The organism is Pseudomonas sp. NPDC085632 (assembly GCF_044541255.1).
In the GTDB taxonomy this organism is placed as follows: domain Bacteria; phylum Pseudomonadota; class Gammaproteobacteria; order Pseudomonadales; family Pseudomonadaceae; genus Aquipseudomonas.
The window spans coordinates 174,249-220,900 of the sequence record NZ_JBITSX010000004.1 but is presented as its reverse complement, the minus strand read 5'-3'; the positions used below and the strand labels follow the sequence as shown (position 1 = coordinate 220,900).

The window sequence follows — 46,652 nt, the reverse complement described above, 5'->3', positions numbered from 1 at the left end:
ATTTCGAAGCTGTCTTCTTTCGACATGCAGTAAAGCCCTCGGTATCCAATGAATGGCCCGGTGCAACTGCGCCAGGCAAAAGCGGCGTGCATTGTGCCCGAAAAATGGGGTTTACGCCAAGGGGTTTACGGCTTGGGTTTAGTTGAGGATGACCCAGCGCTGATTAATCAACAATTCGATGGGACGATATTGCGTCTTGTAGTTCATCTTTTTGCAGTTCTTGATCCAGTACCCGAGGTACACCGCCTCAAGCCCGAGGCGCTGTGCCTCGGTGATTTGCCAGAGGATGGCAAATCGGCCAAGACTGCGGCGCTCTTCATCGGGTTCGTAGAAGGTGTAAACCGCCGACAAACCGTTCGGCAGCAAATCGGTCACCGCCACGGCGAGCAACCGTCCGTCGAGTCGAAACTCGTAAAAGCGTGAGAAGGGCAGGTCGCGGACCAGAAACGTCGAGAATTGATCACGGCTCGGCGGGTACATGTCGCCGTCGGCGTGACGTTGTTCGATATAGCGCTGGTACAGATCGAAATATTCTTCGCTGAATTGCGGTTTGGCCGGGCGCACCTGCAAATCCGTGTTGCGCTTGAAAATCCGCTTTTGCTGACGGTTGGGCATGAACTGCGCCACCGGGATTCGCGCAGGCACGCACGCATTGCAGTTCTGGCAATGCGGCCGGTACAAATGGTCGCCGCTGCGACGAAAGCCCATTTCCGACAGGTCTGCGTAGACATGCACATCCATGGGCTGACTCGGATCGAGAAACAAGGTCGTAGCCTGCTCCTCGGGCAGATAACTGCAAGAGTGAGGTTGAGTGGCATAGAACTTCAGACGTGCCAACTCGGTCATGATCAACCCTCGGGATAAGCTGGTGAATTAAGTGTAAGCCACGCGCGCAAAAGTCGCTCAGCAAACCCAAGTGGCACGATTGGGTTGGTCCAGGTGGCGGCCCAGATAGTCAGCAAATTCGTGGCGGGGAATGGCCCGGGCGCCGAGGCTGTGCAGATGATCGGTCGGCATCTGGCAGTCGATCAGCACGAATCCCGAGTCTTTCAGGTGGCGCACCAGGGTGGCAAAGCCGAATTTGGAGGCGTTGTCGGCGCGGCTGAACATTGATTCGCCGAAAAACAGTTGACCCATCGCCAGGCCGTACAGGCCGCCGACCAGTTCGCCTTGATCCCAGACCTCCACCGAATGCGCGAAGCCGCGACGATGCAGTTCAACGTAGGCCTCCTGCATGGCTTCGGTGATCCAGGTGCCGTCGGCGTAATCCCGTGGTGCAGCGCAGGCACGGATCACGGCGTCGAAGTCTTGATCGAAGGTCACTCGATAGCGTTCCTGGCGCAGCAGTTTGCCGAGGCTGCGCGAAACATGCAGTTCGTCGGGAAATAACACCGTGCGCGGATCCGGCGACCACCAGAGAATCGGCTGGCCCTCGGAAAACCACGGAAAGCAGCCATGACGATACGCTTGAATCAGCCGATCAGCCGACAGATCGCCACCGGCGGCAAGCAATCCGTTAGGGTCGCGCATGGCCTTTTCCAGCGGTGGAAAAGTCAGGGAATTACGTTGTAACCAAGTCAGCATGGCATCCAGGCTTGCAGAAGGGGAGGGCGGTGCGGGCTGTCTGGCCCGCGATAAAGTGTGCCGTTAAATGACAGGAATGTCGTCCAGATACTTCTCGGCATCGAGGGCGGCCATGCAGCCGGCGCCTGCCGACGTCACCGCCTGGCGATAAATGTGGTCGGCCACGTCACCGGCGGCAAACACCCCGGAAATCTCGGTGGAAGTAGCATCGCCGTCGCTACCGCCCTTGACCTGCAAATAACCGTCGCGCATCGACAACTGGCCTTGAAACAGGTCGGTGTTGGGTTTGTGGCCAATGGCGATGAATACGCCGGCCAGTGCCAGTTCGCGGGTTTCTCCGGTATGGCTGTCACGCAATCGCGCGCCGGTGACGCCGCTGGCATCGCCGAGTACTTCATCGAGATTCTGGTTCCAGTGCAGGCGCACGTTGCCGTTCGCGGCTTTCTCGAACAGTTTGTCTTGAAGGATTTTCTCCGAACGCAGCTTGTCGCGGCGGTGGATCAGGTGCACCTCCTTGGCGATGTTCGACAGGTACAGCGCTTCCTCGACGGCGGTATTGCCGCCGCCGACTACCGCCACCACCTGATTGCGATAGAAAAAACCGTCACAGGTTGCGCAGGCGGAAACACCTTTGCCGGCGAAGGCTTCTTCCGAGGGCAGTCCCAGGTATTGCGCCGAGGCCCCGGTAGCAATGATCAGTGCGTCGCAGGTGTAAGTGCCGCTGTCGCCAATGAGCTCGAACGGGCGCTGCTGCAACTTGGCGGTGTGGATGTGGTCGTAAACGATCTCTGTGGCAAAGCGTTCGGCGTGTTTCTGCATGCGCTCCATCAGTACCGGGCCAGTGAGGCCTTCGACGTCGCCGGGCCAGTTGTCGACTTCAACGGTGGTGGTGAGCTGACCACCGGCCTGCAGGCCGGTAATGACCACTGGTTTGAGGTTGGCGCGGGCGGCATACACGGCAGCGCTGTAGCCGGCCGGACCGGAGCCGAGGATGATCAGGCGTGAATGCTTCGCTACGTTCATCAAATACACCTCATAAGCCTTTGTCACAAAAGGTAATGCATGCTCAAATTGAGTCGCGGGTTCTGTGTGCTTGACTATGCTCAGTCCTGGGTTTTGAAGCATGGCATCAGACGCACAAACCCGTACAATGCCGGGCTGTTACAGAATATTCGCGGTGCGCTGTGTTTATAAAAAGCGCGACGCAGTGTTAAAAGTAGTCTCAGTTGCGCTCGTTCACTTTTTTACCTGCCTGGATTGGGCAGTTTTTTATCGTCATTCAATAGATGGACGCGCCTTGGGCGCAGGAAAAGAAGCGTTTTGAAGAAATCCACCGAAGCACCAAAAACAGTCGTTCCGCTCTGGCGCCAACAGTTGCACTACCGGCTCAAGGAAGGTGCATTGATCGCCATTGGCGCCTTGTGCCTGTTCCTGATGATGGCCTTGCTGACCTACGGCAAGGACGATCCGGGCTGGAGCCACAACAGCAAGATCGACGACGTACAGAATTTCGGCGGCCCGGCGGGCTCTTACAGCGCCGACATATTGTTTATGGTGCTGGGTTACTTCGCCTACATCTTCCCGCTGCTGCTGGCGATCAAGGCCTACCAGATCTTCCGCCAGCGCCACGAACCGTGGCAGTGGAGCGGCTGGCTTTTTTCCTGGCGTCTGATCGGTCTGGTCTTCCTGGTGCTGTCCGGCGCGGCGCTGGCGCATCTGCATTTTCATGCGGCGTCGGGTCTACCGGCCGGTGCCGGTGGTGCGTTGGGCGAAAGCCTCGGCAATCTGGCGAAGAACGCGCTGAACATTCAGGGCAGCACGCTGTTGTTCATCGCGCTGTTCCTGTTTGGCCTGACGGTGTTCACCGACCTGTCGTGGTTCAAGGTGATGGACATCACCGGCAAGATCACCCTCGACCTGTTCGAGCTGTTCCAGGGCGCCCTTAATCGCTGGTGGTCGGCGCGTACCGAACGCAAGCAACTGGTCGCACAACTGCGTGAAGTCGACGATCGCGTGCATGACGTGGTCGCGCCGACGGTCACCGACAAGCGTGAGCAGGCCAAAGTCAAAGAACGCCTGATCGAACGTGAGCAAGCCCTGAGCAAGCACATGTCCGATCGCGAGAAACAGGTTCCGCCAGTGATTGCCCCGGCGCCGGTCAAGGCCCCGGAGCCAAGCAAGCGCGTACAGAAAGAGAAACAGGTGCCGTTGTTCGTCGACAGCGCCGTGGAAGGCACCTTGCCGCCGATCTCGATTCTCGATCCTGCAGAAAAGAAACAACTCAATTACTCACCGGAATCCCTGGCGGCGGTCGGCCACTTGCTGGAGATCAAGCTCAAGGAATTCGGTGTCGAAGTCACGGTGGATTCCATCCACCCCGGCCCGGTGATTACCCGTTACGAGATCCAGCCTGCTGCCGGCGTAAAAGTCAGCCGCATCGCCAACCTCGCCAAAGACCTTGCACGTTCCCTGGCCGTGACCAGTGTGCGGGTAGTCGAGGTGATTCCGGGCAAGACCACCGTCGGTATCGAGATCCCCAACGAAGACCGGCAGATCGTGCGCTTCTCCGAAGTGCTGTCGACGCCTGAGTACGACAACTTCAAATCGCCGGTCACCTTGGCACTCGGCCACGATATCGGTGGCAAGCCGGTCATCACTGACCTGGCGAAGATGCCGCACTTGCTGGTGGCCGGTACGACCGGTTCCGGTAAGTCGGTGGGTGTGAACGCGATGATTCTGTCGATTTTGTTCAAGTCTGGTCCGGAAGACGCCAAGCTGATCATGATCGACCCGAAGATGTTGGAACTGTCGATCTACGAAGGCATTCCGCATTTGCTGTGCCCGGTCGTGACCGACATGAAGGACGCCGCCAACGCCCTGCGCTGGAGCGTTGCCGAGATGGAACGCCGCTACAAGCTCATGGCGAAGATGGGCGTGCGCAACCTCTCTGGCTTCAACGCCAAGGTCAAGGAAGCCCAAGACGCCGGCGAGCCGTTGAGCGATCCGCTGTACAAGCGCGAAAGCATCCACGACGAAGCACCGTTGCTTCAGAAGCTGCCAACCATCGTCGTGGTCGTCGACGAATTCGCCGACATGATGATGATCGTCGGCAAGAAGGTTGAAGAACTGATCGCCCGTATTGCGCAAAAGGCGCGGGCGGCCGGTATTCACTTGATCCTCGCCACCCAGCGGCCTTCGGTGGACGTGATCACCGGTCTGATCAAGGCCAACATTCCGACCCGAATGGCGTTCCAGGTGTCGAGCAAGATCGACTCGCGGACCATCATCGACCAGGGCGGCGCCGAACAATTGCTTGGCCACGGTGACATGCTCTACATGCCGCCGGGCACCAGCCTGCCGATCAGGGTTCACGGTGCGTTCGTTTCCGACGATGAAGTACACCGTGTGGTTGAAGCGTGGAAACTGCGCGGCGCACCGGAATACAACGACGACATCCTCAACGGTGTCGAAGAAGCCGGCAGCGGCTTTGAAGGCAGCAGCGGTGGTGGCGACGGCGATGATCCGGAAGCTGACGCGCTGTATGACGAAGCCGTGCAGTTCGTCCTTGAAAGCCGTCGCGCCTCTATTTCTGCGGTACAACGCAAGCTGAAAATCGGCTACAACCGCGCCGCAAGGATGATCGAAGCCATGGAAATGGCCGGGGTCGTCACCTCAATGAACACCAACGGTTCCCGTGAAGTACTGGCCCCGGGCCCGGTACGCGACTGATTGCAAACGCACGAGGCGGGACAATGATGTGCCGCCGCTCTCCCAACGAGTATTCAAGAGGACTCCCATGCGTCTTACCCGCATGCTGCTGCCAGTACTGGCGCTGACCACTCTCACGGCCCACGCCGATGACAAGGACGTGGCGCGTCTGACCCAATTGCTGGAAACATCCAAGACCCTGAGCGCGAACTTCTCGCAGCTGACCCTCGACGGCAGCGGCACGCAGTTGCAGGAAACCACCGGCGACATGACCCTGCAGCGTCCGGGCCTGTTCTACTGGCACACCAACGCGCCGGCCGAGCAGACCATGGTCTCCGATGGCAAGAAAGTCACTCTGTGGGACCCGGACCTGGAACAGGCGACCATCAAGAAGCTCGACGAGCGTCTGACCCAGACCCCGGCGCTGCTGCTGTCCGGTGATGTGTCGAAGATCAGCCAGAGCTTTGATATTTCCGCGAAAGAGGCGGGCGGTGTGATCGACTTCACTTTGAAGCCGAAAACCAAGGACACCCTGTTCGACAACCTGCGCCTGTCGTTCCGTAATGGTCTGCTCAATGATATGCAACTGATCGACAGTGTCGGCCAGCGCACCAACATCCTGTTCACTGGGGTCAAGGCCAACGAGCCGGTATCGCCGTCCAAGTTCAAGTTCGACATCCCCAAGGGTGCCGACGTGATCCAGGAATAAATGCAATAACCTGTGGGAGCGAGCTTGCTCGCGAATGCGTCGGAGCAGTCAGCCTGTAGGGCGCCTGCCACGCCGCCTTCGTCGGAACGCCGCCCGGAGCAAGCCCGCTCCCACAGGGATTGTTGTCACCAGTGAGGTTTCATAGGTAGTGATGGATCTGTTTCGCAGTGCCCCGATTGCCCAGCCACTGGCCGCGCGTTTGCGTGCGACCAATCTGGATGAGTACGTCGGTCAGGAGCACGTGCTCGCTCGCGGCAAGCCGTTGCGTGAGGCGCTGGAGCAGGGTGCCCTGCATTCGATGATCTTCTGGGGCCCGCCGGGCGTGGGCAAAACCACGCTGGCGCGGTTGCTCGCGGAAGTCTCCGATGCGCACTTCGAAACGGTCTCGGCGGTGCTCGCCGGGGTCAAGGAAATCCGTCAGGCCGTTGAAATTGCCAAACAGCAGGCTGGCCAGTACGGCAAGCGCACGATTCTGTTCGTCGATGAAGTGCACCGTTTCAACAAGTCTCAGCAGGACGCATTCCTGCCCTACGTTGAAGACGGCACGCTGATCTTCATCGGCGCGACAACCGAAAACCCTTCGTTCGAACTCAACAACGCTTTGTTATCGCGTGCCCGCGTGTACGTGCTGAAAAGCCTCGACGAAGCCGCACTGCGCAAACTGGTGCACCGCGCGCTTACCGAAGAGCGCGGTCTAGGCAAGCGCAACCTGACCCTCAGCGATGAGGGTTTCCAGATGCTGCTATCGGCAGCCGATGGCGATGGCCGGCGTCTGCTCAATCTGCTGGAGAACGCCTCCGATCTGGCCGATGACAATAGCGAGATGGGCATCGATCTGCTGCAGAGTCTGCTCGGCGACACGCGTCGGCGTTTCGACAAGGGCGGCGAGGCGTTCTACGACCAGATCTCGGCGTTGCACAAGTCGGTGCGCGGCTCCAACCCCGACGGCGCGTTGTACTGGTTCGCGCGAATGATCGACGGCGGTTGCGATCCGCTGTACCTGGCCCGGCGCGTGGTGCGCATGGCCAGCGAAGATATCGGTAATGCCGACCCGCGAGCCCTCAGCCTGTGCCTGGCGGCGTGGGAAGTGCAGGAACGCCTCGGCAGCCCGGAAGGCGAGTTGGCGGTGGCGCAAGCCATCACTTATCTGGCCTGCGCGCCGAAAAGCAATGCGGTGTACATGGGCTTCAAAACCGCGCTGCGTGCTGCCGCCGAACACGGTTCGCTGGAAGTGCCGCTGCACCTGCGCAACGCGCCGACCAAACTGATGAAACAATTGGGCTACGGTGACGAATACCGCTACGCCCACGATGAACCGGACGCTTACGCCGCCGGCGAAGACTATTTCCCGGAAGAGCTTGATCCCATCCCGTTCTACCAACCGGTGCCACGCGGCCTGGAGTTGAAGATCGGCGAGAAGCTCAACCACCTCGCCCAACTCGACCGTTTAAGCCCTCGGCAGCGGAGAAAATAGTGCTTCCATTGATCATTGCGGTCTCCGCTGGCGGGGTTGCCGGCACCTTGTTGCGCTTCGCCACAGGTAATTGGGTCAACGCCAATTGGCCGCGGCACTTCTATACCGCGACGCTGGCCGTTAATATCGTGGGCTGTTTGTTGATCGGCGTGCTGTACGGCCTGTTTTTGATACGCCCGGAGGTGCCGATCGAGGTGCGTGCCGGGTTGATGGTCGGCTTCCTCGGGGGGCTGACGACTTTTTCATCCTTTTCACTGGATACGGTGCGCCTGCTGGAAAGCGGGCAAGTGCCGCTGGCCCTGGGCTATGCGGCACTCAGCGTATTCGGCGGGCTGCTCGCGACGTGGGCTGGCCTGTCTTTGACCAAACTTTGATAACGAGAAACCGACATGCTCGATTCCAAACTGTTACGTAGCAACCTTCAGGACGTAGCGGACCGCCTGGCTTCCCGTGGCTTTGCCCTGGATACCGCGCGCATCGAAGCGCTGGAAGAACAGCGCAAGACCGTCCAGACCCGCACCGAAGCACTGCAGGCTGAGCGTAACGCGCGTTCCAAATCCATCGGTCAGGCCAAACAGCGCGGCGAAGACATCGCGCCGTTGATGGCGGACGTCGAGCGCATGGCGGGCGAACTGAGCGCTGGTAAAGTCGAACTGGACGCGATCCAGACCGAACTGGACTCGATCCTGCTCGGTATCCCGAACCTGCCGCACGAATCCGTGCCGGTCGGTAAAGACGAAGACGACAACGTTGAAGTACGCCGCTGGGGCACCCCGACCGCTTTCGATTTCGAAGTGAAAGACCACGTTGCCTTGGGCGAGAAGTTCGGCTGGCTGGACTTCGAAACCGCTGCCAAGCTGTCCGGCGCACGTTTCGCCCTGCTGCGCGGCCCGATCGCGCGTCTGCATCGCGCACTGGCACAGTTCATGATCAACCTGCACGTCAACGAGCACGGCTACGAAGAGGCGTACACGCCTTATCTGGTTCAGGCGCCGGCGCTGCAAGGCACCGGTCAACTGCCGAAGTTCGAAGAAGACCTGTTCAAGATCGCCCGCGAAGGCGAAGCCGATCTGTACCTGATCCCGACCGCCGAAGTGTCGCTGACCAACATCGTCGCCGGCGAAATCGTCGATTCGAAACTGCTGCCGATCAAGTTCGTCGCGCACACCCCGTGCTTCCGCAGTGAAGCCGGTGCGTCGGGTCGCGATACGCGCGGCATGATCCGTCAGCACCAGTTCGACAAAGTTGAAATGGTCCAGATCGTTGAGCCATCGACCTCGATGGAAGCGCTGGAAGGCCTGACCGCCAACGCTGAAAAAGTCCTGCAACTGCTCGGTCTGCCTTACCGCACCCTGGCATTGTGCACTGGCGACATGGGCTTCAGCGCGGTCAAGACCTACGACCTGGAAGTGTGGATCCCGAGCCAGGACAAGTACCGGGAAATCTCCTCGTGCTCGAACTGCGGCGACTTCCAGGCCCGCCGTATGCAAGCGCGTTTCCGTAACCCGGAAACCGGCAAGCCTGAGCTGGTACACACCTTGAACGGTTCTGGTCTGGCTGTTGGCCGTACGCTGGTTGCCGTGCTGGAAAACTACCAGCAGGCCGACGGTTCGATCCGTGTGCCGGACGTGCTCAAGCCGTACATGGGTGGCCTTGAGGTCATCGGCTAAATGAAATATCTGCCGCTGTTTCACAACCTGCGCGGCAGTCGTGTGTTGGTCGTCGGTGGGGGGGAAATTGCCTTGCGCAAATCCCGCCTGCTGGCCGATGCCGGTGCGCGGCTGCGGGTGGTCGCACCTGAAATCGAAACGCAACTGCGTGAACTGGTCACCGCCTCCGGTGGCGAATGCCTGTTACGCGGTTACGTCGAGGCGGATCTGGACGGTTGCGGGCTGATCATCGCCGCCACCGACGACGAAACGCTGAACGCACAAGTTTCCACCGATGCTCATCGGCGCTGCGTGCCGGTCAACGTGGTCGATGCGCCGGCCTTGTGCAGCGTGATCTTCCCGGCGATCGTCGATCGCTCGCCACTGATCATCGCGGTGTCCAGCGGCGGCGACGCGCCAGTGCTGGCGCGTTTGATTCGCGCCAAAATCGAAACCTGGATTCCGTCGACTTACGGTCAGTTGGCCGGACTCGCCGCGCGTTTCCGCAATCAGGTGAAAAGCCTGTTTCCGGATGTGCAGCAGCGTCGTGGTTTTTGGGAAGACGTGTTTCAGGGGCCGATTGCCGATCGACAACTGGCCGGGCAGGGCGCTGAAGCCGAGGGTCTGCTGCAAGCCAAGATCGATGGCGAGGCCATGGTCACCACCGGCGAGGTTTATTTGGTCGGCGCGGGCCCGGGCGATCCGGATCTGCTGACCTTCAAGGCTTTACGTCTGATGCAGCAGGCCGATGTGGTGCTGTACGACCGCTTGGTCGCGCCGGCGATTCTTGAGCTGTGCCGTCGTGATGCCGAGCGAGTCTACGTTGGCAAGCGTCGGTCTGATCACGCCGTACCGCAGGATCAGATCAACCAGCAACTGGTCGATCTGGCCAAGGCCGGCAAGCGCGTGGTGCGTTTGAAGGGCGGCGATCCATTCATCTTCGGCCGTGGCGGCGAAGAGATCGAAGAGCTGGCCGCTCACGGTATCCCGTTTCAGGTAGTGCCGGGTATTACGGCGGCCAGCGGTTGTGCGGCGTATGCCGGGATTCCGCTGACCCATCGTGATTACGCGCAGTCCGTGCGGTTTGTCACCGGGCATTTGAAGGACGGCTCCACCGATCTGCCATGGGCCGACCTCGTCGCGCCGGCGCAGACGCTGGTGTTCTATATGGGCCTGGTCGGCTTGCCGGTCATCTGCGAACAACTGATCAAGCACGGTCGTTCAGCGGATACCCCGGCGGCATTGATTCAGCAGGGCACCACGATCAATCAGCGCGTCTTCACCGGCACGCTGGCCGATTTGCCGCGATTGGTGGCGGAGCATGAAGTGCACGCGCCGACATTGGTTATCGTTGGTGAAGTGGTGCAGTTGCGCGAAAAATTGGCGTGGTTTGAAGGGGCTCAGGCGCAGGTCTGAAAACCGAGTTGACCCCATCGCTGGCAAGCCAGCTCCCACAGGTTTTGTGTTGAAGCTGCAATCTTCAGCATCATCAAAATCCCTGTGGGAGCTGGCTTGCCAGCGATGGGGCCATCAAAAACAATACAAATCTCAGCCCCGGCGCCAAACCCCTTTCCCAGCCAACCGCGCCCGATCATGGGCCACAGTGAAATCCTGCGCCGGCCCCTTCGGCACAACCCCTGTCGGGTTGATCGTCTTGTGACTGCCGTAGTAGTGGTTCTTGATGTGCTGGAAATCCACCGTCTCGGCAATCCCCGGCCACTGATACAGCTCACGCAACCAGTTCGACAGATTCGGGTAATCGGCAATCCGCCGCAGGTTGCACTTGAAGTGCCCGTGATACACCGCGTCGAAACGAATCATCGTGGTGAACAGGCGGATGTCCGCTTCAGTCAGGTATTCCCCGCTCAGATAACGGTTGGCGCCCAAAACGCGCTCCAGATGATCAAGCTCGGCAAACACCTCATCGAACGCTTCTTCATAAGCTGGCTGCGACGTCGCAAAGCCTGCTCGATACACGCCGTTGTTCACCGCCGGATAGATTCGCTCGTTCAGCGCATCGATCTCGCCGCGTAATGGCGCGGGGTAGAAATCCAGATCATTGCCGGTCAGATCATCAAAGGCGCTGTTGAACATGCGGATGATCTCCGCGGATTCATTACCGACGATGCGCTTGAGCTTTTTGTCCCACAACACCGGTACGGTGACGCGGCCGGTGTAGTCGGCAGTGTCGGCGGTGTAGCGCTGATGCATGAATTCAAAGCCATCAAGCTTGTCGCCCGTCGAGCCAAGTGCTTTGTCGAAGGTCCAGCCGTTTTCCAGCATCAACCAACTGACCACGGAAACGTCGATCAGGCTTTCCAGACCTTTGAGCTTGCGCAGAATCAGCGTGCGATGCGCCCATGGACAGGCGAGGGAAACGTAGAGGTGATAGCGCCCGGCTTCAGCGGCAAAACCGCCTTCACCGCTGGGACCGGGTTCACCGTCGGCGGTGACCCAGTTGCGGCGTTTGGCCTGTTCACGCTGGAACGCGCCGTCCTTGCTGCTTTCGTACCACTTGTCCTGCCAGTGGCCATCGACGAGTAAACCCATGATCAAGACTCCGTAAACCAATAATCGTTGGAGTCGAGTCTATTCCGATGAGTTCGAACAAAAAGCGCAAAGATCGGGCGTGAATGATCGGTTAAATCGATTTGTTCCGCGCGGCCCAGTATTGCTCGGCGGTTGCGAAGGCTTGTTCGCGGGGCTGGCCGAGGCCGCGCAAGGCCAGGGCCATGGTCGAAATCAGCGCCATCTGCGGATAGCTGTCCACCGCATCGCCACGCCACACCGCTTTCAGATGTTCAACGTCCAAAGTTGCCGGTTTGACGTGACGTTGCGCTGACATCTGCGGCCATTCCTCGTCCCAGCTCTCGCCGCCGGTGGTGCCGTACAAGTGACTGTCGGCATCCGGGTTGATCTCGATTTCGCCGCCGTCGCCCTTGACCACAATCGCCGTGTCGCCGAGCAGGCCGCTGGCATCACGGTGCACCGCCTGATAGCCGGGGTGGAAAATACTTTGCAGGCCGCAGCGTGCGCCCAACGGATTGAGAATCCGCGCCAGGGAATGGATCGGCGAACGCAGGCCCAGGGTGTTGCGCAGGTCGATCATGTTCTGCAACTGCGGCGCCCAGTCCACCAGCGGCATGAATGCCAGTCCGCCGTTGTCCAGCGCTGTGCCGACCTGTTGCCAAGTGCGGCACAACGGGATGTTCAATTCGCCGAGCAACTGCTCGCTGTACAGACGCCCGGCCGTGTGTGCGCCGCCGCCGTGCATGAAAATGCGCTCGCCGTTCTGTGCCAGGCATTTGGCCGCCAGCAGATACCACGGCAGATGGCGCTTCTTGCCGGCATAGGTTGGCCAGTCCAGATCGACGTTGAGCGCCGGCGCCTGCAAGCGCTCGCGCAAGGCTTCGGTGAAACCGGCCATCTCCTCGGCGCTTTCTTCCTTGTGCCGCAGCAACATCAGGAACGCGCCGAGCTGGGTGTCTTCAACCTTGTCGTCGAGCACCAGGCCCATGGCTTCGCGGGCTTCTTCGCGGGTCAGGTCGCGGGCGCCGCGTTTGCCCTTGCCGAGGATTCGCACGAATTGAGCGAACGGATGTTCGGCTGGCGTTTCGAGGGTCAGCGCTGGAAAGTCGGTCATAAGCAATTCGTCGGTTTGGGCAGGCCCGCCAGTTTCGCGGCGAGTTTGGCGGGGGTGCCTTTGAACAGTCGGTTCAGGTGCAGGCTGTTGCCTTTTTCCGCGCCAAGCTTCAGCGCGGTGTACTTGATCAACGGGCGCGTGGCCGGGGACAGCTGAAATTCTGCGTAGAAGCTGCGCAGCAGTTCGAGGATTTCCCAGTGTTCTGCGGTCAACTCGATTTCTTCAGCGGCGGCGAGGGCGCTGGCAACGTCGACGGACCAGTCACTTAGGTCGACAAGAAAACCATCCTTGTCCAGTTCGATGGCGCGGGCGCCGACGGTCATGGAATTCATAGCCAGCTGTTGACCTTGTCGTGATGGATCGACAGCTCGACGAAGGCCGGGTAATCGATGGCCTCGGCCCAGTCCGGAATTTCGATGGCGCGAGCCTGTGCATCTTCGGCCAGAACCAGTAATTTGATCTGACGGCTTTGTAGCGCGGTAAACGGCGCGGTGCCCGGTTGCAAGGCGTAGACCGCATCGCCGGACAACAACACAGCATCAGCGCTGCCGATCAGACGCAGGCAGCTGGTCAGGCGATCGTCGCCGAACGGGGAATGAGACAACACATGCAAAGTCGACATCAGAGGGTGATCACCTGGTCGTAACGGTCAATAAGGGCGGTGATTTGTTCGGCGGCCAGTGGCTGTGCTTCTTCCAGCGACAGTTTGTCGAGACCGCGAGTGCTGGCGCTGTCGGCGCAATAGAACAGCTCTTCGACACCAAACATCGGCAGCGCCTGCAGGTTGGCGCTGAGGTCTTTCTGCTGCAGGGCCTTGGCATTTTGCCCGGCGCTGAGTTGCAGCACGCCATCATCGAGAAACAGCAAACCGATCGGCAGATCGAACGCGCCACCGGCCAGCACGATGTCCAGCGCTTCGCGGGCGCCGGGGCCGGACCATGGCGATTGGCGGCTGATGATCAACAGGGATTTGGCCATCTCACGCACCTCCAAAGCAGATCAAACGGTCGGCGTCTTGCACCGCGTCATGCAACTGGCCTAGACCGGACAATTCCCACGGTGTACTGACAGAGACGGCGTCACGTTGATAGCGTTTGGCTTCTTCAGCGTTCAGCACACCACGACGCAGGGCGGCGGCGATACACACCACACCGTCCAGCTTCTGTTCGCTGATGAACGTGCGCCATTGTTTGGGCAGGTCCAGTTCGTCCTGCGGAGTGACGACCGCATCCGAGGCGTTATAGACGCCGTCCTGATAGAAAAACAGCCGGACAATCTCATGCCCACCGGCCAGCGCAGCCTGCGCAAACAACAGGGCACGGCGCGATGAGGGCGCATGGGCGGCGGAAAACAGCGCGATGGCGAACTTCATGACAGACTCGATCAGCAAAACTGCGGTCATGATAAAGCTTTATCGAAGCCGCCGCGAAACCCAAGTTGCACGCACATTCCGCTTTTGGGGGAACAACTGTCCGCCTGCTGCCATCGGCCACAGTGCGAACCCATGTAGGAGCTGGGGCACGCTGCGATCTTTTGATCTTGATCTTTAAAAGCAAGATCAAAAGATCGCAGCCTCGTTTCACTCGACAGCTCCTACAGGAAATCCGGGGCGGGCGTTGATTAGCGAGGCATATAGCCCAGTTGCCAGCGCCGTGGGATTTTCAGCGAGAGCAAGCCGATCATCGCGGCCAGCAAACCGCTGACAAACATCGCCTTCAGTCCCAAGTGATGTTCCAGCACCGCCCCCAGAATCGCGCCGATAAACATTCCGCTCCAAGGCACCAGTTGCACCCGCCAGCCACTGCGCCGCTCGCCGAGCATCCAGCGGCCCAGCCCTCGTCCGAATCGCGACAACGCGCCGGTGACATAGGTGAGTCCGACCGGCAAACCGTTCACCTCTTCAACCGACGCGTTGAGCATGCCCATCGCAATGATTGCCGCCATCAGCGCCGGCAGTTGTGTGTCGAATGGCCAGACCGCCGCCGCGCACAGCAGGGTGGCGATACACAGCAGCAGCGGTAACGCCCGGCGTCCGCCGAAACGTGCGACGACCACCCCCAAGGCATTCCCGCCAATAAACGTTGCGACGAGGATCAGCAAACGCACGGTCAGCCCGACATCGCCATCGCTGATCGCCACGGCGAGCCGGGTGGTGTTGCCGCTCATGAACGAGACGAAATCGCCGCTGGCCATAAAGCCGATGGCGTCGGTCATTCCGGCCAGCACCGAGAGGCTGGCCACCAGCGCCAGACCCACTCGTCCGCGCCACTTTTGCGTGTGCAGATGGCCGGGGCTGGCGCGGTGAGTCGAGGCGGATGGCAGCATGAGTGGCGGTGTCCTTTCGCGGCGTTTACGGTTCTATGCCATACAGATCGCAATATTCCAGCCAATCCATCCCGGCCATTTCCGCCACCTCACGATGTACTTCCAGACGCTGCGCCTGGTATTGCTCAGGCGAATCAGCCGTCAGTTGCAACGTCAACTCCCAGGCGAACAGTCCGAGGCTTTCCGCTTCGGCCTCAAACGCTTCATGCAGGCGCTCTTCGCGATACTGCGCCTGGGTTTCACCCTTGGCCTGAGCCAGCAACGGGTTGAGGTGATCGAGGGTTTCGCGCAGTTCGGGGCGCGCATCGAGAAACACTTTCAGGGCATGTTCATGTCGCTGATCGGTAGGCGCCATGGGTTTTCCTTGTGGGGCTGATGACCTTAGGTTGCCGCAGCGGCTGGCGCGTGTCGCGCTATAAATGCAGTAAAGCAGAACGATTTCTCCTGTTGCGGTGATACAGTCCGCTTTTTTCTGAATGAGCGAATGCAATGCGAATTCTGATGGTAGCGCTGGCGGCGACGCTGCTGGCCGGTTGTGCAGGCTCGGTGATGGACGATGCTCGCACGAAAACCCCGTACAAGGTGTTGACGTCGGACAAGGCTGAAAAAGTCGTGGCGCAGTGTGTGCAGTTTGGTTGGCAGGACGAAGCGGTGTTCGGCGTTGATGCGGCAGCGTACCTGGAACCACGCAAATCGGGCGGTACGACGGTGTATACCCGTTCGGCGGAGTCGTTTGTCGACGTGATCACTGAAGCTTCCGGCACGACGCTGAATTACTACGCGCAGAAGGACGACTTTGTTGCCAAGCGTCGGTTGGCGGCGTTGGCGACCTGCCTCTGATCATGCGTTGAAGCGGCTGCCGGCATCGTCGGAACGCCGCCCGGAGCAGGTTCACTCCTACCGTGGAATGCATTCCAAATGTGGGAGCGAGCCTGCTCGCGAAGGGGCCGGTACATTCAACCTACAAGTCGCTTCTGGAAAAAATGCCGTTTGTGCCCCGGCGGATAATCGACGATTTCCCCAAACTGGCTATACCCCAGCTTCTTGTAGAACTCCGGTGCCTGAAAGTCGAACGTGTCGAGCCATGCGCCGATGCAGCCTTTCTCACGCGCCAGCTCCTCGGCCATGCGCATCAGCTTCGAGCCCATTCCCTGGCCCCGGCCTGCTTCAGGCACTGACAGCAAATCGATGAACAACCACTGGCAAACCAGTCGGCCATAAAGTCCGCCCAGAATCTTGTCGTGATCATCTCGCACCAGCAGGGTGAGCGGCTCTGATACCGCGATCCCGGCCTTGGCCACGTTATAGGCGTGCAGGGGGGCCAGAATGGCCTGACGTTCTTCTTCTGTTGAGTTTTGCGACAACTCGATACGCAGGTTCATGCAGGACTTCCTTGTGATGTGAACTCGCAGCCTATCCTGCCCGGCGCCTGTCTTCCAAGCCCTCCCTCAACCCGGCGGAACTGCCGCTCTCACGTCGGGGTCTAGCCTTTACAGCGTCATTTCCGCACGCGGTAGATGAGGAACCCCCATGAATATTTTTGAAGCCCTTCGCGAAAGCCATGACCGCCAGCGTACTTACGCCAAAAGCCTGATCAAAACCAGCGGCGATACCCCGGAGCGGGTTGAGGCTTACAAACAACTCAAAGCCGAACTTCAGGCCCATGAAACCGCCGAAGAACGCCATTTCTATATCCCGTTAATGGAATTCGACAATGGCGTCGACCTGAGCCGCCATGCCATCTCCGAACACCATGAAATGGACGAGATGATGGAAGAACTCGACGAGACCGAGATGTCCAGCCCGGCCTGGCTGGTGACCGCGAAGAAGCTGTCGGAAAAGGTTCATCACCACTTGGAGGAAGAAGAGCAGAAGTTCTTTCAGATGGCCGGCAAATTGCTCAACGAAAAACAGAAAGAACAACTCGCCGGACAGTACGAAAAGGAGTTTCAGGCACAGTTGCCCTGAGTACTGAATGGCAGTTTTTGCAGCAACGGCGTGTAATCTTTTGGCGTCATCTCGGGTGGGCGTTATCGCAAACAACTGTATATGCATCCAGTATTTGCGGTGTTTTGTTGGCTTTCACCCGCTGACTGCGACAAAACCGCCGATGGACAAAAAATTCGCCTCCGTTAGCTTGAAGGCCTCTCCTCGGAAAGGAGAGTTCTTAAATCAACGGAGTGAAAAACATGAATCAACCACAAACCCAACTGCGACACGGTCGTGTCATTTCCCCTGCAAGCCGCGGTGCGGTAGCGATCGAGCAAGGATTGCTCGGCGCCTGGCAGGTCAACGAAATGGAAGGCGGGAAGAATTTCCCGGCACTGGCAGCGGGGCCGTTTCCGGCGCCTTACCAGAGCGATTCGGACAGTGTCACGCCGCCGGGTGATGGCTACATCCTCAGCGGCGGCAAGACCGATGCCCGCGACTGTGTGAACTTCACTAATGAGGAAATGAGCAAAAAACTCGCGCGTCCGTTCACTTGGCCGCTGCTCAATGTCACCCCGGGGCAGACCCTCGAAATCAAATGGGAATACACCGCGCCGCACACCACCCGCGGCTACCGCTGGCTGATCACCAAGGATGGCTGGGACCCGAAACAGCGTATTACCCGTGCGCAACTGGAAGCCCAACCGTTCTTCGAGGACTTCTACACTCAGGTGCCGTATTACAGCTACCCGAATGAGCTGAAGGCCAAGGTCAATCACACGGTGAAACTGCCGGCCAACAAGAAGGGCCATCACGTGGTCGTACTGATGTGGATCGTCGCCAACACCGGTAACGCCTTCTATCAGGCCTTCGACGTCGACTTCAAATAACGGCGCTACGTCGTCAAACCCACACGTTCTGAAGGATTAGAACATGTCAAAAATCGATTTCACTTTAGTGCAAAACGCCGCGAGCGATGCCGCCTCGCTGATGCCGAGTATTGCCGGCAAAAAGATCCTCATGGGCTTCTGGCACAACTGGCCCGCAGGTCCGAGCGACGGTTACCGCCAAGGCCGCTTCGCCAGCCTCTCGCTGGAAGAAGTGCCCAAGGAGTACAACGTCGTCGCGGTGGCCTTCATGAAGGGCAGCGGCATTCCGACCTTCAAACCGTTCAACGTTTCCGATGCCGAGTTCCGCCGTCAGGTCGGCGTGCTCAACAGCCAGGGGCGGGCCGTGTTGATTTCCCTCGGTGGCGCCGACGCGCACATCGAGTTGCGCAGCGGACAAGAACAACCGCTGGCGAATGAAATCATCCGTCTGGTGGAAACCTACGGCTTCGACGGACTGGACATCGATCTTGAACAGAGCGCGATTGATTTCGCTGCCAACAAGACCGTCCTGCCGGCCGCGCTGAAACTGGTCAAGGATTACTACGCAGGCCTGGGCAAGCACTTCATCATCAGCATGGCTCCGGAGTTTCCGTATCTGACCAGCACCGGTAAATACGTTGGCTATCTGCAAGCGCTGGAAGGCTACTACGACTTTATCGCCCCGCAGTTCTACAATCAGGGCGGTGACGGCGTCTGGGTGCCGGAAGCCAACAACGGCGCGGGTGCGTGGATTGCGCAAAACAACGACCCGCTGAAAGAGGATTTTCTCTACTACCTGACCGAGAGTCTGGTGACCGGCACGCGTGGCTTCACGCGGATCCCGGCAGACAAGTTCGTCATCGGCCTGCCGGCCAACAACGATGCGGCGGCCACCGGTTATGTGATCGACAAAACCGTGGTCGGGAATGTCCTCAAGCGTCTGGCGATCAAGGGGATACCGATCAAAGGCTTGATGACCTGGTCGGTGAATTGGGACAACGGCAGCAGCAAGGATGGCGTGCCGTACAACCGGGAATTCAGCCGGCGTTATGGGCCGTTGATTCATGGGGTCTCTTTCACCGAGCAGCCTGTCGATGACACGCGTTCGCTCATCGCTCGGTAGTTGCAAATAAAGAAGCCCGGTAGCGCTGCCGGGCTTTTCTTTAGAACATGCCTCACCAAAATAATGAGCTTCGCCATGATGTGACGCCCGAAACCAAAGGCGAGGAAGAGAAGGGCACGAGCTCGGATCTACTGGACCTGCAATTTCAGGCCCTCGAAAAGGTACATGCTAGTCATCCAGGTTTTCGTTCAGTTTCCTTTCGATGTGACGAAGCCATATTTCGCCGGACGGCCATTCGTTCCAGTAGCAGTAATAACAATGCAGCTCTTTTAATAGAAACGCCCGTAATTCCATTTCGCACAGCTTTCTCTTGATTAGGGTTTGCAGCTCTCTGCGGACCAGAATCAATACTTCTTTATCTGAACCTCTCAAGAAGTCATCAATGACTTGATCTGCTGTGTCGTGCTCCACCAGCCAGTCTTGATGAAAGTAGGCGCCAAAAAAATCTTGAGCCTCTGGAAAGTCGTTTTTCATAGCTCCGGAAATCCTGTCAGTAAAAAATATCCCAAAGGTAGTGCAGGGTCTTTTTTCAGAACTAGTAGTAGTTTTGATGCTGATTGGGAGTGCGAAAGGCCATTGAGCATACTCACACCCACTGGTCGACTGAGGTCATGCGAAAAACTCGTTTTCCCTTTGTTGCTGTTTAAAAATTGAGTCACTTTTTGCGAGTTTGCGCTTAATGCTTCAGATACTGCAGCTTCGGCTTCGGCACGGTTCATGAAAGTAGAAGCAGCAGGAATGTTGGGCTCTGCTTGTAGTCTTTGAGCCAGTTGGGTATCGGTTTTTCCGACATGCTTGATAATAAGATGTCCACCTTGAGCTTCATGAGCTGCTAATCCCCCTCCCGGAACAATCTCACTGTACGGTCCATCTGCTGGTATCGCTCCAGGACACGGAGTGCAAGCCAACCCCAACGGATCCACCCACCCCGTCGGATTCGGCACGTACTGGTACTGATTCAGCCCACCCGCCAACTTGATCGGATCCGGCGTCAGATACCGCCCCAGCCTCGGGTCGTAGTACCGATGGCGGTTGTAATGCAGGCCGCTTTCGCCGTCGAAGTACTGCCCCTGAAAGCGCAGCGGCTGGTTCAGGTAGTTGTCGCCGGCCAGGGTCAGCGTGGCGACTTTGCCGTAGGCGTCGTATTGCGCTGACCAGACGATGTCGCCGCTGTAGTCGGTGAGTTCCTGTGGGGTGCCGAGGTGGTCGAGCTGGTAGTAGAAGGGGCAGGCTTTTTTCGGGCCTTTGCCGTCGAGCAGCGCGAGGGGGCGGAAGGTGCCGGGTTCGTAGATGTAGCTGCGGTATTCGCTTTCGCTGCTTTCGGCGACGAGGTGATCGCCCTGCCAGAAGAACTCGGTAGTGGCGTCGCCGACGGTTTTGCTGATGCGCCGGCCAAAGGCGTCGTAGCGGTAACTGGCGGTCTGGCCGTCGGGGCGGGTCAGGCCGATCAGGCGGTGCTGGCAGTCGTAGCGGTATTCGGTGACGAGGGTCTGGGCGCGGCCGCGGCGTTCGCGGATCAGGTTGCCGAAAGCGTCGTAGTCGTAGTGGCGATCGCCTTGCATCAGCAGGCGATTGCCTTTTATCTGGCTGGGGCCGGGGCGGTCCTGCATCAGCAGGTTGCCGGCCGGGTCGTGGGCGAAGCTTTCCGGCAGTTCGTCGCGGGAATGGCGTACGCGAATGAGGCGGTCGAGGGCGTCGTAGCCGTAGGTGCGCTGGCCGTGGCGGCTGTCGGCGATGTGCGCGAGATTGCCGTTGGCGCTGTAGGCATAATCGCGGCGGTACAGCGAATCGCGCTGATGGCCTACGGCGTGGGCGAGTAATCTTCCTTGATCGTCGTAGGTATATTCGCTGAGCAGCAGGCCCTGCTGGCGTTGCCGTTCGCGTCCGGACTGGTAGACGTGACGGGTCAGCGGCGTGCCGTTGAGGTCGATGTCGGTCAGCGCGCCACCCTTGGCGTGGCGGTAGTCGAGCACGCTGTTGTCCGGCAGGCGCAGGCGCTTGAGCTGGCCGCAGGCGTCGTAGCGGTAGCGCAGGGTGCCCCAGCCCTGATGCTCGGTGATCAAGCGGTCCTGACGGTCGTACTCGAAGGCCAGCGGGTGTTGCTGGCCGTCATCAACACTGATCAGTCGGCCGAGGCGGTCGTATTGGTAAGTGACCTTGATGCCGTCGGGCAGGGTCTTGATTAACAGGCGCCCGGCAGCATCGCGTGCATAGGCAGTGACTAATTGCGAGCCGTCATCCCCGAACTCGGTCTTCTCCAGCAGATGGCCGTTGAGGTCATAGGCGTACGCGGTACGGCGGCCGTCAAAACCGCTTTCCTGACGAATCAGCCCGGTCGGCGTGTAGTCCAGCCGATATTTTTCCCCGGACTCGTTTTCAATCTCGGTGAGCAGCAGTTGCGCATGGTCGTAGCGGTACTGCACTCGCGTGCCGTCAGGGTTGATCCGCCGCGAAACCAGGTGCAGGTCATCGTCGTATTCATAACGGGTAATGCGCCCGAGTTCATCACGCTCTGCGGTGACCTGACCGTAGGCGCCGTAGCTGTAGGCGCGAGTGCTGCCGGTAGGAAATGTCGTCTGGATCAGTCGGCCGACGGCGTCCCAGTGCTGACGGGTGACTGCACCGTGTTCGTCCGCGGTGGTGGTCCGCCGCCCCAGTGCATCGTAGGAAAAGCGCCTTACACCGCCGTCGGGCAAGGTCTCTTCGGTCAACTGGCCAAGGGCATTCCAGACCAGCCGATGCCGGCTGCTGTCCGGGTAACGAATCGACAGCAACTGACCCCGGGTGTCGTAGTAGTAATGGGTGACCTGACCGTCAGGATCGACCGCTTCGGTGACATCACCCTCGGCATTGCGCCGGTAGATCCACACCGCGTCGCCGCGAGAGCGTTTGTGCAGGAAACCGTTGCGATACTCGTAGGACGTGGGCGCATCAACAGGTGGAATCAGCGCGATAAGCCGGCCGACTTCGTCGTAGCGGTATTCGGTGACCGTGCCCAAGGCATCCTGCTCGGCGATCAAACGGCCCGATGAGTCATAAGCCTTGAGCTGTTCGCCGCCATCGGCCTCGACCTTGCGCACCAGCCGCGCACGCTCGTCGTGCACGTACGTTTCTTCAGTGCCATCGACGTAATGCACCGCAACACTGCCGTCGTCCGCCCAGACGTAACGCGTGTTCATCTGCGAAAACGAGGCCCAGTGCCTGACGCAACGGGCAGCTTTCCCCGACCGCTCCCACTCCCAGAAAAAACTCGCGCCGCCCGCCAGTTGCCGCTGCAGAATCACGTGGGCGTCGTCGTAGTCGTAGCGCTCGCTGTCGCCGACGGCGTTGCTGGCTTCGATCAGGTGCTGATAGGCGTCATAGCGATAGCTGACCAGCGCTTGTTCAGTGCTCCAGGCACCGTCGCGAAACACCTGATAATCGACACCCAACAACTGCGCCCGGTCATAGCGCAACAGCAGCGAACGCCCGGCGCCGTTGTCCAGGCGCTGCACCCGGTCAGAGCGATCGCGCTGCACCGTCAGACGATTGCCGTAGGCATCGCTGATTGCCGTCAGCTGTCCTGCACGAAAGTGATAAAACCGCGCCGTTTCGCCGGCCAATGCGAGGATCAGTTCCTCCGGCTCATCACCCAGAAAAATCGCTGCCCGTGACAGGCTGTTGTGAATCGCCGGCCGCTCAATACTCGGCAGCGGAAAACGGGTGCGACGGTTCTCGTGATCGACCCAAACAACCTCATCAGCGAAAAATACCAGCCGATGCGCCAGCGAATGACTCCAGCCAAAGCCCAACCCAACATCGATTTCGGCGGCACTGGAGCGATACAACCGCGTGAACTCAAACGGCAATACGCCATCGAGCACCGCATCAGTCAGGGTCAGCAGTTCTTCACCAGTGACCATCGACACCGGACAACCGTTGGTGCAGGTGAAGGGCACGCAATCAGCGCTGTCGCCGTTGGGATTTTTCGCCTGATCCGGCGAATCGTCATGCGGCTCATGCCGTTCCAGCCGGCTCGAAGCGCCAGGCTTGTCCCGCACAACAGGCGCCGGATTCGGCACCGTCAACACCAGCGCATCGGCCTGACGAATGTTCAGCGGTATCGACGGTGTCGGTTTCAACTCAACGTCACGCGCGTGAAACATCAGCGGCTTCAACGCGCCCGCATGTTTGTTCAGCTCCGGTGCCGACGTCAGCTCAGCCAAGCGCAAAGCCGACGCCGCCAGCCATTCCCGCGCGCGCGGCGACTTGACCTTCGCCAGCACTTTGCTGCTCAAGCGCACCGGCACGCCGACACCACCCGACAACCCCATCAGCAGAAAACTGATCAGCAGTTCGACCCGCACCTCGGCCACCACTTCAGCCAGGTATTGCGGCGGCAGCATCTTCAACCAACTGGTAAACGCGGCCAGATGAATAAACAGAAGGGGTTCGTCACTGAGGATCAGCAAGCCGTTGGCGATGGCCTCGCTGGAGGCATTCAATAACGCCTCAAGCTCGGCCTCGCTGAGGTATTCCAGCAATTTTTCACTGTTGGCCTGCAAGTCAGCGAGGAGGGCGAATACCTGTTTGATGTCGTCCCAAACGTCATTCAGGGCTTTCTCGAGTCCACGCCAATCGGCCTGTTGCAACTGACCGTAACGCTGAAGAAACCCGGCGCTGGAAAACTCCGTCCACTGCGGCTGAAACCCGGCCCATTCAGCGCGCAACCAGCCTTCCAGGCCTGCAATGACACCTTCATAAGAGGCATACAGGGCACGCACATGGTCGGTGGAAACATCGGGAAAGAAGGTGATGCGATAACGCTGGCCCCGATCACAATCGGTCACCTGCAGAATGCCGCTGGGGCCGATGGTGTAATGCAGCGCTTCGCCGAAAGTCAGCTCACCGCCGACATTGGCAAGCACCGGTTCGAGCGTCACCGGCGTATCGCCGATCGGCACGAACCGCGCGGCCTCGAACATGTGCACCAGCGTCAGCGACCCGCTGGCCGAGCACATGGCCACCGATGAGCTGAGCGGTTGGCGCGACTTGATCTGCGCGGTGAGGCGCACGTCGTTGCCGACAGTGAAGACCTGCTCGACATCCAGCGCCGTCCCGGTCCAGAACTGCTCTGCCCATGCCTCATAGTTGTTCAGGCACAGGCGAAATTCGCGGATCAGGTTGTCGACGTCCGGCTCATCGGGATTCAAAGCAGCAACAACGAGCAGGCCGATGCTGTTGCTCAGGGCCAGAAGCCGATCGGTTGGAAGCATTCGCAGTCTCTCGCGCACGTCAAAAAGGTGCGCGGACTTTGCGGGGGATCAATCAGGAAAGAAGTCGGGCGAGTAGGTAATGCCTGTAGGATGTTTCGACATAGTTTGTAGGGCGGTATAGGTTTTCGTTTTTTCGTTCACAAAAAAGGGCATTTACCTACCCAGGTGCCTTCAATGACAAAAGGATCAAGCGTCATGTCCAACACTGCCGAGCGGGTCAACATCGTCGACACTCAGGTGTTGTCCCATGACTGGTATCTGCTGAAGAAAATCACCTTCGACTATCACCGCAACAATGGCGAGTGGCAGCGTCAGACCCGTGAGGTTTACGACCGCGGCAATGGCGCTGCGATTCTGTTGTTCAACCGCGAGCAGCGCACGGTGGTGCTGACACGGCAGTTTCGTTTGCCGGTATTCGTCAATGGTCATGATGGTCTGTTGATCGAGGTGGCTGCAGGCTTGCTCGAAGGCGCTGCGCCGGAACAGCGGATTCGCGATGAAGCCGAAGAGGAAACCGGTTATCGCGTGCACGATGTGAAGAAGGTGTTCGAGGCCTATATGAGTCCCGGTTCGGTGACCGAGAAGCTGCACTTCTTCATTGCTGAATACGACGCCGCATCGAAGGTCAGCGACGGGGGTGGTCTGGAAGAGGAGACCGAAGAGCTGGAAGTACTGGAGTGGCGATTCGACGACGCGTTGGCGGCGTTTCAGCGCGGTGAGATCTGCGACGCCAAGACCATCATGCTGTTGCAATATGCGGCGATGAATAACCTTTTTGCCCAATAAATCAAAAGATCGCAGCCTTCGGCAGCTCCTACAGGAAAACGCATTCCAGGTAGGAGTCGCCGAAGGCTGCGATCTCTTGATCTGTATTGACTGACTAAAACAAATCCCCGGTTTTGCCAGTCTGCGACCAGTCGCCACCTTCAAGTGTCAGTAAGCGCTCTTTCGCCTCAAGCCCACCGGCAAACCCGGTCAGCTTTCCCGACGCGCCAATCACCCGATGACACGGCGCGACGATGGAAATCGGGTTGCGTCCGTTCGCTGCGCCCACTGCCCGCACGGCGGTGGGATTGCCGATCTGTTTGGCAATCTGGCTGTAGGTGCGTGTCTCGCCGAATGGAATGGTCAGGAGCGCCGCCCAGACTTTTTTCTGAAAATTCGTGCCGGCGAAATCCAGTTCCAGGTCGAAGCAGTCCCGCGTCCCGGAAAAATATTCTTCAAGTTGTCGCGCGGTTTTCAGCAGGAGCGGATTGTCGGGTGCCTCGCTCATCGGCCCGAGGCGCACGCGGTTCGGTTTGTCGTTTTCCCAGAGGATGGCCGCCAGTCGTGAACCGTTCGCGACCAGCTTCAGCTCGCCGACGGGCGAGGGCAGGGTGATGAACGTATAAGGCATGACGGCAGGCTCCGGATCAGGATGGCAACAGCGCCCAGCATACTGCCTCAACGGGGAGGCGCAATACGCAAAGCCGACCATACTGCTTGTTGCTCTTGACGCGTTCCCCCTCTGTTTTGCACAGACCCTAAAACAAAAAAAGAGATCGACTCATGAAGTACGAACCTTTGGCCAAATCGCTGATAGCGACCTCACTGGCACTCAGCTGTCTCATGGCTCACGCGGCGTCAGTCGCACCGGTTGCCGCCGAAAACGGCATGGTGGTCACCGCGCAACATCTGGCCACCCATGTGGGCGTCGACGTATTGAAAAGTGGCGGCAATGCCGTCGATGCGGCAGTCGCCGTGGGTTACGCGCTGGCGGTGGTTTATCCCGCAGCCGGCAACCTCGGCGGTGGCGGCTTCATGACCATTCAATTGGCGGACGGGCGCAAGACCTTCCTCGATTTCCGCGAAAAAGCGCCATTGGCGGCCACCGCCAACATGTACCTCGACAAGGAAGGCAACGTCATTCCCGACCTGAGCACCCGTGGGCATTTGGCGGTGGGTGTGCCGGGCACTGTCTCTGGCATGGAACTGGCGCTGAGCAAGTACGGGACCAAGCCGCGCAAGGAGATGATTGCCCCGGCGATCAAACTGGCGGAAGACGGTTTCGAACTGGAGCAGGGTGACGTCGAGTTGCTGGAGTACGCCACCGACGTGTTCAAGAAGGACATGCGCGATTCCGGCTCGATCTTCCTCAGCAAAGGCGAGCCGATGCAGGTCGGGCAGAAACTGGTGCAGAAAGACCTCGGCAAGACCCTGCGAACCATTTCCGAAAAAGGCGCCGACGGCTTCTATAAAGGCTGGGTCGCGGATGCGATCGTCACCTCGAGTCAGGCCAACAAAGGCATCATCACCCAGGCCGACCTCGACAAATACAAGACCCGCGAACTGGCGCCGGTGGAATGTGACTACCGGGGTTATCACGTGGTTTCGGCGCCACCGCCAAGCTCTGGCGGGGTAGTGATCTGCCAGATCATGAACATCCTCGAAGGTTATCCGATGAAGGATCTGGGCTTCCATTCGGCTCAGGGCATGCACTATCAGATCGAAGCCATGCGCCACGCCTATGTCGATCGCAACAGTTACCTTGGCGATCCGGATTTCGTCAAAAACCCGATCGAGCATCTGCTGGACAAGAACTACGCGACCAAACTGCGCGACGCCATCCAGCCGAACAAGGCCGGCGTGTCGGCTGAGCTCAAGCCTGGCGTAGCGCCCCATGAAGGCAGCAACACCACCCACTATTCGATCGTCGACAAGTGGGGCAATGCGGTGTCGGTCACCTACACCCTCAACGACTGGTTCGGCGCGGGCGTGATGGCGAGCAAGACCGGGGTGATCCTCAACGATGAAATGGACGACTTCACCTCCAAGGTCGGCGTGCCGAACATGTACGGTCTGGTGCAGGGCGAAGCCAATGCGATTGCTCCGGGCAAGGCACCGCTGTCATCGATGAGCCCGACCATTGTCACCAAGGACGGCAAAGTGGTGATGGTGGTCGGCACACCGGGTGGCAGCCGCATCATCACGGCGACGTTGCTGACCATGCTCAACGTCATCGACTACGGCATGGGCCTGCAGGAGGCGGTCGATGCGCCACGCTTCCACCAGCAGTGGATGCCGGAGGAAACCAACCTCGAAGACTTCGCCGCCAGCCCCGACACGAAGAAGATCCTCGAGAGCTGGGGCCACAAGTTCGCCGGGCCGCAGGATGCCAACCACATTGCCGCGATTCTGGTCGGCGCACCGTCGCTGGGCGGTAAGCCAGTTGGCAAAAACCGTTTCTACGGCGCCAACGATCCACGCCGCAACACGGGCTTGTCGCTGGGTTACTGAGGGGCGTAAAAAGGGGGCGGGCTCAGGTCCGCCCCTGTCTCAAGGACTGATCAAGGAAGGCTCATCATGACCACTGCATTACTGATCATCGACGTCCAGCGCGCCCTCTGCTCGGGCGAATATCAGTGCCATGACATTCACCGGGTGATCGACACCATCAACGGCCTCAGCACCCGCGCGCGCAAGGCTGACGTGCCGGTGGTGCTGATCCAGCATGAAGAAAAGGACAGTCCGTTGACCCAGGGTGCCGAAGGCTGGCAGTTGGCCGAAGGGCTTGAAACATCGCCGAAAGACCTGCGCGTACGCAAAACCACCCCGGATTCGTTCTACCAGACAGACTTGCGCAAACTGCTGCCGAGCGAAGATTTCGAAAAACTGGTCATCTGCGGCCTGCAAACCGATTACTGCGTCAACGCCACCGTGCGTCAGGCCCATCAACTGGGGTATGACGTAGTGCTCGTGGCCGACGCGCATTCCACCGTCGACAACGGCAACATGAGCGCCGAAGACATCATCGCCGAGCACAACAAGGATCTGGCGCATCTGACTGGCGCTACTGGCCGCGTCGACGTCAAAGCTGCGGCCGACATAACGTTCTGACAACCCACACAAAACCTGTAGGAGTGAGCCTGCTCGCGAAGGCAGTGTGTCAGTCGACATTGATAGTGGCTGATCCACCGCTTTCGCGAGCAGGCTCGCTCCCACAGTGATTGAAGAACCCTGATTGCTGTGACCATCAGGGATTTCCGCGGGCACCACTGGCATACTGCGCGCCGTCCGAAGAATGGAATCTCTCGATGTTCGCGATTTCCCTGCGTCACGCCTTGCTGCTGACGGCCCTTGCGTTTGCCGCAATCACCCACGCCAGCAGTTTCGATTGCGCCAGCGCTGCCAGCAAAACTGAAAAAGCCATTTGCGGTGATCCGGATCTCTCGCGCCTCGACGAGCAACTCGCGGCGCGCTGGCGGTCGACCCTGGCCAAGGTTGACGATCCGAAAGCGCTTAAAACGGATCAGCGAGGGTGGCTTAAGCAACGTAATCAATGTGGCGATCTGGCGCCCTGTTTACGCCGGCAGTACCTGATGCGTCTCACCGCTCTTGAATACATGGTCAAACCGTTTTCCTGGGACGCCACTTGGCAGCTCATTCCCTGGGGAGTTTCGGAAGGGGCAGAAATCACAACCAGGCGCCAGGATGCTTCTCACATCGCCTTCGACATTTCAGCAGCGAACGGTTCCCACTCGGGTGAACTGGAAGGCATTGCAACGATAGAGGGAACGCAGGCCCGTTACGAGCAGGGAGAGTGTGTCTTAACCCTCAAGGCCCTAAACGGGGTGATGGATGTGACACAGGATGGCGCGGATTCCGATTGCGGCGCCGGAATGGGCGTTTACTACGGTGGACGGTATGTGGCATCGAGGCAAACAGTCCTGGTCGACTATGATTTGCTCACGCTGGGTGTGGCACAAACGCAGCGGGAAAACGCAATGTTGCACACGCTGCTTAAGGACGACTATCAGACGCTCCTGCAAAACTGCGGCTTGAAGATGGACGGTGAGTCCTCTGAAGACGTGCCGAACAGTGAGGTCAGCAACTATTGGGTCCGGGGATTGCCATCGAGCAACGCGGCGATTGTCATGCGTGCACTGAATGAGCAGTTCTGGATCATAGTCCTGGTGCCCCAGGCTGGGGGTAAAACCCTCGCGCGTTACTACACGAATGTTGCGCAATGGAAAGGGCGCATGCCGGACGTCCTGCAAGCCTGGTATGCAGGAAAGGGCGGGGAAGGCTATATGCCTCTGGATTTCATGCCCTGACCCGCATCAATCCTGCTGGCGTCCGGGGGCTGTGAAACCGCAGCCCCTCAAGTCGCAAACAAAACCCCACGAATCTCCCCGACCCGCGGCGTCACCACCACCCCCTCCAACACCATCCGCGTAATCGTCTGCGCCGCCGTTTGATAGTCCTCATCCTGCGGCACTTCGCGCCCCATGATCCGGCCCATCTGCCAGCCAATATTGGTGTACGTGCGCGTCGCCGACCAGATGAACAGCATCAAATGCTCAGGATCCACCGGCGCCAGCAAACCGCGCTCGATCCAGCTGCGCAGGCATTCAACATTGCGCCGCGCTTCGGCATGCAACAGATTGCGGCACTCATCCGGCAACTGTCGGCCGCCCAGCAGCAACTCGCCACTGAATACCTTGGCAATCGCCGGATGCTCGCGGGCAATACGAATTCGCGCGGCCACGTAGGCGCGCAGCCCCGTCAGCGGATCATCGCTTTCACGTAGCACTGCCGAGGCCTCCAGCAACGGTTCGACAAAACCCAGCAACACTTTGCCGTAGAGGTTTTCCTTGGTCTGGAAGTAGTAATACAGATTGGCCTTGGGCACGCCGGCACGCGCCGCGATATCGCGAGTCTGGGTGGCGTCGAAGCCGTTGGCGGCAAACTCTTCGCTGGCGGCGGCGAGGATCAATTGTTCGTTGCGTACGCGGATGGCACTCATGGACACACGGCTTTGCTGGACGGCATGGCAAGGTTCTGGCGATTTTGGTTTCGCAATATACAAAACTATATAGCGAGGAGGCCAGCATACTCGAAGGGCAGCGCTATGCTGTTTCGATCATTGATTGGAAACGGAGCGGGCATATGACTCTTCAGGCAGTGCGAGCCGACACGACACATCTGGATGCGGTGGCGGCGTTGTTCGACGCTTATCGAGGTTTTTACCTGCAGCCGTCGAACCTTGTGCAATCGCGAGCCTTCATCGCTGAACGCATGACTGCCAGCGAATCGGCGATTTTTCTTGCTCAGGATGAACACGGTGAAGCGCTGGGTTTCGTGCAGTTGTATCCGATGTTCTCGTCCATCGATGCCCACCGCACCTGGCTGCTCAGCGACCTGTTCACCGCACCCGCCGCCCGGGGGTGTGGGGTTGGCCGATTGCTGATGAACACGGCGCGCGATTTTGCCCTGGCAACTGGCGCCAAAGGCCTGGTGTTGGAAACCGCCACCGACAACTTCACGGCGCAAGGCTTGTACGAATCCCTCGGCTACGTGCGTGACAGCGGTTATTACACCTATAACCTCGATTTGCGTCAGACCTGAACGGCTTCCTTCAGTAATCGTTCGATCTGCGCCAGTTCCCAAGTACTGAGCAGGCTCACCGGATCGGTGCCATAACGCTGCCAAGTGTCCAGCGCGCCTTCTTGTCCATTACCGTTGCGGGCAAATTCACAGTGATGTAACCGGCTACCTTCAAAATCCAGCAGCAGGTGCCAGCCCTCGATATCGACCGCGACCCGTCCCGCCTCGTCAGGCATCTCGCAGACTTTGAACGCGAGCACACCCAGCGCCGCTTCACGCAGACGCTGGCAGACCTCGCGGGCGCTCAGAAATGCAGACATGTTCAACTCAACGGCTACAGGAGCGCGCCAGCATAAAGCCCGAGTCGGCATGTGTCAGCGTTCACTGGCCCGACCCGGAACAATTCCGTAACATCCGCAACCCTCTTTTCCCCGAACACCTGCGGCCGTGCTCATCGGCCGCTCAATCAGGTAAGCCATGAAACCGATTCGTCTGCGCGCCGATGTCCTGGCCGGACTCACCACCTCGTTTGCCCTGTTGCCCGAATGCATTGCGTTCGCGCTGGTGGCCCACCTCAATCCGTTGATGGGCCTGTACGGCGCCTTCATTATCTGCACGCTGACGGCGTTGTTCGGCGGGCGGCCGGGCATGGTCTCCGGCGCGGCGGGTTCGATGGCCGTGGTCATCGTCGCGCTGGTGGTGCAGCACGGCGTGCAGTATTTGCTGGCAACGGTGTTGCTTGGCGGTTTGATCATGATGGCGTTCGGGCTGCTGCGCCTGGGAAAACTGGTGCGCATGGTGCCGCACCCGGTGATGCTCGGCTTCGTCAACGGCCTGGCGATCATCATTGCGCTGGCGCAGCTGGAACATTTCAAGAGCGGTGAAGACTGGCTCAGCGGTACGCCGCTGTACCTGATGACAGGGTTGGTGGCGCTGACCATGGCCATCGTTTACCTCTTGCCGCGTCTGACAAAAGCGGTGCCACCGGCGCTGGTGGCGATCCTCGGCGTTGGCCTGCTGGTCTATCTGTTCGGCCTGCCAACCCGTACCCTCGGCGACATGGCACACATCGCTGGCGGCTTGCCAACCTTGGCCTTGCCGGACATCCCGTGGAGCTTTGATACCCTGCGGATCATCGCGCCTTACGCAATCCTGATGGCGCTGGTCGGTTTGCTGGAAACCCTGCTGACGTTGAACCTCACCGACGAAATCACCGAAACCCGTGGCTACCCGGATCGTGAGTGCGTGGCGCTCGGTGCGGCGAATATGGTCTCGGGTGCGTTCGGCGGTATGGGCGGGTGCGCGATGATCGGCCAGACCGTGATCAACCTCAGCTCCGGCGGGCGCGGGCGCTTGTCTGGCGTGGTCGCTGGTGTGCTGATTCTGTTGTTCATTCTGTTTCTGTCGCCGCTGATCGAGCGTATTCCGCTGGCGGCGCTGGTCGGCGTGATGTTCGTGGTGTCGCAGCAGACCTTCGCCTGGGCCTCGTTGCGGGTAGTCAACAAAGTGCCGCTCAACGATGTGCTGGTGATCATCGCCGTGACCACCATCACCGTGTTTACCGATCTGGCTACTGCTGTGCTGTGCGGCATCATTATCGCCGCGCTCAACTTTGCCTGGCAGCAGGCTCGCGAGTTGTACTCCGATGAGCACCTGGAGGCTGATGGCAGCAAGCTCTATCGTCTGCATGGCACGTTGTTTTTTGCCTCGACGACGCCGTTTCTCAATCAGTTCGATCCGGCTAATGATCCGGCTCGGGTGACTTTGGATTGTCGGCATTTGAGTTTTGTCGATTATTCGGCGATTGCTGCTTTGAAGACTCTGCGGGAGCGCTATGCCAAGGCGGGTAAGCATTTGCAGGTGTTTCATTTGTCTGAACGGTGCAAGAAATTGTTGAAGCGGGCGGGTGAGGAGCATCACTGATCAGCCGTGGGCGTTGGCTATGGTTGTCTGGATTAGGGAGTACATATCCGTTTCTGCGGTCACGGCCACTTAGGGTTTCGCCCTTACGGCGACTCACTTTTTTTACAAACGCCTAAAAAAAGTAAGCAAAAAAACGCTTGCTCCTACGTGCGGCCCGCTCGCTGGGGCTCGGGGTTCCTTCGCTGCGGGATCGATCCGGGCGCAGCGTCTACGGTTTGCTTCGCTGCACCTCCTCTCGCTGTGTTTGGCTTCGCCAAACGGTCGCTGCGCTCCCACGCCCGGATCAATCCCTCCACTCAGCCTTCCGAAGTCGCCCGTGGATCAAGATCAAGAGCGGCAGCCGAGCTAACGCTCATCCTGTTGAGTGGGGCGGCTTTGCCGCTTGGGTTGTACGCACGTTAAAACTTTGGGAGCGAGCCTGCTCGCGAAGGCGGCCTGCCAGCCGAACAATCTCTTGCTGATGTACCCGATCCAACTGTAGGAGTGAGCCTGCTCGCGATAGCGGTGTGTCACTCAAAGATGCTTTGAATGACACACCGCCATCGCGAGCAGGTCAGCTCCCACAGGTTTTGTGTAGCCGGATTCAGATGGCCGGGAAGTCGATATCGGTCAGCGCCGCGTTGTTCAGGTAGTTGGTCAGGCTCTGCACGGCCACCAGTGCAATCACTTCAATGATCTTCACGTCGTCGATGCCGGAAGTGCGGGCGGCGGCGATCTGTTCATCGCTCAAATGGCCGCGACTTTCAGTCAGCTGACGGGCGAGGGTGGCGTACGCATTGAGTTCGCCTTGGCGGGCGGCGACGATGTCTTGCGCCGAGAGCCCGGCCTTGCCGGCAAACAAGGTGTGCGCTGCGAGGCAATAATCGCAACCGTTGACCTGTGAGGTGGCGAGGTACACGGCTTCTTTTTCCTGGGCGCTCAGCGAGGTTTTGCCGAGAATCGCCGAGGCTTGCACGTAGGTTTCGAGGGCCACCGGCGCTTTGGCCAGGGTGGTGAAGACGTTGGGCAGGAAACCGATTTTTTTCTTCACACCTTCCAGAACAGGGCGGCTGGCGTCGGTGGCGTTTTCGAGGCTGATTGCGTGGATGCGGCTCATGGTGATTCTCCGAGAGTCCGGTGCGAAGTGCGCCGGGGATGGAGGTCATGTTATTGAGCGAGGCTGGTGGATTGGCGGCAAATCGTCGAGGATATGCGGCAGATCGTCCAGATATGCCCTTGGAGTCGCCCATGGATCGCCTTTCAACATTGCTCAGCCATTTCGGCGTGTCTGCCGGGACTTTTCACAGTGGCACGTTTTGCGGCGTCGCGGTTCATGAAAATGAACCGGTCGGCCATGTTCATTTGTTGCAGGCGGGTGAATTGCTGCTCAAGCCGGGCAGCGAACGTGAGATCCGGCTCAGTGAACCGTCGCTGATCTTCTTCCCCAGACCCTTCGCCCATCGCATGTTTGCTGACGAAGCCATGGACACTCAGGTGGTTTGCGCAACGCTGACGTTTGACGGCGGCTCCGGCAATGCTTTGGCGGCGGCACTGCCGGATTATCTGGTGCTGAAACTGACGGACATCCCGGAACTGGGCAACACCGTGGAATGGCTGTTCAAGGAAGCCTTCGAAGGGCATTGCGGGCGGGTGGCGGTGATGGATCGCTTGTTCGAACTGCTGGTGATTCTGCTGTTGCGGCATTTGATCAGCAGTCGCGAGCAGCAACCGGGGATGATCGCCGGGCTGGCTGATCCGCGTCTGTCGCGCGCCTTGAACCTGATGCATGAACAACCGCAAAAGCCGTGGAGCGTGGCGGACCTGGCGTCTGTCGCCAACCTGTCCCGGGCCGGGTTTGCCGAGCAGTTTCGCCGCGTTGTCGGGCAGACGCCGGCCGATTATCTGCTGAGCTGGCGCGTCAGTCTGGCGCAAAAGCGCTTGCGTGAAGGCAAAGCGATTGCGCTGATTGCCGAGGAGGTCGGTTACGAAAGTCCTTCGGCGCTGGCCCGGGCGTTTCGGCGCAAGACCGGGCTCAGCCCTCGGGAGTGGAAGGCGGGCGCCTGAGGATCATTTGGCGAATTTCTTCGCCCCGGCCACACACAGGATCACGCCCAATGTCACGGCGAGCATGCCGACGCTGACCTGTTCATGCAGCAGGGTTGCCGCCAGCGCCAGACCGAAAAACGGCTGGAGCAATTGCAACTGACCGACCGCCGCAATTCCGCCCTGAGCCAGACCGCGATACCAGAAGACAAAGCCGATCAGCATGCTGAACAGCGACACATAGCCCAGGCACACCCACGCCGACAGACTGACCGTGCTGAACGAGGCGGGCGCCAGCCACACACTCAACACCGCCATGACCGGTAGCGACAGCACCAGTGCCCAGCAAATCACCTGCCAGCCGCCTAGCGTGCGCGACAACTTCGCGCCTTCGGCATAGCCGAGGCCGCAGGCCAGAATCGCCGCCAGCATCAGCAGGTCACCGGTGGGCGAGGCGGTCAGTCCTTGTGCCAAGGCGAAACCGACGACCAAGGTGCTGCCGAGTATCGAGAAAATCCAGAACACCGGTCGCGGCCGCTCACCGCCGCGCAGCACGGCAAAAATCGCCGTGGCCAGTGGCAGCAAGCCGACAAACACAATCGAATGTGCCGACGTCACGTGTTGCAGCGCCAGGGCGGTCAGCAGCGGGAAACCGAGCACCACGCCCAGCGCGACAATCAACAGCGGCAGCCATTGATCGCGCGCCGGACGCCGTTTGCGAAACAGCCACAACAGCGCCACCGCCAACACCCCGGCGATGGCCGCTCGAACCACGGTGAGAAACACCGGATCGAACTCCAGCACCGCCAGACGCGTGGCCGGCAGCGAACCGCTGAAGATCACTACGCCGATAAAACCGTTGATCCAGCCGCTGGTTTTTTCCAGTACCGGGGTCGTCAGATTCGAGGTTCGTTCCATGCCAGATCACGCTCAGAAGTGGGTTGCATTGCGGTGATGCTAGAGCCGAGAATCAGCACAATCAAAAAATTGTCATGGATACATCTGGCATGCCACGTTCCCGCTACAAGACAATCGTCGATGCCTACGCGGCGGACATTCGCTCGGGCCAGTTGCCGCCGGGTACGCGGTTGCCAACTCACCGGCAACTGGCTGCTGAGGAAGGGCTGGCACTGGTCACGGCCTCGCGGGTGTACGCGGAGCTGGAGGCCATGGGCCTGGTCAGCGGCGAGACCGGCCGTGGCACGTTTGTCCGTGAAACTTCGCTGGTGCCGGGTCAGGGTATTGATCAGAAACAGGTGGCGGTCGGCATGATCGACCTCAATTTCAATTACCCGTCATTGCCCGGTCAGGCGGATTTGCTGCGCGCTGCGCTGCGCCAGTTGGCGTTATCCGGCGATCTGGAAGCGTTGTTGCGTTATCAGCCGCACGTCGGTCGTGCCCATGAGCGTGCTTCGGTTGTTCGGCATTTACTGGCGCGCGAGGTGAACGTCGAGGCCGAGCAAGTGCTGATCGTCAACGGCGCCCAGCAAGGCCTGGCGGTGACGCTGATGGCGTTGCTCAAGCCCGGTGATGTGATTGCCGCCGACGCACTGACCTACTCCGGCTTCAAGGTCTTGGCCGAAGCGCTGCATCTGGAAGTCGTGGCGATCCCGTTCAATGATCAGGGGCCGGATCTCGCCGCGCTGGACAAACTCTGCCATACCCGCGCGGTGCGCGCCGTGTACAGCATGCCGACGTTGCACAATCCGTTGGGTTGGGTGATGCCTTTGGCGCAACGGGAGCAGTTGGTGGCGATTGCCCGTCGGCATGATCTGACGATTATCGAAGACGCGGCCTACGCGTTTCTGGTGGAAAACCCACCGCGTGCGTTGATCGATCTGGCGCCGGAGCGCACGGTGTATGTTTCGGGCCTGTCGAAAAACATCGCTACGGGCCTGCGCGTCGGTTTCATCGCTGCACCGACAGAGACCGTGCCGGCGCTGGAACGCATTATTCGCGCCACAACTTGGAACACGCCGGGCGTCATGACCGCCATCGCTTGCGGCTGGCTCGACGACGGCACGGTGACGGTGCTTGAGGCGCAGAAGCGCGATGACGCCAAAGCGCGGCAGGCGATGGCGGCTGAAGTGCTGCAAGGCTTGCCGAGCATTGGCCATCCAGCGTCGTATTTCTTGTGGCTACCGCTGCCGGAAGATGTGCGCGCCGATCAGATTGTCGTGGAGTTGATGCACGAGCAGATTTCCGTCACCACTGCTGAACCGTTTTCGGTGTCGGGCAATGTACCGCACGCGATTCGCCTGGCGCTGGGCTCGGTCGACATGGATGTGTTGCGTCAAGCGTTGATGACCGTCAGGAAGATCATTGCGGCTTACCAGTAAATTCCGCCGCTGTGGTCCATTACTGTGGCGAGAGAGCAAGCGCCCTCGCCACAAAGTGCTAATCTTGCGCCGCCGTTTTATGCAGAGCCTGACATCACGATGAAAAACACCGCGTCACTCGCCTTGGCCTTGATCCTCACCGCAGGCCTGTTCACTACTTGCGCCAATGCCGCTGGCGACTCCGAAGCCGGCGCAAAAATCTTCCCGCGCCTGTGTGGCGGCTGCCATCAGGTCGGCGAATCGGCCCGTCCGGGATTCGGCCCACAACTCAACGGCATCATCGGCCGAGCTGCCGGTACGTCGGCCAACTACGTGTATTCCGATGCGATGAAGAACTCGGGCCTGACCTGGGATCGCAAAACGCTCACGGCGTATCTGGAAGATCCGAAACGTGTCGTGCCCGGTACGCGGATGATTTTCTGGGGGTTGAGTGATCAAGAGAAAGTTGAAAACCTATTGGCGTATTTGCAGAGCTTTTCTGCGAACGGCGGCCCTGTTGAAGCTTCCATCCAGATGGATCAGAGCGCTCTGCAGAAGCAGTAATTGGCGCTCGTTTTACCGTACCGGGGCAACCTCGTTAAATGACGGTGACTTGAAGAACCGTGGTAGCGCCTTCTTTTTCCTCATCGCTGACAAACACCGAGACAGGGGTCGTAGTCTTTACTTTTCCCGTGACTTCCAGGAAGTAATTGCCATTTTCAGTGGTTATTCGGGTTTCAACAAAGCGAGCTCCGTTACTGTCTTTCGCGCTAGAGCTGGCGTTTAAGTTACCGCTGGAGTTCTCGATTTTCAGGGTTAACGTTTCAGCCTGCTTTATCCCCTGAACAGTTCCGGGAGCGACGCCGTAGAGCGTAGGAGGCTTATTGGTGGATCTGCACTTTTCCAGTTCGCTCGGATTGAAGTTCGCTGCGGCAGCGTTTATGTCATCGATCCATTCTTTTATGGTTATCAGATTGGCCAGGATCTCTGCCTGCTTTTGTTGATCGGTGGTGGAGACTGTTTTATTGCCCAAGAGGCGTAACTGGGTGGCAGCCGCATTGGCTTGCGCGCTGAGCGTCTGAGTGGAGGGAGCCGGCACGGGTTTTGTCGCTGCAAGGCTGGAGGAGAGCAGGTCGTATGTCTGCTTTGGGCTCAACTGAAGGTTAGAACGTCGGATATTGGTCGTCGTGACGACACGAGAAACATTCGACGTATAGTGAATTTCGTTGGCATTGATTTTGTTGAGGGCTTCTTCGAAAGCCGGACGGATATAGGTCGCGACGGTGGGGCTTATATTTTCAAGTCGTGCCATGGCTTTGCGCCCCCTGTCCGCTCCAGGCATGGTGTAGGCCGTGTCGATACACGCCAGTGTCGCGGCGCCATTGAGAAGAATGCTCGCAACGCTCTCGTTGTATAACGCCTGTTGAAATCCGTAAATTGCGCCGCTGCCGGTGGCCAGTGCGGCTATTTGATGGGGGGCTCCGCCAGTAAGAACCTTGTACGCGCCAAAACCCAGTGTTCCGGCAAGCGCCGTGGTTGCGTATAAGTTGGCATTGCTGAGGGCATTGGCTTCGTCTGTCAGTTCTTGTTGTTTTTTCACGGAGAAATCCCGAGCGCCGAGGGGGTTTTGCTTATCTTGCGTCGGGTCGATGAAGGGGGAGTAATAGGCGCAGGAACTCAGCAAACCACAAAAAACAAGAATAAGTGAACGTCCCATGTCCTGGACTCCTGCCTGGATTGTCCAAGGAAAATAGACGCTGCCAGCAGGAATGCAAGCAGATGGCCATCAAATTGGCAGGGTCAGTGGGGCACACCTGATTGGTCAGCGTTGGCCGCAAACCACTGCAGGATCAATTCACAAGCCGGGTGCGAAGCGGCTGAAGGCTGCAAGCACAAAGCATAAACGCCCCCAGTCTTCAGCGGCGTACCCAACGGCACCACCAATACCCCACGCTCGATCGACTCCGCCGCCAGTGTCATGTCCGTCACTGCCACGCCCAATCCCCGCGCCGCCGCATCCAGTGCCAACTCATCAAGGTTAAACGGAATGTGCCGGTAATCCTCCAGCGGCTTTCCTTCATTCGCCGCCAGCCATTCAATCCACGCCTGACGATCGGCCGAGCGATGCAGTAACGCGAAGCGCAGCAACTCGTCGACCGAGCGCGGCGCCCCGGCGAGGGTGGGGGAGCACACTGGCACCAGCGCTTCTTCGAACAGCGTCAGGCAATCCGGATCGCTCGATGGCTGCGGCAAATAAAGAATGTAGGCGTCACTGTCATTGCCCGGCTCAACCACTTCAGTGGCGACGGTTTCTATTGCCAGCGACACCTCGGGATGGCGCAGATAGAAGTCGTTGAGTTTCGGCAGCAGCCAGCGCACTGCTAGCGATACATGCATGCGAATACGGAACGGGCGTTTCTGCGGGGCGAGGCGTTCTTCGAGGGTTTTCAGTTGTTCAAGGATGCTGCGGGCGCTGGCCAACACCTGTTCGCCTTCTGCGGTCAGGCTCAGGCTGCGGCTGCTGCGGATGAACAGTGCGACATTGAAGTGGCTTTCCAGTTGCTGGATCTGTCGGCTCACCGCGCTTTGCGTCAGGCACAGGGTTTGCGCAGCGCGGGTGAAGCTGCCGCAACGAGCGACTTCAACCAGCGCCTGAAGGGCTTGCAGCGAGGGGACGTGGCGAATTTTATCCATGCGTTTTCTGAATGGCTTGATGATTTTATAGCGTTGGTCGGTGCACTGAAGACCTTATAGATTCAAGTTCTGGCGATGATCTTCTCAAGTCTTGCATGCGATTCACGCATGGTGGCTGTTCAGAAGCAAGCCGCAGAACGACAGTCGAATGAGGTGAGGCATGGAAAACGTATGTGGCTGGATCGCGCAGGCCGGCAGTTCGCCTGAACGTGGTCGCCTGAGCGGGGCGCAAAAAGCCGACTGGCTGGTGATTGGCGCGGGGATCACCGGTCTCAGTGCCGCACATGCCCTTGCCGATCTGCACCCGCAGGCGCGCATCGTCGTGGTCGATCGACAGCGTGCCGCGCACGGTGCCTCGGCCCGCAATTCGGGATTCGTCGTGGCCCATGAGCATCCGGCGCACAGCGAATTGATCAGCGCGCCGGGTTTTGCCGGGTTTGAAGTCGACACGACGATTTCCCGCGCAGCCAGCGAAGAGGTCCGGCAACGAATCGCCCGCCATGGCATCGACTGCGATTTTCGCGACAGCGGGTATTACTTTGCCGTCAACGACCGCGCCAAACTCGACCATGTCGACGCCAAACTGGCCACCCTGCGTGCCCTCGGCGCTCGCGCGGAGTTTGTCCAAGGCACGGCGCTGGCGCAAAAGCTCGGCACACCTCACTACGCGGCGGCGATCTGGTGTGGCAACGGCAACGCCCTGTTGCAACCGGCCAGGTATGTGAAAGGTTTGCTCAATGCCTTGCCGGGCAATATCAGCGTTTACGAAAACACCGACATCACCGGTCTGCAGCGCCTCGCGAAGGGACGACTGCGCGCCAATTGTGCGCAAGGCAGCATCGAAGCCAATCGCGCTCTGGTGTGCCTCAACGCTTTTATTCCTCGGGTCGGGATTGCCGACAGTGCGACATTCGCGATGGAGCTCAGCGCCAGTCTCACGCGGCCGCTGACCGATCAGGAGTTCAACGCCATCGGTGCAGTTGAGCCTTGGGGCGTGCTGTCGACGCGACCGCTGGGCGCCACCGTTCGGTTGACCCCGGATCGTCGCGTGATGATCCGCAACACCGCTGAATACCGCACGCGCGACCTTTCCAGCCGCGAACTCGCGGTACGTCGTCAGCATCATGTGCGCGGCTTGCAACGGCGCTTCCCGTTCCTCGGCGAGCAAGACATTCAGTACACCTGGACCGGTCACTTGAGCGCGAGCCGCAGCGGTCAGGCGTTTTTTGAACGGGTGGAAGAGGGCGTCTTCGCCGTGGCCGGGTGCAACGGTTCAGGGGTGGCGCGCGGGACGTTATGGGGCCGCTTGCTCGCGGAACTGGCTTCGGGAATCGACTCGCCGCTGCTGCAATCGGTGATGCAGCGCGCCGGGCCTGGCTGGTTGCCGCCGCGTCCGTTTTTCGACATCGGTGCCATGCTTCGCATGCGCATGGAGGCGGTCAGGGCCAGAACAGAAATCTGAAATTCCGCCTATCGCACAACAACAAAAGCCACTCAACACAGGTGACAGACCATGCGCATCCACCCAATTTCCCTGGCCGTCGTAATCGCCGCAGCATCAACGGCAGCCATCGCCGACGATACCGTGAACATCTCCAACTGGAACAGCTACATCGCCCCGGACACCCTGGCCAATTTCACCCAGACCACCGGCATCAAGACCACCTACGACATCCACGACAGTAACGAAGTGCTGGAATCGAAGTTGATGACCGGCAACACCGGTTATGACGTGGTCAGCCCGTCGAACCACTTTTTGTCGCGTCTGATCAAGGCCGGGGCAATCCAGAAACTCGACAGATCGCAATTGCCGAACTGGAAAAACCTCGATCCGGTATTGATGCAGAAACTTGAGGTCAATGACCCTGGCAACCAGTACGGCTATCCGTATATGTGGGGCACCGCCGGCATCGGTTACAACGTCGAAAAGATCGAGGCGATCTTCGGCAGCACCGATGTCACGCGCTCCTGGAAACTGTTGTTCGACGAACAGAGCATCAAGAAACTCAGCCAGTGCGGCGTGGCGTTCATCGACAACCCGACGCAGGTGTTGCCGATCACACTCAACTATTTGGGCTTGCCACCGCACAGCCACGAGCCTGAAGACTACAAAAAAGCCGAACAGGCCTTGTTGAAAATCCGCCCGTATATTCAGTACTTCCACGCCTCGAAATACATCAGCGATCTGGCCAACGGCAACGTCTGCGTGGTGATCGGTTTCAACGGCGACGTTGTCCAGGCAGCGGCCAGCGCCAAAGAAGCCAAAAACGCTATCGACATCGCTTATTCGATCCCGGACGAAGGCACGACGTTGTGGTTCGATATGCTGGTCATGCCGAAGAACGCACCGCATGAAAAGAACGGCTATGCCTACATGAATTACCTGCTTGAACCGCAAGTGATCGCCAACATCAGCAACAGCATTCATTACGCCAATCCTAACGTCGCGGCCAGTGAATTTCTCGACCCGGACGTGAGGCAGGATGCGGCGATCTACCCGCCGAAAAGTGTGATGGAAAAGTTATTCACGGTGGAGGAATTGCCGGCGAAGATTGCGCGACTGACGACGCGCTTGTGGACAAAGTTGAAGACCAATACCTGACCGTGAGTGTGGCAACAAGGCACTGGCCGGGCTGAAGAATTTGCGGTATTGCTGAAGACGTCGGCACATCGTCGCACTCAAGGAATCCATGATGAAATCTTTGCTATTGGCAGCGCCGCTGTTGCTGGTCACCGGTCTCGCCCACGCCGGCATCCCCATGTTCAATGCCACGTGCCCAGGCAAGATCGAAGTGCACGCCGATGAAGGCGGGCCGATCTACATCAACGGCAAGGAAGGCAAGTTGAAGAAATTCAATGAGAACTACTTCGAAGCCAAAGGCGCGGGCGTGACCATTTCCCTGAGCATCAATCCCGACGGTTCGCCTGCGGTGTCGTACACCGGGAAGAACAGGGCCAACGGTATTTGCGAAGTGAAGAAGGGCTGATCACGCCACCTGATTGCGGCCCGCCGCCTTGGCCTGATACAGCTGCTGATCGGCGCGTTTGATCAGTGCGCTGTGGCTGTTGTCCGCCGGGTCCGCCAGGCCGACACCAATGCTGACAGTCACCGGGCCGACAGTCGGGAAGTGCGCTTCGGCCACCGCTGCGCGGATCTTCTCGGCGACGACTTCCGGGGTGTCAGGTTGGGCGATTTCCGGCAACAGCACGGCGAACTCTTCGCCGCCATAACGGGCGACGAAGTCGGTGGTGCGCAGGCTGTGCTGAATCAATTGCGCCAACTGTTGCAGCACTTCATCGCCCACCGCATGACCGTGAGTGTCATTGATGCGCTTGAAGTAGTCGGCATCGATCAACAGCAGGGCAAACGGTCGCCCCGTGCGGCGGAACAGCAGTGTGTATTCGGTGAGCTTTTCGTCGAAACGGCGACGATTGTAAACCCCGGTCAAGCCATCGTGAGTCGCCAGACTCAGCAATTCGGCATTGGCTTGCGTCAGGGCCGCCGTGCGCTGCGCCACCGTGGCTTCCAGCGAGGCATTGGCCTCTTGCAGTTCACGTTCCTTGCCGAGCAGTGATTGCGTCATCGCATCGATGGACTGACCGAGCTGGGCAATTTCCCGCACCGGGTGCTGCAGTGGGAATTGTACGCCGGGCTGTTTGTTCTGAACGTGTCTGGCCGAATGCGCGAGCTGTTCGATCGGTCGGCTCAGATACAGCGCCAGATAGTACGCCACCAGTCCAAACAGAACGGCCGCGACCACGCCCAGAATCAGCAGTTTGTAGAGCAGCAGACGCGCCGGTTGCAGTGCAGTTTCCAATGGCTGGCGCACGGCAATCGACCACGACAGCGCCGTGCTCGACGGTGTTGGTACGGTGACCATGCTGGTGAGGAATCCGTTACCGGCCGTCCAGCCCTGCGCCTTCGAATCCGTCGCCGCCATTTGCTGGCCCGCCAGTGCTTCTGGATAGAGGATCTTGCCATCGTGATCGATGATCAGCGCCTCGATATCCGGCGTTGAGTTCTTATGCGAAAACGCCGCCGACTCAACAATGTGTGTCACCCAACTCCAGTGTGCGTGGGCGCCCAGGACACCAATCACCTGACCGTCGGCGTTGCGGATCGGCGCGGCGAAATCGATGAAGCGCAGCGGTTCACCGTTCGGCAGCCCCGGCAGCATTTTCGCCAGCAGCACCGCCTCATGGGGATCGCCGGTGTACTCACCACGCAACCCCGCCTGGAACCATGGCCGTTGTTGCACCGATTGCCCGACCAACAAATTGTTAACCGCTTGATGCACATTGCCCTCGGCATCGGTCACGCCCATCCACGCATACTCGGCGCGGGCCTGGGTGCGCAGTTGCATCGATTTCAGAATCGCCGGATTGTCCAGATCGCCACGCTCCAGATGCGGTGCGCGGCTGAGCAGATAGACCTCCAACTGGCGTTCGCGCAGTTGTTCACCCAATAACGATGCGGCCGAACGCGCGGTGTTGAGCAAGGCATTGCCGCTGGCCTGCTTCATCTGTTCCGTGGCGATGTGACCGACATAGAAGCCTACGCTGAGCAGCGTCAGCAGGGATAAACCGGCAAACCAAAGGGTGAGGTGGCTACGCAGACTGGCTTTGAGCATGGGCGAGGTCTGTCTTTTGTTGGGGTGGGCGCAATGGTATGCGACATCGTCAACGGGCGGCCAGCGAAGTGGTGGATGAGTGTTTCGACAGTGATTTCAAAGAGCCATCAATTTAAGTAAGGTGTCGGCTCAGATACCAGCGCTCGGTTTGTCCCTGATCGCTCAGGTAAAACAATACAGTGTCAGGTGGCTGCTTTGCATATAGAAAGAATCAAGTTCAGTGCTCTCAGAGGTGTGGCGTTTTACGTAGGCGTCGGTGCAGATATTCACGGATCCGACGCCGGTTTTCACGACATGCAACGCGCTGATCTTGAGCAAATCAATGTGTTTGGCGGCAGGAACGGTGCAGGTAAGTCAACGCTTCTGGATGTGGTAGGGGCATTGTCCAGGCCAGAGTTATTTCAAACCCTTAAACGAACGGCGTTTGGCGAACGCGTCTTTCATGGGCTGGATATTACCTTCAAGGGCGATGATTCGAGCTACACGCCCGCGCCTGCTCCGTTGGTCCTGCATGTCGAGTTCGAGCCGGCCCGGCCGCCGATCCTGGCATTGCGCGTTTTCGACCGGGCAGATCATTCGGAAGAGATTCTGGATGAAATATACGCGCGCATTCCGGCGACGGGCGTGGCAGCCAGCGATATACAGAAGATCAGTCAGATCGTATCGAGAATGGGGATCAACGTTTCCTATTGGCGAGGTCCCGAGCAAACCTGTTTCGATGCAGCGTTCGTTGTCGCCTTGCGTGAAATTCAGCCAGAGTTGTGCGGGGTCAAGCGCGTAGAACTGGCTACGACGCAACAACTGCAAGAAACGGGTGTTGTGAAGTTGTGGCTTTATTCTGATCTGATGGTTTCACAAGCCGTCCCGTTTGAATATTTGCCTTCGGGCTGGAAAGCGGCCGCGGGCATGCTCGGCTGGCTCCGCGAACAAGCAAACGGTTCTATTGTCCTCATTGAGGAGCCGGAGTCTCATTTGCACCCTCGGCTCCAGCGCTTGTTGGCGATGAATCTGGCGCGATTGGCGAAGGAAAAGAACCTGCAATTGCTGGTTTCTTCGCATTCCTCGGTTTTTCTCAGCCCTGATGTCTGGAGCGCAGCTGACGCAACAGACGCTGTTTCGATCGCTCATTTCCATGTGGACGGACGCCATATCCATAGCCTGCAGGGGCCCCGCGTCACGGCTTCGCCACAAAAGCTGCTGGACGAATTGGGCGTGCGGGCAAGTGATTTGTACCAGTCAAATTTCGTGATATGGGTCGAAGGCCCTTCGGATCGGCTCTACATAAAATACTGGTTGCAACGCTGGTGTCGGGAGCATGCCGAAGCCGAGCTGGTAGAGAATGTGCATTACTCGTTCGTGCTCTATGGCGGGTCGATATTGTCCCACTATCACGCGGGTGAAGAGCTGCAGGCAGAAGAGGCAATCTCGATGCTGCGCATCAACAGGAATTCTTTTGTCGTCATCGATCGCGATCACGATTTTGAGTTCGACGGTGATGTCGCCAACCGTAAGAAAAAAGATTCGGCGAAGTACAAGGTACTTGATCAGCTGGACGAAAAGAGCACCTGGATTACCCGGGGCTATACGATGGAAAGCTATTTGCCCGACGCCTTTAAAAAATACCTGGTCAGGAAAAAGAATGGAGCCATATCTATCGGCACCAAACTGACCAAAGTGGAGCTGGCGAAGAAATATATGAAGGAGACTGAGGGGCTGAAATTCAAACAGGTTTTCAAGCGCACTCAAACCAGCGCCATTCAGGAAATCGAGAAGATTTTTCGCGGTATAACCGGAGCGAATTCATAACGTCGCGACCGTTGGCGATTAAACCCGGGGTCACGAACAGGCATGGCCCGTTCTCCAACACAAGCGATACAACAAGCCCGGCTGATCAGGCCGGGCTTGTTTGGGAACTACGATGAAGCCGGTGGTTTAAGCAACGCGGCGTTCGATCAGGCGATCAGCGCCACCTTCAGCAACGCGGCGTTCAAGCAGACGATCGGAACCACCTTCGGCAACGCGGCGTTCGAGCAGACGATCGGAGCCACCTTCGGCAACGCGGCGTTCAAGCAGACGATCGGAACCGCCTTCGGCGACGCGGCGTTCGAGCAGACGATCGGAACCGCCCTCAGCAACACGACTTTCAATCAACTTGTCCGAGCCGCCTTCAGCGACCTGGGTGTGTGCCGGGGTGGCGGCAAAAGCGTTAATGGCGAAAACCGAAAAAGCGATGCTGAGAAGGGTTTGGCGTTTCATGATCGTGTGCTCCAAGGGGTAGTTGTTTGTCTGGAGCCGATGTTACGCCGTGGATTTTTTATGAGAACTTCATTGACGTGATGGTGAACATCGACCGCAATGATGGTTCACCAATCCCTGTAGGAGCTGCCGCTGGCTGCGATCCTTTGATGTTTCTCAGAGTGACTTCGCCGC

47 protein-coding genes (1 of these 47 only partly in view) are annotated in these 46,652 nt (G+C 59.0%); 23 read left to right on the top strand and 24 right to left on the bottom strand.

The window, feature by feature from the left end; genetic code table 11:
* Positions 1-138 precede the first annotated feature (138 nt).
* From ACIF4X_RS06035 to trxB, 3 genes are all read right to left on the bottom strand, one after another.
* The gene (locus ACIF4X_RS06035; RefSeq protein WP_397481376.1) at positions 139-846 is read right to left on the bottom strand and encodes an arginyltransferase; all 708 of its coding nucleotides are present in this window, start codon (positions 844-846) and stop codon (positions 139-141) included.
* Between the two features lie 57 nt (positions 847-903).
* Complete coding sequence (gene aat, locus ACIF4X_RS06030) at positions 904-1,584, bottom strand: leucyl/phenylalanyl-tRNA--protein transferase (protein WP_397481375.1); 681 nt, start codon at positions 1,582-1,584, stop codon at positions 904-906.
* A gap of 63 nt (positions 1,585-1,647) precedes the next feature.
* A complete protein-coding gene (gene trxB, locus ACIF4X_RS06025; protein ID WP_397481374.1) occupies positions 1,648-2,607 on the bottom strand; it encodes a thioredoxin-disulfide reductase in 960 nt (319 codons plus the stop codon).
* Between the two features lie 297 nt (positions 2,608-2,904).
* On the opposite strand from trxB, the gene ACIF4X_RS06020 reads away from it, so the two are divergent.
* The 6 genes from ACIF4X_RS06020 to cysG all read left to right on the top strand — a co-directional run bounded on the left by ACIF4X_RS06020 (position 2,905) and on the right by cysG (position 10,540).
* Positions 2,905-5,313 carry a DNA translocase FtsK gene (locus ACIF4X_RS06020; RefSeq protein WP_141129778.1) on the top strand — a complete coding sequence of 803 codons (2,409 nt, stop codon included), beginning with the start codon at positions 2,905-2,907 and terminating at the stop codon, positions 5,311-5,313.
* 67 nt (positions 5,314-5,380) lie between these two features.
* Positions 5,381-6,001, top strand: a complete 621-nt coding sequence (gene lolA, locus ACIF4X_RS06015) for an outer membrane lipoprotein chaperone LolA (RefSeq protein ID WP_397481373.1) — start codon at positions 5,381-5,383, stop codon at positions 5,999-6,001.
* A 151-nt stretch (positions 6,002-6,152) separates the two neighbouring features.
* Positions 6,153-7,475 (top strand): replication-associated recombination protein A, encoded by a 1,323-nt coding sequence (locus ACIF4X_RS06010; protein ID WP_277758413.1) that lies wholly within the window; start codon positions 6,153-6,155, stop codon positions 7,473-7,475.
* Positions 7,475-7,849, top strand: a complete 375-nt coding sequence (crcB, locus tag ACIF4X_RS06005; RefSeq protein ID WP_007908079.1) for a fluoride efflux transporter CrcB — start codon at positions 7,475-7,477, stop codon at positions 7,847-7,849. The genes ACIF4X_RS06010 and crcB overlap by 1 nt, the downstream gene beginning before the upstream one ends.
* 15 nt (positions 7,850-7,864) lie before the next feature.
* Positions 7,865-9,145 (top strand): serine--tRNA ligase, encoded by a 1,281-nt coding sequence (gene serS / locus ACIF4X_RS06000; protein WP_007908080.1) that lies wholly within the window; start codon positions 7,865-7,867, stop codon positions 9,143-9,145.
* Positions 9,146-10,540: a siroheme synthase CysG gene (gene cysG / locus ACIF4X_RS05995; protein WP_397481372.1), complete on the top strand. Its 1,395-nt coding sequence runs from the start codon at positions 9,146-9,148 to the stop codon at positions 10,538-10,540.
* Between the two features lie 132 nt (positions 10,541-10,672).
* On the opposite strand, the gene ACIF4X_RS05990 is transcribed toward cysG, so the two are convergent.
* The 8 genes from ACIF4X_RS05990 to ACIF4X_RS05955 all read right to left on the bottom strand — a co-directional run bounded on the left by ACIF4X_RS05990 (position 10,673) and on the right by ACIF4X_RS05955 (position 15,447).
* A complete protein-coding gene (locus tag ACIF4X_RS05990) occupies positions 10,673-11,674 on the bottom strand; it encodes a glutathione S-transferase family protein (RefSeq protein ID WP_397481371.1) in 1,002 nt (333 codons plus the stop codon).
* A gap of 91 nt (positions 11,675-11,765) precedes the next feature.
* Positions 11,766-12,767, bottom strand: coding sequence for a glycosyl transferase family protein (locus tag ACIF4X_RS05985; RefSeq protein ID WP_397481370.1), 1,002 nt, complete (start codon positions 12,765-12,767; stop codon positions 11,766-11,768).
* Positions 12,764-13,099: a TusE/DsrC/DsvC family sulfur relay protein gene (locus ACIF4X_RS05980; protein ID WP_397481369.1), complete on the bottom strand. Its 336-nt coding sequence runs from the start codon at positions 13,097-13,099 to the stop codon at positions 12,764-12,766. The genes ACIF4X_RS05985 and ACIF4X_RS05980 overlap by 4 nt, the downstream gene beginning before the upstream one ends.
* Positions 13,096-13,389, bottom strand: coding sequence for a sulfurtransferase complex subunit TusB (tusB, locus tag ACIF4X_RS05975; protein ID WP_397481368.1), 294 nt, complete (start codon positions 13,387-13,389; stop codon positions 13,096-13,098). Before tusB ends, ACIF4X_RS05980 begins: the two co-directional genes overlap by 4 nt.
* Positions 13,389-13,745, bottom strand: coding sequence for a sulfurtransferase complex subunit TusC (gene tusC / locus ACIF4X_RS05970; RefSeq protein ID WP_397481367.1), 357 nt, complete (start codon positions 13,743-13,745; stop codon positions 13,389-13,391). Before tusC ends, tusB begins: the two co-directional genes overlap by 1 nt.
* Position 13,746: 1 nt before the next feature.
* Positions 13,747-14,139, bottom strand: coding sequence for a sulfurtransferase complex subunit TusD (tusD, locus tag ACIF4X_RS05965; protein WP_397481366.1), 393 nt, complete (start codon positions 14,137-14,139; stop codon positions 13,747-13,749).
* Between the two features lie 248 nt (positions 14,140-14,387).
* Positions 14,388-15,092 carry a YoaK family protein gene (locus ACIF4X_RS05960; protein WP_397481365.1) on the bottom strand — a complete coding sequence of 235 codons (705 nt, stop codon included), beginning with the start codon at positions 15,090-15,092 and terminating at the stop codon, positions 14,388-14,390.
* A 25-nt stretch (positions 15,093-15,117) separates the two neighbouring features.
* Entirely contained in the window at positions 15,118-15,447 is a 330-nt protein-coding gene (locus ACIF4X_RS05955; RefSeq protein ID WP_397481364.1) for a DUF6388 family protein, read from the bottom strand.
* A gap of 134 nt (positions 15,448-15,581) precedes the next feature.
* Here ACIF4X_RS05955 and ACIF4X_RS05950 point away from each other — a divergent pair, with 134 nt between their 5' ends.
* A complete protein-coding gene (locus tag ACIF4X_RS05950) occupies positions 15,582-15,932 on the top strand; it encodes a hypothetical protein (RefSeq protein WP_127928908.1) in 351 nt (116 codons plus the stop codon).
* Positions 15,933-16,048: 116 nt separating this feature from the next.
* Here the strand turns inward: ACIF4X_RS05950 and ACIF4X_RS05945 are convergent, their stop codons facing one another.
* Entirely contained in the window at positions 16,049-16,474 is a 426-nt protein-coding gene (locus ACIF4X_RS05945) for a GNAT family N-acetyltransferase (protein WP_397481363.1), read from the bottom strand.
* A gap of 148 nt (positions 16,475-16,622) precedes the next feature.
* Here ACIF4X_RS05945 and ACIF4X_RS05940 point away from each other — a divergent pair, with 148 nt between their 5' ends.
* The 3 genes from ACIF4X_RS05940 (at position 16,623) to ACIF4X_RS05930 (ending at position 19,013) form a co-directional block, all read left to right on the top strand.
* Positions 16,623-17,060 carry a hemerythrin domain-containing protein gene (locus ACIF4X_RS05940; RefSeq protein ID WP_397481362.1) on the top strand — a complete coding sequence of 146 codons (438 nt, stop codon included), beginning with the start codon at positions 16,623-16,625 and terminating at the stop codon, positions 17,058-17,060.
* A gap of 221 nt (positions 17,061-17,281) precedes the next feature.
* Complete coding sequence (locus tag ACIF4X_RS05935) at positions 17,282-17,911, top strand: lytic polysaccharide monooxygenase auxiliary activity family 9 protein (RefSeq protein WP_397481361.1); 630 nt, start codon at positions 17,282-17,284, stop codon at positions 17,909-17,911.
* 43 nt (positions 17,912-17,954) lie between these two features.
* Positions 17,955-19,013: a chitinase gene (locus ACIF4X_RS05930; protein ID WP_397481360.1), complete on the top strand. Its 1,059-nt coding sequence runs from the start codon at positions 17,955-17,957 to the stop codon at positions 19,011-19,013.
* A 168-nt stretch (positions 19,014-19,181) separates the two neighbouring features.
* On the opposite strand, the gene ACIF4X_RS05925 is transcribed toward ACIF4X_RS05930, so the two are convergent.
* Complete coding sequence (locus tag ACIF4X_RS05925) at positions 19,182-19,487, bottom strand: contact-dependent growth inhibition system immunity protein (protein ID WP_397481359.1); 306 nt, start codon at positions 19,485-19,487, stop codon at positions 19,182-19,184.
* On the bottom strand, positions 19,484-24,268 hold the full coding sequence (locus ACIF4X_RS05920) for an RHS repeat-associated core domain-containing protein (protein WP_397481358.1): 4,785 nt from the start codon (positions 24,266-24,268) through the stop codon (positions 19,484-19,486). Before ACIF4X_RS05920 ends, ACIF4X_RS05925 begins: the two co-directional genes overlap by 4 nt.
* Positions 24,269-24,463: 195 nt before the next feature.
* On the opposite strand from ACIF4X_RS05920, the gene ACIF4X_RS05915 reads away from it, so the two are divergent.
* Complete coding sequence (locus ACIF4X_RS05915) at positions 24,464-25,054, top strand: NUDIX domain-containing protein (protein ID WP_397481357.1); 591 nt, start codon at positions 24,464-24,466, stop codon at positions 25,052-25,054.
* Positions 25,055-25,148: 94 nt separating this feature from the next.
* Here ACIF4X_RS05915 and ACIF4X_RS05910 read toward each other — a convergent pair whose 3' ends face one another.
* Positions 25,149-25,664: a methylated-DNA--[protein]-cysteine S-methyltransferase gene (locus tag ACIF4X_RS05910; protein ID WP_397481356.1), complete on the bottom strand. Its 516-nt coding sequence runs from the start codon at positions 25,662-25,664 to the stop codon at positions 25,149-25,151.
* A 152-nt stretch (positions 25,665-25,816) separates the two neighbouring features.
* Here ACIF4X_RS05910 and ggt point away from each other — a divergent pair, with 152 nt between their 5' ends.
* The 3 genes from ggt to ACIF4X_RS05895 all read left to right on the top strand — a co-directional run bounded on the left by ggt (position 25,817) and on the right by ACIF4X_RS05895 (position 29,361).
* Complete coding sequence (gene ggt, locus ACIF4X_RS05905) at positions 25,817-27,544, top strand: gamma-glutamyltransferase (protein WP_397481355.1); 1,728 nt, start codon at positions 25,817-25,819, stop codon at positions 27,542-27,544.
* 66 nt (positions 27,545-27,610) lie between these two features.
* Positions 27,611-28,144, top strand: a complete 534-nt coding sequence (locus ACIF4X_RS05900) for a cysteine hydrolase family protein (protein WP_397481354.1) — start codon at positions 27,611-27,613, stop codon at positions 28,142-28,144.
* A 197-nt stretch (positions 28,145-28,341) separates the two neighbouring features.
* Positions 28,342-29,361 carry a lysozyme inhibitor LprI family protein gene (locus tag ACIF4X_RS05895; protein ID WP_397481353.1) on the top strand — a complete coding sequence of 340 codons (1,020 nt, stop codon included), beginning with the start codon at positions 28,342-28,344 and terminating at the stop codon, positions 29,359-29,361.
* A gap of 47 nt (positions 29,362-29,408) precedes the next feature.
* Here the strand turns inward: ACIF4X_RS05895 and ACIF4X_RS05890 are convergent, their stop codons facing one another.
* Complete coding sequence (locus ACIF4X_RS05890) at positions 29,409-30,053, bottom strand: TetR/AcrR family transcriptional regulator (protein ID WP_397481352.1); 645 nt, start codon at positions 30,051-30,053, stop codon at positions 29,409-29,411.
* A gap of 143 nt (positions 30,054-30,196) precedes the next feature.
* On the opposite strand from ACIF4X_RS05890, the gene ACIF4X_RS05885 reads away from it, so the two are divergent.
* Entirely contained in the window at positions 30,197-30,655 is a 459-nt protein-coding gene (locus ACIF4X_RS05885; protein ID WP_397481351.1) for a GNAT family N-acetyltransferase, read from the top strand.
* Here the strand turns inward: ACIF4X_RS05885 and ACIF4X_RS05880 are convergent.
* Complete coding sequence (locus ACIF4X_RS05880; protein WP_397481350.1) at positions 30,646-30,954, bottom strand: hypothetical protein; 309 nt, start codon at positions 30,952-30,954, stop codon at positions 30,646-30,648. The two genes, ACIF4X_RS05885 and ACIF4X_RS05880, sit on opposite strands and share 10 nt — an antisense overlap.
* Positions 30,955-31,111: 157 nt before the next feature.
* Between ACIF4X_RS05880 and ACIF4X_RS05875 the strand changes: the two genes are divergently transcribed.
* Entirely contained in the window at positions 31,112-32,557 is a 1,446-nt protein-coding gene (locus ACIF4X_RS05875; protein WP_397481349.1) for a SulP family inorganic anion transporter, read from the top strand.
* A gap of 583 nt (positions 32,558-33,140) precedes the next feature.
* On the opposite strand, the gene ACIF4X_RS05870 is transcribed toward ACIF4X_RS05875, so the two are convergent.
* Positions 33,141-33,653, bottom strand: coding sequence for a carboxymuconolactone decarboxylase family protein (locus ACIF4X_RS05870; protein ID WP_397481348.1), 513 nt, complete (start codon positions 33,651-33,653; stop codon positions 33,141-33,143).
* Between the two features lie 131 nt (positions 33,654-33,784).
* On the opposite strand from ACIF4X_RS05870, the gene ACIF4X_RS05865 reads away from it, so the two are divergent.
* A complete protein-coding gene (locus tag ACIF4X_RS05865; protein WP_397481347.1) occupies positions 33,785-34,600 on the top strand; it encodes a cupin domain-containing protein in 816 nt (271 codons plus the stop codon).
* A gap of 3 nt (positions 34,601-34,603) precedes the next feature.
* Here the strand turns inward: ACIF4X_RS05865 and ACIF4X_RS05860 are convergent, their stop codons facing one another.
* Entirely contained in the window at positions 34,604-35,497 is an 894-nt protein-coding gene (locus tag ACIF4X_RS05860) for a DMT family transporter (RefSeq protein ID WP_397481346.1), read from the bottom strand.
* A gap of 89 nt (positions 35,498-35,586) precedes the next feature.
* Between ACIF4X_RS05860 and ACIF4X_RS05855 the strand changes: the two genes are divergently transcribed.
* Complete coding sequence (locus ACIF4X_RS05855) at positions 35,587-36,918, top strand: PLP-dependent aminotransferase family protein (RefSeq protein ID WP_397481345.1); 1,332 nt, start codon at positions 35,587-35,589, stop codon at positions 36,916-36,918.
* A 99-nt stretch (positions 36,919-37,017) separates the two neighbouring features.
* Positions 37,018-37,461, top strand: coding sequence for a c-type cytochrome (locus tag ACIF4X_RS05850; protein ID WP_397481344.1), 444 nt, complete (start codon positions 37,018-37,020; stop codon positions 37,459-37,461).
* Positions 37,462-37,495: 34 nt separating this feature from the next.
* On the opposite strand, the gene ACIF4X_RS05845 is transcribed toward ACIF4X_RS05850, so the two are convergent.
* Together ACIF4X_RS05845 and ACIF4X_RS05840 are read right to left on the bottom strand one after the other, a co-directional pair.
* Positions 37,496-38,614 carry a hypothetical protein gene (locus ACIF4X_RS05845; RefSeq protein WP_397481343.1) on the bottom strand — a complete coding sequence of 373 codons (1,119 nt, stop codon included), beginning with the start codon at positions 38,612-38,614 and terminating at the stop codon, positions 37,496-37,498.
* 83 nt (positions 38,615-38,697) lie between these two features.
* Positions 38,698-39,591, bottom strand: coding sequence for a LysR substrate-binding domain-containing protein (locus tag ACIF4X_RS05840; RefSeq protein ID WP_397481342.1), 894 nt, complete (start codon positions 39,589-39,591; stop codon positions 38,698-38,700).
* Between the two features lie 160 nt (positions 39,592-39,751).
* Here ACIF4X_RS05840 and ACIF4X_RS05835 point away from each other — a divergent pair, with 160 nt between their 5' ends.
* The 3 genes from ACIF4X_RS05835 to ACIF4X_RS05825 all read left to right on the top strand — a co-directional run bounded on the left by ACIF4X_RS05835 (position 39,752) and on the right by ACIF4X_RS05825 (position 42,578).
* Positions 39,752-41,053: an NAD(P)/FAD-dependent oxidoreductase gene (locus tag ACIF4X_RS05835; RefSeq protein ID WP_397481341.1), complete on the top strand. Its 1,302-nt coding sequence runs from the start codon at positions 39,752-39,754 to the stop codon at positions 41,051-41,053.
* A 51-nt stretch (positions 41,054-41,104) separates the two neighbouring features.
* Entirely contained in the window at positions 41,105-42,193 is a 1,089-nt protein-coding gene (locus tag ACIF4X_RS05830) for a polyamine ABC transporter substrate-binding protein (protein ID WP_397481340.1), read from the top strand.
* A gap of 91 nt (positions 42,194-42,284) precedes the next feature.
* A complete protein-coding gene (locus ACIF4X_RS05825; protein ID WP_397481339.1) occupies positions 42,285-42,578 on the top strand; it encodes a hypothetical protein in 294 nt (97 codons plus the stop codon).
* On the opposite strand, the gene ACIF4X_RS05820 is transcribed toward ACIF4X_RS05825, so the two are convergent.
* Positions 42,579-44,222 (bottom strand): diguanylate cyclase, encoded by a 1,644-nt coding sequence (locus tag ACIF4X_RS05820; RefSeq protein ID WP_397481338.1) that lies wholly within the window; start codon positions 44,220-44,222, stop codon positions 42,579-42,581.
* Positions 44,223-44,516: 294 nt separating this feature from the next.
* Between ACIF4X_RS05820 and ACIF4X_RS05815 the strand changes: the two genes are divergently transcribed.
* Complete coding sequence (locus ACIF4X_RS05815) at positions 44,517-46,028, top strand: ATP-dependent nuclease (RefSeq protein WP_397481337.1); 1,512 nt, start codon at positions 44,517-44,519, stop codon at positions 46,026-46,028.
* A gap of 126 nt (positions 46,029-46,154) precedes the next feature.
* Here ACIF4X_RS05815 and ACIF4X_RS05810 read toward each other — a convergent pair whose 3' ends face one another.
* Together ACIF4X_RS05810 and ACIF4X_RS05805 are read right to left on the bottom strand one after the other, a co-directional pair.
* Positions 46,155-46,478 (bottom strand): hypothetical protein, encoded by a 324-nt coding sequence (locus ACIF4X_RS05810; protein ID WP_397481336.1) that lies wholly within the window; start codon positions 46,476-46,478, stop codon positions 46,155-46,157.
* Positions 46,479-46,634: 156 nt separating this feature from the next.
* Positions 46,635-46,652, bottom strand: partial view of a chorismate mutase gene (locus tag ACIF4X_RS05805; RefSeq protein WP_397481335.1) — the 3' portion only. It continues 552 nt past the right edge of the window; the window shows 18 of its 570 coding nt (coding positions 553-570); the start codon falls outside the window, past its right edge — the gene reads right to left on this strand; its stop codon occupies positions 46,635-46,637.

Excerpts from the sequence above, each read along its gene's own strand:
- aat (WP_397481375.1), bottom strand. The coding sequence starts at position 1,584 with ATGCTGACTTGGTTACAACGTAATTCCCTGACTTTTCCACCGCTGGAA.
- ACIF4X_RS05985 (WP_397481370.1), bottom strand. The coding sequence starts at position 12,767 with ATGACCGACTTTCCAGCGCTGACCCTCGAAACGCCAGCCGAACATCCG.
- ACIF4X_RS05990 (WP_397481371.1), bottom strand. The coding sequence starts at position 11,674 with ATGGGTTTACTCGTCGATGGCCACTGGCAGGACAAGTGGTACGAAAGC.
- ACIF4X_RS06035 (WP_397481376.1), bottom strand. The coding sequence starts at position 846 with ATGACCGAGTTGGCACGTCTGAAGTTCTATGCCACTCAACCTCACTCT.
- tusB (WP_397481368.1), bottom strand. The coding sequence starts at position 13,389 with ATGTCGACTTTGCATGTGTTGTCTCATTCCCCGTTCGGCGACGATCGC.
- tusD (WP_397481366.1), bottom strand. The coding sequence starts at position 14,139 with ATGAAGTTCGCCATCGCGCTGTTTTCCGCCGCCCATGCGCCCTCATCG.
- ACIF4X_RS05860 (WP_397481346.1), bottom strand. The coding sequence starts at position 35,497 with ATGGAACGAACCTCGAATCTGACGACCCCGGTACTGGAAAAAACCAGC.
- ACIF4X_RS05895 (WP_397481353.1), top strand. The coding sequence starts at position 28,342 with ATGTTCGCGATTTCCCTGCGTCACGCCTTGCTGCTGACGGCCCTTGCG.
- ACIF4X_RS05945 (WP_397481363.1), bottom strand. The coding sequence starts at position 16,474 with ATGAACCTGCGTATCGAGTTGTCGCAAAACTCAACAGAAGAAGAACGT.
- ACIF4X_RS05915 (WP_397481357.1), top strand. The coding sequence starts at position 24,464 with ATGTCCAACACTGCCGAGCGGGTCAACATCGTCGACACTCAGGTGTTG.
- ACIF4X_RS05865 (WP_397481347.1), top strand. The coding sequence starts at position 33,785 with ATGGATCGCCTTTCAACATTGCTCAGCCATTTCGGCGTGTCTGCCGGG.
- ACIF4X_RS05845 (WP_397481343.1), bottom strand. The coding sequence starts at position 38,614 with ATGGGACGTTCACTTATTCTTGTTTTTTGTGGTTTGCTGAGTTCCTGC.
- ACIF4X_RS05955 (WP_397481364.1), bottom strand. The coding sequence starts at position 15,447 with ATGGCGCCTACCGATCAGCGACATGAACATGCCCTGAAAGTGTTTCTC.
- ACIF4X_RS05950 (WP_127928908.1), top strand. The coding sequence starts at position 15,582 with ATGCGAATTCTGATGGTAGCGCTGGCGGCGACGCTGCTGGCCGGTTGT.
- ACIF4X_RS05925 (WP_397481359.1), bottom strand. The coding sequence starts at position 19,487 with ATGAAAAACGACTTTCCAGAGGCTCAAGATTTTTTTGGCGCCTACTTT.
- ggt (WP_397481355.1), top strand. The coding sequence starts at position 25,817 with ATGAAGTACGAACCTTTGGCCAAATCGCTGATAGCGACCTCACTGGCA.
- cysG (WP_397481372.1), top strand. The coding sequence starts at position 9,146 with ATGAAATATCTGCCGCTGTTTCACAACCTGCGCGGCAGTCGTGTGTTG.
- tusC (WP_397481367.1), bottom strand. The coding sequence starts at position 13,745 with ATGGCCAAATCCCTGTTGATCATCAGCCGCCAATCGCCATGGTCCGGC.
- trxB (WP_397481374.1), bottom strand. The coding sequence starts at position 2,607 with ATGAACGTAGCGAAGCATTCACGCCTGATCATCCTCGGCTCCGGTCCG.
- ACIF4X_RS05935 (WP_397481361.1), top strand. The coding sequence starts at position 17,282 with ATGAATCAACCACAAACCCAACTGCGACACGGTCGTGTCATTTCCCCT.
- ACIF4X_RS06010 (WP_277758413.1), top strand. The coding sequence starts at position 6,153 with ATGGATCTGTTTCGCAGTGCCCCGATTGCCCAGCCACTGGCCGCGCGT.
- ACIF4X_RS05960 (WP_397481365.1), bottom strand. The coding sequence starts at position 15,092 with ATGCTGCCATCCGCCTCGACTCACCGCGCCAGCCCCGGCCATCTGCAC.
- ACIF4X_RS05900 (WP_397481354.1), top strand. The coding sequence starts at position 27,611 with ATGACCACTGCATTACTGATCATCGACGTCCAGCGCGCCCTCTGCTCG.
- ACIF4X_RS05840 (WP_397481342.1), bottom strand. The coding sequence starts at position 39,591 with ATGGATAAAATTCGCCACGTCCCCTCGCTGCAAGCCCTTCAGGCGCTG.
- ACIF4X_RS05835 (WP_397481341.1), top strand. The coding sequence starts at position 39,752 with ATGGAAAACGTATGTGGCTGGATCGCGCAGGCCGGCAGTTCGCCTGAA.
- ACIF4X_RS05850 (WP_397481344.1), top strand. The coding sequence starts at position 37,018 with ATGAAAAACACCGCGTCACTCGCCTTGGCCTTGATCCTCACCGCAGGC.
- ACIF4X_RS05875 (WP_397481349.1), top strand. The coding sequence starts at position 31,112 with ATGAAACCGATTCGTCTGCGCGCCGATGTCCTGGCCGGACTCACCACC.
- ACIF4X_RS05890 (WP_397481352.1), bottom strand. The coding sequence starts at position 30,053 with ATGAGTGCCATCCGCGTACGCAACGAACAATTGATCCTCGCCGCCGCC.
- ACIF4X_RS05930 (WP_397481360.1), top strand. The coding sequence starts at position 17,955 with ATGTCAAAAATCGATTTCACTTTAGTGCAAAACGCCGCGAGCGATGCC.
- ACIF4X_RS05815 (WP_397481337.1), top strand. The coding sequence starts at position 44,517 with ATGCAACGCGCTGATCTTGAGCAAATCAATGTGTTTGGCGGCAGGAAC.
- lolA (WP_397481373.1), top strand. The coding sequence starts at position 5,381 with ATGCGTCTTACCCGCATGCTGCTGCCAGTACTGGCGCTGACCACTCTC.
- ACIF4X_RS05920 (WP_397481358.1), bottom strand. The coding sequence starts at position 24,268 with ATGCTTCCAACCGATCGGCTTCTGGCCCTGAGCAACAGCATCGGCCTG.
- ACIF4X_RS05825 (WP_397481339.1), top strand. The coding sequence starts at position 42,285 with ATGAAATCTTTGCTATTGGCAGCGCCGCTGTTGCTGGTCACCGGTCTC.
- ACIF4X_RS05810 (WP_397481336.1), bottom strand. The coding sequence starts at position 46,478 with ATGAAACGCCAAACCCTTCTCAGCATCGCTTTTTCGGTTTTCGCCATT.
- serS (WP_007908080.1), top strand. The coding sequence starts at position 7,865 with ATGCTCGATTCCAAACTGTTACGTAGCAACCTTCAGGACGTAGCGGAC.
- ACIF4X_RS05820 (WP_397481338.1), bottom strand. The coding sequence starts at position 44,222 with ATGCTCAAAGCCAGTCTGCGTAGCCACCTCACCCTTTGGTTTGCCGGT.
- ACIF4X_RS05830 (WP_397481340.1), top strand. The coding sequence starts at position 41,105 with ATGCGCATCCACCCAATTTCCCTGGCCGTCGTAATCGCCGCAGCATCA.
- ACIF4X_RS05910 (WP_397481356.1), bottom strand. The coding sequence starts at position 25,664 with ATGCCTTATACGTTCATCACCCTGCCCTCGCCCGTCGGCGAGCTGAAG.
- ACIF4X_RS05880 (WP_397481350.1), bottom strand. The coding sequence starts at position 30,954 with ATGTCTGCATTTCTGAGCGCCCGCGAGGTCTGCCAGCGTCTGCGTGAA.
- ACIF4X_RS05940 (WP_397481362.1), top strand. The coding sequence starts at position 16,623 with ATGAATATTTTTGAAGCCCTTCGCGAAAGCCATGACCGCCAGCGTACT.
- ACIF4X_RS05980 (WP_397481369.1), bottom strand. The coding sequence starts at position 13,099 with ATGAATTCCATGACCGTCGGCGCCCGCGCCATCGAACTGGACAAGGAT.
- ACIF4X_RS05870 (WP_397481348.1), bottom strand. The coding sequence starts at position 33,653 with ATGAGCCGCATCCACGCAATCAGCCTCGAAAACGCCACCGACGCCAGC.
- ACIF4X_RS05855 (WP_397481345.1), top strand. The coding sequence starts at position 35,587 with ATGCCACGTTCCCGCTACAAGACAATCGTCGATGCCTACGCGGCGGAC.
- ACIF4X_RS05885 (WP_397481351.1), top strand. The coding sequence starts at position 30,197 with ATGACTCTTCAGGCAGTGCGAGCCGACACGACACATCTGGATGCGGTG.